The organism is Massilia pinisoli (assembly GCF_024753285.1).
In the GTDB taxonomy this organism is placed as follows: domain Bacteria; phylum Pseudomonadota; class Gammaproteobacteria; order Burkholderiales; family Burkholderiaceae_D; genus Telluria; species Telluria pinisoli.
Genome location: NZ_JANUGW010000006.1, coordinates 113,775 through 171,445 on the forward strand (window position 1 = coordinate 113,775; position 57,671 = coordinate 171,445).

Annotated in this window: 50 protein-coding genes and 1 tRNA gene (2 of these 51 cut by a window edge); 30 read left to right on the forward strand and 21 right to left on the reverse strand. The window is 63.1% G+C overall.

Annotated elements, in window-relative coordinates:
- Both NX784_RS10485 and NX784_RS10490 read right to left on the reverse strand, forming a co-directional pair.
- Nucleotides 1-690: the 5' portion of an efflux RND transporter periplasmic adaptor subunit gene (locus tag NX784_RS10485; RefSeq protein WP_258816590.1), read on the reverse strand. The gene continues 528 nt to the left of window position 1, outside the view; the window shows 690 of its 1,218 coding nt (coding positions 1-690); it begins with the start codon at nt 688-690; its stop codon lies off the left edge, out of view.
- 347 nt (nt 691-1,037) lie between these two features.
- A complete protein-coding gene (locus NX784_RS10490) occupies nt 1,038-2,009 on the reverse strand; it encodes an endonuclease/exonuclease/phosphatase family protein (RefSeq protein ID WP_258816592.1) in 972 nt (323 codons plus the stop codon).
- Between the two features lie 38 nt (nt 2,010-2,047).
- Between NX784_RS10490 and ybaK the strand changes: the two genes are divergently transcribed.
- From ybaK to NX784_RS10505, 3 genes are all read left to right on the forward strand, one after another.
- Nucleotides 2,048-2,539, forward strand: a complete 492-nt coding sequence (ybaK, locus tag NX784_RS10495; RefSeq protein ID WP_258816593.1) for a Cys-tRNA(Pro) deacylase — start codon at nt 2,048-2,050, stop codon at nt 2,537-2,539.
- 73 nt (nt 2,540-2,612) lie between these two features.
- The gene (gene plsY / locus NX784_RS10500; RefSeq protein WP_258816594.1) at nt 2,613-3,254 is read left to right on the forward strand and encodes a glycerol-3-phosphate 1-O-acyltransferase PlsY; all 642 of its coding nucleotides are present in this window, start codon (nt 2,613-2,615) and stop codon (nt 3,252-3,254) included.
- A 155-nt stretch (nt 3,255-3,409) separates the two neighbouring features.
- A complete protein-coding gene (locus NX784_RS10505) occupies nt 3,410-4,078 on the forward strand; it encodes a DsbA family oxidoreductase (protein ID WP_307735939.1) in 669 nt (222 codons plus the stop codon).
- 21 nt (nt 4,079-4,099) lie between these two features.
- On the opposite strand, the gene NX784_RS10510 is transcribed toward NX784_RS10505, so the two are convergent.
- The 3 genes from NX784_RS10510 to NX784_RS10520 all read right to left on the reverse strand — a co-directional run bounded on the left by NX784_RS10510 (nt 4,100) and on the right by NX784_RS10520 (nt 7,906).
- A complete protein-coding gene (locus tag NX784_RS10510; protein WP_258816596.1) occupies nt 4,100-4,945 on the reverse strand; it encodes an endonuclease/exonuclease/phosphatase family protein in 846 nt (281 codons plus the stop codon).
- Between the two features lie 120 nt (nt 4,946-5,065).
- Complete coding sequence (locus tag NX784_RS10515; RefSeq protein WP_258816597.1) at nt 5,066-5,803, reverse strand: tetratricopeptide repeat protein; 738 nt, start codon at nt 5,801-5,803, stop codon at nt 5,066-5,068.
- A 6-nt stretch (nt 5,804-5,809) separates the two neighbouring features.
- Complete coding sequence (locus NX784_RS10520; RefSeq protein WP_258816598.1) at nt 5,810-7,906, reverse strand: bifunctional 2',3'-cyclic-nucleotide 2'-phosphodiesterase/3'-nucleotidase; 2,097 nt, start codon at nt 7,904-7,906, stop codon at nt 5,810-5,812.
- Between the two features lie 342 nt (nt 7,907-8,248).
- Here NX784_RS10520 and NX784_RS10525 point away from each other — a divergent pair, with 342 nt between their 5' ends.
- The 3 genes from NX784_RS10525 to NX784_RS10535 are packed head-to-tail and all read left to right on the forward strand — an operon-like array spanning nt 8,249 to nt 11,161.
- Nucleotides 8,249-9,481, forward strand: coding sequence for a CmpA/NrtA family ABC transporter substrate-binding protein (locus NX784_RS10525; protein ID WP_258816599.1), 1,233 nt, complete (start codon nt 8,249-8,251; stop codon nt 9,479-9,481).
- 13 nt (nt 9,482-9,494) lie between these two features.
- Nucleotides 9,495-10,358: a nitrate ABC transporter permease gene (gene ntrB / locus NX784_RS10530; protein WP_258816600.1), complete on the forward strand. Its 864-nt coding sequence runs from the start codon at nt 9,495-9,497 to the stop codon at nt 10,356-10,358.
- Nucleotides 10,355-11,161, forward strand: coding sequence for an ABC transporter ATP-binding protein (locus NX784_RS10535; protein WP_258816601.1), 807 nt, complete (start codon nt 10,355-10,357; stop codon nt 11,159-11,161). The genes ntrB and NX784_RS10535 overlap by 4 nt, the downstream gene beginning before the upstream one ends.
- 81 nt (nt 11,162-11,242) lie before the next feature.
- Here NX784_RS10535 and tsaD read toward each other — a convergent pair whose 3' ends face one another.
- Both tsaD and NX784_RS10545 read right to left on the reverse strand, forming a co-directional pair.
- A complete protein-coding gene (gene tsaD / locus NX784_RS10540; RefSeq protein WP_258816602.1) occupies nt 11,243-12,280 on the reverse strand; it encodes a tRNA (adenosine(37)-N6)-threonylcarbamoyltransferase complex transferase subunit TsaD in 1,038 nt (345 codons plus the stop codon).
- 174 nt (nt 12,281-12,454) lie between these two features.
- A complete protein-coding gene (locus NX784_RS10545) occupies nt 12,455-13,513 on the reverse strand; it encodes a 3-deoxy-7-phosphoheptulonate synthase (protein ID WP_441295341.1) in 1,059 nt (352 codons plus the stop codon).
- Between the two features lie 123 nt (nt 13,514-13,636).
- Here NX784_RS10545 and ybiB point away from each other — a divergent pair, with 123 nt between their 5' ends.
- From ybiB to NX784_RS10580, 7 genes are all read left to right on the forward strand, one after another.
- Nucleotides 13,637-14,599: a DNA-binding protein YbiB gene (gene ybiB / locus NX784_RS10550; RefSeq protein ID WP_258816604.1), complete on the forward strand. Its 963-nt coding sequence runs from the start codon at nt 13,637-13,639 to the stop codon at nt 14,597-14,599.
- Nucleotides 14,600-14,717: 118 nt separating this feature from the next.
- On the forward strand, nt 14,718-15,929 hold the full coding sequence (locus tag NX784_RS10555) for a BaiN/RdsA family NAD(P)/FAD-dependent oxidoreductase (protein ID WP_258816605.1): 1,212 nt from the start codon (nt 14,718-14,720) through the stop codon (nt 15,927-15,929).
- A 105-nt stretch (nt 15,930-16,034) separates the two neighbouring features.
- A complete protein-coding gene (gene rpsU / locus NX784_RS10560; protein ID WP_005665410.1) occupies nt 16,035-16,247 on the forward strand; it encodes a 30S ribosomal protein S21 in 213 nt (70 codons plus the stop codon).
- A 129-nt stretch (nt 16,248-16,376) separates the two neighbouring features.
- Entirely contained in the window at nt 16,377-16,826 is a 450-nt protein-coding gene (locus NX784_RS10565) for a GatB/YqeY domain-containing protein (RefSeq protein WP_166865565.1), read from the forward strand.
- A gap of 147 nt (nt 16,827-16,973) precedes the next feature.
- Nucleotides 16,974-18,776 carry a DNA primase gene (gene dnaG / locus NX784_RS10570; RefSeq protein ID WP_258816606.1) on the forward strand — a complete coding sequence of 601 codons (1,803 nt, stop codon included), beginning with the start codon at nt 16,974-16,976 and terminating at the stop codon, nt 18,774-18,776.
- Nucleotides 18,777-19,044: 268 nt separating this feature from the next.
- Entirely contained in the window at nt 19,045-21,255 is a 2,211-nt protein-coding gene (gene rpoD, locus NX784_RS10575; RefSeq protein WP_258816607.1) for an RNA polymerase sigma factor RpoD, read from the forward strand.
- A 99-nt stretch (nt 21,256-21,354) separates the two neighbouring features.
- Nucleotides 21,355-21,433, forward strand: a tRNA-Ile gene (locus tag NX784_RS10580).
- Between the two features lie 459 nt (nt 21,434-21,892).
- Here the strand turns inward: NX784_RS10580 and NX784_RS10585 are convergent.
- Together NX784_RS10585 and NX784_RS10590 are read right to left on the reverse strand one after the other, a co-directional pair.
- Nucleotides 21,893-22,897 carry a phage integrase gene (locus NX784_RS10585; protein ID WP_258816608.1) on the reverse strand — a complete coding sequence of 335 codons (1,005 nt, stop codon included), beginning with the start codon at nt 22,895-22,897 and terminating at the stop codon, nt 21,893-21,895.
- Nucleotides 22,887-23,327 (reverse strand): hypothetical protein, encoded by a 441-nt coding sequence (locus NX784_RS10590; protein ID WP_258816609.1) that lies wholly within the window; start codon nt 23,325-23,327, stop codon nt 22,887-22,889. The genes NX784_RS10585 and NX784_RS10590 overlap by 11 nt, the downstream gene beginning before the upstream one ends.
- 342 nt (nt 23,328-23,669) lie before the next feature.
- On the opposite strand from NX784_RS10590, the gene NX784_RS10595 reads away from it, so the two are divergent.
- The 10 genes from NX784_RS10595 (at nt 23,670) to NX784_RS10640 (ending at nt 32,477) form a co-directional block, all read left to right on the forward strand.
- A complete protein-coding gene (locus NX784_RS10595; protein ID WP_258816610.1) occupies nt 23,670-24,041 on the forward strand; it encodes a hypothetical protein in 372 nt (123 codons plus the stop codon).
- 394 nt (nt 24,042-24,435) lie between these two features.
- Nucleotides 24,436-25,221, forward strand: a complete 786-nt coding sequence (locus NX784_RS10600) for a hypothetical protein (protein WP_258816611.1) — start codon at nt 24,436-24,438, stop codon at nt 25,219-25,221.
- A 9-nt stretch (nt 25,222-25,230) separates the two neighbouring features.
- Entirely contained in the window at nt 25,231-25,617 is a 387-nt protein-coding gene (locus tag NX784_RS10605) for a hypothetical protein (RefSeq protein WP_258816612.1), read from the forward strand.
- Between the two features lie 300 nt (nt 25,618-25,917).
- Complete coding sequence (locus NX784_RS10610; RefSeq protein WP_258816613.1) at nt 25,918-26,139, forward strand: hypothetical protein; 222 nt, start codon at nt 25,918-25,920, stop codon at nt 26,137-26,139.
- A 165-nt stretch (nt 26,140-26,304) separates the two neighbouring features.
- Entirely contained in the window at nt 26,305-27,654 is a 1,350-nt protein-coding gene (locus NX784_RS10615; protein WP_258816614.1) for a hypothetical protein, read from the forward strand.
- Nucleotide 27,655: 1 nt separating this feature from the next.
- Nucleotides 27,656-27,931 (forward strand): DUF2523 domain-containing protein, encoded by a 276-nt coding sequence (locus tag NX784_RS10620; RefSeq protein ID WP_258816615.1) that lies wholly within the window; start codon nt 27,656-27,658, stop codon nt 27,929-27,931.
- Nucleotides 27,932-27,934: 3 nt separating this feature from the next.
- The gene (locus NX784_RS10625) at nt 27,935-29,020 is read left to right on the forward strand and encodes a zonular occludens toxin domain-containing protein (protein WP_258816616.1); all 1,086 of its coding nucleotides are present in this window, start codon (nt 27,935-27,937) and stop codon (nt 29,018-29,020) included.
- Nucleotides 29,017-30,318, forward strand: coding sequence for a type II secretion system protein GspD (locus NX784_RS28945; RefSeq protein ID WP_258816617.1), 1,302 nt, complete (start codon nt 29,017-29,019; stop codon nt 30,316-30,318). The genes NX784_RS10625 and NX784_RS28945 overlap by 4 nt, the downstream gene beginning before the upstream one ends.
- Before the next feature lie 190 nt (nt 30,319-30,508).
- Nucleotides 30,509-31,045, forward strand: a complete 537-nt coding sequence (locus tag NX784_RS10635; RefSeq protein ID WP_258816618.1) for a hypothetical protein — start codon at nt 30,509-30,511, stop codon at nt 31,043-31,045.
- A 409-nt stretch (nt 31,046-31,454) separates the two neighbouring features.
- On the forward strand, nt 31,455-32,477 hold the full coding sequence (locus NX784_RS10640) for a ParA family protein (protein WP_258816619.1): 1,023 nt from the start codon (nt 31,455-31,457) through the stop codon (nt 32,475-32,477).
- Nucleotides 32,478-32,954: 477 nt separating this feature from the next.
- On the opposite strand, the gene NX784_RS10645 is transcribed toward NX784_RS10640, so the two are convergent.
- The 5 genes from NX784_RS10645 to NX784_RS10665 form a co-directional block, all read right to left on the reverse strand.
- Nucleotides 32,955-33,221 carry a PAAR domain-containing protein gene (locus NX784_RS10645; protein WP_258816620.1) on the reverse strand — a complete coding sequence of 89 codons (267 nt, stop codon included), beginning with the start codon at nt 33,219-33,221 and terminating at the stop codon, nt 32,955-32,957.
- An 11-nt stretch (nt 33,222-33,232) separates the two neighbouring features.
- A complete protein-coding gene (locus NX784_RS10650) occupies nt 33,233-35,077 on the reverse strand; it encodes a type VI lipase adapter Tla3 domain-containing protein (protein ID WP_258816621.1) in 1,845 nt (614 codons plus the stop codon).
- Nucleotides 35,074-37,344, reverse strand: coding sequence for a T6SS effector phospholipase Tle3 domain-containing protein (locus NX784_RS10655; RefSeq protein ID WP_258816622.1), 2,271 nt, complete (start codon nt 37,342-37,344; stop codon nt 35,074-35,076). Before NX784_RS10655 ends, NX784_RS10650 begins: the two co-directional genes overlap by 4 nt.
- Before the next feature lie 17 nt (nt 37,345-37,361).
- A complete protein-coding gene (locus tag NX784_RS10660; RefSeq protein WP_258816623.1) occupies nt 37,362-40,193 on the reverse strand; it encodes a type VI secretion system Vgr family protein in 2,832 nt (943 codons plus the stop codon).
- A gap of 315 nt (nt 40,194-40,508) precedes the next feature.
- Nucleotides 40,509-41,471: a helix-turn-helix transcriptional regulator gene (locus NX784_RS10665; RefSeq protein ID WP_258816624.1), complete on the reverse strand. Its 963-nt coding sequence runs from the start codon at nt 41,469-41,471 to the stop codon at nt 40,509-40,511.
- Nucleotides 41,472-41,551: 80 nt separating this feature from the next.
- Here NX784_RS10665 and NX784_RS10670 point away from each other — a divergent pair, with 80 nt between their 5' ends.
- Nucleotides 41,552-42,277 (forward strand): NIPSNAP family protein, encoded by a 726-nt coding sequence (locus tag NX784_RS10670; protein ID WP_258816625.1) that lies wholly within the window; start codon nt 41,552-41,554, stop codon nt 42,275-42,277.
- Nucleotides 42,278-42,287: 10 nt separating this feature from the next.
- Nucleotides 42,288-42,887 carry a DUF1579 domain-containing protein gene (locus NX784_RS10675; RefSeq protein ID WP_258816626.1) on the forward strand — a complete coding sequence of 200 codons (600 nt, stop codon included), beginning with the start codon at nt 42,288-42,290 and terminating at the stop codon, nt 42,885-42,887.
- Here NX784_RS10675 and NX784_RS10680 read toward each other — a convergent pair.
- Entirely contained in the window at nt 42,772-43,194 is a 423-nt protein-coding gene (locus tag NX784_RS10680) for an endonuclease III domain-containing protein (RefSeq protein WP_258816627.1), read from the reverse strand. The genes NX784_RS10675 and NX784_RS10680 overlap by 116 nt on opposite strands.
- A 327-nt stretch (nt 43,195-43,521) precedes the next feature.
- Between NX784_RS10680 and NX784_RS28950 the strand changes: the two genes are divergently transcribed.
- Nucleotides 43,522-44,841, forward strand: a complete 1,320-nt coding sequence (locus NX784_RS28950; protein ID WP_258816628.1) for a GGDEF domain-containing protein — start codon at nt 43,522-43,524, stop codon at nt 44,839-44,841.
- Between the two features lie 109 nt (nt 44,842-44,950).
- Nucleotides 44,951-46,936: an alpha/beta hydrolase family protein gene (locus NX784_RS10690; RefSeq protein WP_258816629.1), complete on the forward strand. Its 1,986-nt coding sequence runs from the start codon at nt 44,951-44,953 to the stop codon at nt 46,934-46,936.
- A gap of 21 nt (nt 46,937-46,957) precedes the next feature.
- Here NX784_RS10690 and NX784_RS10695 read toward each other — a convergent pair whose 3' ends face one another.
- The 4 genes from NX784_RS10695 to NX784_RS10710 all read right to left on the reverse strand — a co-directional run bounded on the left by NX784_RS10695 (nt 46,958) and on the right by NX784_RS10710 (nt 52,046).
- Nucleotides 46,958-47,539, reverse strand: coding sequence for a DJ-1/PfpI family protein (locus NX784_RS10695; RefSeq protein ID WP_258816630.1), 582 nt, complete (start codon nt 47,537-47,539; stop codon nt 46,958-46,960).
- 114 nt (nt 47,540-47,653) lie between these two features.
- Entirely contained in the window at nt 47,654-49,519 is a 1,866-nt protein-coding gene (locus tag NX784_RS10700) for a putative bifunctional diguanylate cyclase/phosphodiesterase (RefSeq protein ID WP_258816631.1), read from the reverse strand.
- Entirely contained in the window at nt 49,516-50,004 is a 489-nt protein-coding gene (locus tag NX784_RS10705) for a YfiR family protein (RefSeq protein WP_258816632.1), read from the reverse strand. Before NX784_RS10705 ends, NX784_RS10700 begins: the two co-directional genes overlap by 4 nt.
- A gap of 2 nt (nt 50,005-50,006) precedes the next feature.
- Nucleotides 50,007-52,046, reverse strand: coding sequence for a TonB-dependent receptor plug domain-containing protein (locus NX784_RS10710; protein ID WP_258816633.1), 2,040 nt, complete (start codon nt 52,044-52,046; stop codon nt 50,007-50,009).
- 267 nt (nt 52,047-52,313) lie between these two features.
- Between NX784_RS10710 and NX784_RS10715 the strand changes: the two genes are divergently transcribed.
- Complete coding sequence (locus NX784_RS10715) at nt 52,314-52,769, forward strand: glycine zipper 2TM domain-containing protein (protein WP_258816634.1); 456 nt, start codon at nt 52,314-52,316, stop codon at nt 52,767-52,769.
- Between the two features lie 5 nt (nt 52,770-52,774).
- On the opposite strand, the gene NX784_RS10720 is transcribed toward NX784_RS10715, so the two are convergent.
- On the reverse strand, nt 52,775-54,073 hold the full coding sequence (locus NX784_RS10720; RefSeq protein WP_258816635.1) for a cytochrome P450: 1,299 nt from the start codon (nt 54,071-54,073) through the stop codon (nt 52,775-52,777).
- 24 nt (nt 54,074-54,097) lie between these two features.
- Nucleotides 54,098-56,365, reverse strand: coding sequence for a CHASE domain-containing protein (locus NX784_RS10725; protein ID WP_258816636.1), 2,268 nt, complete (start codon nt 56,363-56,365; stop codon nt 54,098-54,100).
- A 239-nt stretch (nt 56,366-56,604) separates the two neighbouring features.
- On the opposite strand from NX784_RS10725, the gene NX784_RS10730 reads away from it, so the two are divergent.
- Nucleotides 56,605-57,036: a cupredoxin domain-containing protein gene (locus tag NX784_RS10730; RefSeq protein WP_258816637.1), complete on the forward strand. Its 432-nt coding sequence runs from the start codon at nt 56,605-56,607 to the stop codon at nt 57,034-57,036.
- A 52-nt stretch (nt 57,037-57,088) separates the two neighbouring features.
- A protein-coding gene (locus tag NX784_RS10735) for an LON peptidase substrate-binding domain-containing protein (RefSeq protein ID WP_258816638.1) crosses the window boundary here: on the forward strand, nt 57,089-57,671 show its 5' portion. It continues 35 nt past the right edge of the window; the window shows 583 of its 618 coding nt (coding positions 1-583); its start codon is at nt 57,089-57,091; its stop codon lies beyond the right edge, outside the window.

A 57,671-nucleotide genomic window follows, 5' to 3' on the forward strand; every position in this document is an offset into this window, starting at 1 on the left:
CACTGGGCTGTCCGGCGCCAGCTTCTCGCCGGCCTGCGCATGGCGCCTGCTGACGACGCCCGACAGCGGCGCATGGATCGTCGTGTCGGCCAGCGCGATACGCGCGAGGTCGAGCTGGGCGCGCGTCGAATCGACGGCGGCCTGTGCGAGGTCGACGGCGTTCGCGGACGTGTCGTACGCGTTCTGTGCGATGAAGTTCTGCTTGAGCAGCGACGCGCTGTTCGCCAGGTTCTTCTTCGCGAGCGCAAGGCGCGCCTGCGCGTCCGCGAGCATTGCCTGCTGCTGGGCCACGCGGGCGCGCGCCTCGGCGGGGTCGAGTTGCGCGATCACCTGGCCGGCCTTCACGTCCATGCCTTCCTGCACGGCGCTCGACAGCACGATGCCCGACACCTTCGACTTGACGGTCGCTTGCGACAGCGGTGTCAGCGAGCCCGTGACGGGTAGCGTGACGGCGAGCGACCGCGCCTCGACGCGGGCGATGTCGCGCGGCGACAGCTCATGCACGGGGTCCTTCGCGGCGGGGGCATGCGCGGCCGCCGGCGCGGGCGCGACGCGGTGGCTCAGCGCGTAGGCGCCGGCACCGCCGAGCGCGACGGCGAGCACCGTCAGCGCGACGACCTTGGTGCGGCGGCGCGGCGTCTTTTTCGCGGTGACCTGTTCGGCAGACAGGGGCAGGGACTCGATCTTCATGATTGTTCTTTATGTGGAGGTGAGCGAGCGGAGCGGGAGCGCAAGTGCTCCGTCCTGCAGGGCAGGATGGAGCTCCCAGCGCATGAGAGCATGGTAGGTTTGGGCATGACGAACCGCTATCGGAATGCGACGAGCGGTGCAAAAGGGACGCTGAAGTGCGTAAAAGCCGGGGCGGACGCGTGTCCGGTTGGACGGGCGGTGGATAGACGTAGGGTGGGCAGCTCCACCAGCAATGGCAGCGTTGCCGAAACGCTGGCGCTGCCCACGCGGCGGTACGCGACATTGGATACGTCGTGTCCGTGCTGGCGGATGTTGAACGCGTGGACGGGGAACCCGTCCACCCTACGTTAACCGTCGCCGGTTAGTGTTCCGGGCTGATCGAACAAGCGGAGCCGCGCCAGCACCTGCCCGTGATCGGACGCCTCCGGCAGCCCTAGGTCGAGGTGATCGTTCAGGTAAACGACGTCGACGACTTCGCCCAGCGCACCCGGCACGTCGCGATTGAATTCCGCCGACACGAGGATGTGGTCGATGGTCGTGTGATAACCATCGTGCACGTTGGAAAAGCCGACATGGCGCAGCAGGTCCTGGCGGCCCTGCAACTGGCAGGCGTCATATAAACGGTCGCCGCTCGGTGCGCCGATGCCCAGCACGATGCCGGTCGTGACGGCGTCGGCCACGTCGTTGAAATCGCCCAGAACGATGCGCGGCCGGCGCTGTCCGCGGCCGAGCTCGGTCAGCAGCACGCGCAGCGCGGCCGCCTCCGTGCCGCGCCGGATCAGCGAGCGCAGCGACGCCAATGCATACAGCTGCGGATCGTCGCCCGTGTCACCCGCGCGGTAATCGGGGCGGCGCGACTTCAGGTGCACAACGACGACGTCGGAGACGAGGTCGGGTGCCAGCTGGATGGCAGCGTGCAGCGGCGCGCGCGTGAAGCGCTCGGGATCGCGATTGCCGGGAGGCATCGATATGCCGGGCGGAAAATACGGCAGTTGGCGGGGCGCGTCGGCCAGCGGCAGGCGGGAGGCGAGGGCGACGCTCGGGGTCAGCTTGTCGGCGTCCGGGTCGGGATCGAAGCCGACGTGGACGGCATCGCGGAAGCGCCGCGTGCGCGACAGCGCCTCCGCCAGCGCGGCCTGGGAAAACACTTCCTGGAATCCGATGACGTCGGCGCCGAGCATGTCGACCTGGTGCGCGGTCCAGGCGATCTTCGCTTCGTATTCCTCGGGTGTGCTGGGTTCCAGGTTGTCGTACAGCCTGGCGCCCGGCGGGGCGAGGTTACACACGTTGAAGGTGGCAAAGCGAATCTCTTGCTGCATAATAAGCAACTCCTCCGTTTGCATTTAGCGTAACACGCATGGCCAAGAAAGAGCACATCTCCGAAACCCCGGCAACACAGTTCCTGCGCAAGCATGGGGTCGCGTTTTCGGAGCATCCGTACGACTACGAGGAACATGGCGGCACGACCGTGTCGGCGCGCGAACTGGGCGTGGACGAACACGCCGTCGTCAAGACCCTCGTCATGCAGGACGAAGCGGCCAAGCCGCTGATCGTGCTGATGCATGGCGACTGTAAGGTGTCGACGAAGAACCTGGCGCGCGCCATCCCGTGCAAGGCCGTCGAGCCGTGCAAGCCGGACGTCGCCCAGCGCCATTCCGGCTATATGGTGGGCGGCACATCGCCGTTCGGCGTGCGCAAGGCGATGCCGGTGTACGTCGAGGAAAGCGTCCTGCAACTGGATAAGATCTACATCAACGGCGGACGGCGCGGCTTCCTCGTCGGTATCGACCCTGCCGTGCTCGTCGACGTGCTGAAGGCCCGCCCCGTGCAGTGCGCGCTGGCCGATTGACTATCGCCGGGCTCGGCCGTGGTGTATATTTCACGCGCGCCGGATTCCCGGCCAGGATGAAGAAAAGAGACTCATGTACACAATTCTGTTCACCATCGCAGCCTACCTGATCGGCTCGATTTCCTTCGCCGTCGTGGCGAGCCGCCTGTTCGGCCTGGCCGACCCGCGTACGTACGGCTCGAAAAACCCGGGCGCCACCAACGTGCTGCGCTCGGGCAGCAAGAAGGCCGCCATCGCCACGCTCGTCGGCGACTGCGCCAAGGGCTGGCTGGCCGTGTGGTTCGCCATCCAGTTCGGCGAGCGCTTCGGCGTCGAGGACGGCGGCGTGGCCCTCGTGGCGATCGCCGTGTTCCTGGGGCACCTGTGGCCCGTGTTCTTCCGCTTCGTCGGCGGCAAGGGCGTGGCGACGGCGCTGGGCGTGCTGCTGGGCCTGAACGTCTGGCTGGGCCTCGCGACCTTGGTCACGTGGCTCGTCGTCGCGTACGCGTTCCGTTACTCGTCGCTGGCCGCGCTGGTGGCCGCCGTGTTCGCACCGTTTTATTATGGCCTGCTGTTCGGTGCCGACGAAAAACTGTTCGCCGTCATCGCGATGAGCCTGTTGCTGCTGTACCGCCACAGCAGCAACATCGGCAACCTCCTGGCCGGCAAGGAATCGAAGATCGGCAGCAAATCGAAAGGCGCCGTGCCTGCCAAGGCGGCGACCCGGAAGAAATGACACAGGGGCCGGTCGGCCCCTTTTCTTTTGGATTCGCCGAATTTGTTTGGCGCGCTGCTGCCTTTCGTTCGATGTGTCACCATATGCCATCCGCTGCAACGACGATGTGGCGTCAGTGAATGTAACGAGAAAGGCGGTGAAACGTGAGCAAGCAGATGAGAATCGATTTTGTGTCGGACGTATCGTGTCCGTGGTGCGTGATCGGATTGAAATCGCTCGAGCAGGCGCTGGACCGGGTGTCCGACGAGATTACGGTCGACATGCACTTCCAGCCTTTCGAGCTGAACCCCGGCATGGGGCCCGCCGGCCAGGACATCGTCGAGCACCTCACCGAGAAATACGGCGCCACGCCCGCCCAGCAGGAACAGTCGCGCGAGATGATCCGCCAGCGCGGCGCGGCCGTCGGCTTCACGTTCGACATGGGCCTGCGCGGCCGCATCTACAACACGTTCGACGCGCACCGCCTGCTGCACTGGGCGGAAGACCAGGGCCGCCAGCAGGCGCTGAAGGAAAAGCTGTTCGAGGCGTATTTCACGCAAGGGGAGAACCCGGGCGCGCACGACGTGCTGCTGCGCGCGGCGGGCGAGGTGGGCCTCGACGTCGAGGCCGCGCGCCACGTGCTGGCATCGAACGCGTATGCCGACGAGGTGCGCCAGCTCGAATACTACTGGCAGCGCGCCGGCATCCACTCGGTACCCGCGATCATCATCAACCAGCGCCACCTGATCAACGGCGGCCAGCCGCCCGAGGTGTTCGAGCAGGCGCTGCGCCAGATCGCGCAGCAGGACGAGGAACTCGAGCAGGACGAGGAACCGGCCGCGTAAGCCCGGCCGATCCAGCGCAGCTTAAGTTATATCCAGAACGATGGGCTGATGGTCCGAGGCGGACGTCTCGGACTGCACGCTCACGTCGTTGACGCGCCCGGCCAGGTCCTCGGTGACGAAGAAATAATCGTAGCAGCCGGGCTTGTCGGGCCATTTGAAGCCGTGCAGGCCCGCCGTCGGGGCGCGCGCCATGTCGCCGTGGCGCACGCGCCAGGCGTCCAGCAGGGCGACCGAGCCGGCCGACGGCGGCGCCAGCAGCGCCCGGTAGTCTTCCGAGTCCGGGCCGAAATTGAAATCGCCGCAGTAGATCGCGGTGCCCGGCCGGAAGCCCAGCTGGCACGGCGGCTCGAGCTCGGGATCGGGCTGGTACACGGCCGCGCGGGCGCACGCTTCCTCGTGCAGCTCGCGGATGCGACGCACCTGCGCGCGGCGCTGCACGGGCGAGTAGTACTCGAGGTGGGTCGTCAGCACGCGCAGCTTGCCGCCGGGCGCTTCCAGCACGGTCTCGATGATCCCGCGCGGCATGCCGGCCGGGTGTTCCGGATCGACGGGCCACGGCAGCATATGCCGCTGCGCCTGCGTGATGCGGAATTTGGACAGCAGCATGTTGCCGAACTGGCGGGGCAGGTTGTTGCGATAGATTTCGCTCGGCGCCTGCTCGATCATGTGGTAGCCGCCAAACGCGCCGGCAAGCTGCTTGAACTGGCTGGCGCTGGCGCTGCCTTCCAGCTCCGGATGGTTGGCAGCCACTTCCTGCAGGCAGATCACATCAGGATTCAGCTTGCGCAGCACGTCGATGATCGCGTGGATGCGGATGCGTCCGTCCCTGCCACAGCCCCAGTGAATATTCCAGCTAACCACGCGCATTCGATGCCCTCCGTAAAACTCAACTGCCAGAGTTTGCCATTCTTTGCGGAATGGCGGTCACACGGTAGGATCGATGTCAAGCTTACAAGTTCATTGGAACCGTGTCCAGGACGGCACGTTTCAGAAACGGCGTGCGTTGCTTCGCCGGTGTTCCGCGGCCTCTTTCAGCAACTGATCGGCCTCCGCCGGATCTTTCGGCGTCAGCGCGTCCCCCGTCTGCTTGACGAGGGCCAGCTGCTGGAGCGCGGCCGGGTAGTCGTGGTCGGCCGCGCGCTCCAGCAGGTCGCGCGCGCGGCGCGGGTCGGCCGCCACGCCGTCGCCATCCGCATACGCGTTCGACAGCAGGAACATCGCATGTGCATCGCCCGCCCGCGCGGCCACGCCCAGCCAGTGCGCGGCCGCGGCCTTGTCGACAGGGACGCCGCTACCGTTCTTGAGCAGCAGCGCAAGTGCCAGCGCGGCCCTCGCGTGACCCTGCTGCGCGGCCTGGCGATACCACTGCGCGGCGCGCGCGTTCGTGCCGTCGTCCTGCGCGCGCTCGCGTTCCAGGTCGCCCAGCCGGTATGCGGCGTCCGCATCGCCGTTGCGCGCGGCCCGCAGGAACAGGCCGCGCGCCTGGTCTTCCCGATGCCGCACGCGGTACAGCAGGGCCAGTTCGCGCTCGGCCACGGGGATACCGTCGTCGGCCCAGGCGTGCAGGCGCCGCTCGGCGGCCTCGTCGCCGCGCTGGACAGCGTCCATCGAGACGGCTTCGATCTCGGCGGGCAGCGGGGCGCGCCCGCAGCCCGCGAGCAGCACGGCAAGCAGCGCGGCAAGCAGCGCGGCCGGCAGCAGTGCGCGGTGGAGAGGGATCATCATGCCGGCTTATTTCGACAGGTCGATCGCGTACTTGGCGAAGCCGCTCGCGTCGAGCGCACCCTCGGCCGTGACGGCGCCAAGCCCTGCGGCCTGCGCGAGTGCCAGGTGGCCCGGCGCCGAGCGCAGGACCAGGGGGCCGTTCGTCGCCGTCTTCGCGAAGCTCCAGCTGCGCGCGCTGCCGTTGGCGGCCAAGGTGACCTTGCCGGTCGCCGCGCCGATCTTCTGCAGGTAGTTGCTGACGACGGCCTGATTCGCATCCGGTGACTTGATGATCGTCTTGCTGCCGTCGATGCCGGGAAAGTTGCCGCCGCCGCCCGCGCGGTAGTCGTTCGTGGCGACGATGAAGTCGTCCGTGTCCGCCACCGGCTTGCCCTGGTACGTGAGGTTGACGATGCGGCTGCCGGCGGGCTTCGTCACGTCGATCTGGTATTGCAACGCGTTGTTCTCGGCATAGAACACGTCGTAGTTATAGATCGTGCCGTACGACGGGACGAGGTCCTGCTCGCCGGTCGCCGCCGGGTTGATCTGCGCGAACTGTTTCGCGGCCGTCTCCAGCCAGTTCTTCAGGTCCGAGCCCTTGATCTTGACGGCTTGCAGGTTGTTGTTGCTGTACAGGTAGAGGTCGCCCGGATTGCGCACCTGCAGCCCGACGGGGGAGGCCGGCGTCGCGCCCGGCGCCACGTCCGTGAAGTCCGACGCGCCGTTGCGTCCCGCCTTGAACGGCGCGCTGCACGAGATCACGGGAATGTTCTTGTAGCTGGACAGCGTCGCGTCCGTGCTCGTGGCGATGGCATTTTTCACGTAGTCGATCTGCGCCTGGTTCACGAGCTGGATCGCGGACACGTCGCCGACAAGCGCGAAGTACGAGGACATCTCGAAGTCCGTCGACACGCCCAGCGGCTGCTTCGCATACGCGATCGTGGCGTCGTGCTCCGTTTGCACGGCGGCCGCGATGGCCGGGTCCGCGGCGACGCTCGTGGTGCCGTCCTTGTATTTGTAGCCGCGCGACTCGACGGTCGTCTGGGCCGGCTGCACGACCCATTTACCGCCCTGCCAGGCGAGCGTCATCCTGACGATGCCGAGGCGCCGGCCCCAGCTCTGCGCCATCACGGTCGGCACGCCGTTGACGAAGCCGTTCACTCCATCGACGTTGGCGGAGGCGGGGATCGCGGCGAACGACGGATCCAGCGCGGGGGCGCCCGTTTCTTTCCCCTTCGGGAAGATGAGGTGCGAGTGGCCGATCAGCAGGGCGTCGATGCCCGTCGTGCTCAGGTGGTAGCTCTGGTTTTCCATCTTCGGGCTGTACGCGCTCGGGTCGAGGCCGCCGTGCGACAGCGCGACGACGAGGTCCGCCCCCTTGCCGCGCATCTCCGGCACGTACTGTTTCGCCGCTTCGACGGTGCCGCCGACGGCGACCTTGCCGGCCAGGTTCTTCTGGTCCCAGTCGAGGATCTGCGGCGGAACGAAGCTCATCACGCCCACGTTGACGGTGACGGGCATCGTCTCGCCGTTCGGCTTCGTCGCCGTGAAGGTGCGCGCGAGGATGCGGTAGGGATCGTAGATCGTCTTGCCGGTGGCGACCGCCGTCACGTTCGACAGCACGAGCGGGAAGTTCGGGCCGCCGCAGGTGCCGGGCGGTTTCGACACGCCGGGGATGCCGAAGTCGGTGTTCGTGACCTGGCTGAGGAACGGCAGGCCGTAGTTGAATTCGTGGTTGCCCAGGCCGCCCGCGTCGTACTTCAGCGCGTTCATCGCCTTGTGCACGGCGAGCGTATCGCTGCACTTCACGGGCGAGGTGACGGCCTGCAGGTCGCCCAACAGCGTGCCCTGGATGACGTCGCCGTCGTCGAACAGCAGGTTGTTCGGGTTCTCCGCGCGCGCCTGCTGGATCAGGGTCGACGTGCGGTCCAGGCCCAGGGTGGCATCGGGGGCGAGCGAGTAATAGTTATAGCCCAGGACGTTCGAATGGATGTCGGTGGTCTCGAGCAGGGCAAGGCTGACGGTCGTGCCTTCGGGGATGACGTTGGCGGGCGTGGACGGCTCGCCGCAGCCGGTGAGGCCGGCGGCGGCCAGGGCCGCGAGCAGTACGTGGTGACGTTTCAAGATCGTGGGTCCGTTGTGAGGTTGTGAAGTAAACCGGGCGCACTCTATCTTGATTCGATGACAACGATGTGACAGTCGCGCATGTGCCCCGCGTGCGCCACGCCGACGCACGCTGCACGGTTCCGGACGTCGATGCGCCGCCGTCTCGCACGCCCGTGCGCCTGGCCGCACGCAATCGGTGTGAGCCCCCGTCTTTCTTGGTGCGTCGGCACAACGACGGTGCCGGCGCACTGTTTTGCTTGTTGGCATGGCACTTGCTGTATTGACCGTAACGGCGCGGGAGCTGGCCACTCCGCCCGCCGACGTTGTCTCTTCTATCGTTTGCAGTCAACAAGGACCAACATGACCGATACAACCAATCAGACCCGCCGCCGCCTGCTGGCCGCCGGTGCCACGGCTTCGCTCACGGGACTCGTCTCCGGCGGGGTGTTCGCCGCCGGCTCCGACGCACCCGAGAAAACGGAAGTGAAGGTGGGCTTCATTCCGCTGACCGACTGCGCGTCCGTGGTGATGGCGTCGGTGCTGGGCTTCGACAAGAAGTACGGCATCAAGATCGTGCCCAGCAAGGAATCGTCGTGGGCCAGCGTGCGCGACAAGCTCGTCAATGGCGAACTGGATGCCGCGCACGTGCTGTACGGCCTGATCTACGGCGTGCAGATGGGTATCGGCGGGCCGAAGAAGGACATGGCGGTGCTGATGGGCCTGAACCAGAACGGCCAGGCGATCACTTTGTCGAAGAAGCTGGCCGATGCTAAAGCCGTGGACGGCGCGTCGCTGGCAAAAGTGATGAGCACGGACAAGCGCGAATACAGCTTCGCCCAGACCTTCCCGACCGGCACCCACGCGATGTGGTTGTACTACTGGCTGGCGAGCTACGGCATCAATCCGATGAAGGACGCGAAGGTGATCACGGTGCCGCCGCCGCAGATGGTGGCGACCATGCGGGTCGGCAGCATGGACGGCTTCTGCGTGGGCGAACCGTGGAACCACCGCGCCATCGCGGACGGCGTGGGCATCACCGCCGCGACCACGCAGGACATCTGGAAGGACCATCCGGAAAAGACCCTGGGCACTTCGCTCGAGTGGGTCAAGAAATACCCGAACACGGCGCGCGCGCTCGTCGCGGCCGTGCTGGAAGCGAGCCGCTGGATCGATGCGAGCATGTCGAACAAGGTCAAGATGGCCGAGACCATCGCCGACAAATCGTACGTCAACACGTCCGTCGACGTGATCAACCAGCGCATCCTGGGCCGCTACCAGAACGGCCTGGGCAAGACGTGGGACGATCCGAACTACATGAAGTTCTACAACGACGGCGCCGTCAATTTTCCATACCTGTCGGACGGCATGTGGTTCCTGACCCAGCACCGCCGCTGGGGCCTGCTCAAGTCCGACCCCGACTACCTGGCGGTGGCGTCGAGCGTCAACCAGGTCGGCGTGTACCGCGACGCGGCCGCGATGGCCAAGGTCGCCGTGCCGAAGTCGCCCATGCGGTCCGCGAAGCTGCTCGACGGCGTCGTGTGGGACGGGAAGAACCCGGCCGCGTATGCCGCCGCTTTCAAGATCAAGGTCTGAAGGAAAGGACATCATGAATACCGTCGTGAATTCGAGATCGGGCGCGCGCGTCAAACCGGCGGTGCGCCTGCCGCGCGGCCTGGCGCTGCGCGTGCCGAACGGCCGCGCCGTGCTGCTGGCGGTGCTGCCGCCGCTGCTGGGCCTCGCGCTGCTGGTGCTGATCTGGCAGGGCGTCGCGGCGAACAACAGCAGCATCCCGTCGCCCGCCGTGACGTGGGACGCCGCCGTGAAACTGTTCGCCGATCCGTTCTACAGCAACGGACCGAACGACCAGGGCATCGGCTGGAACATCCTCGCATCGCTCAAGCGCGTGGCGCTGGGCTTCGGCCTCGCCGCGGCGGTGGGCATCCCGCTGGGCTTCCTGATCGGCCGCTCGCGCTTCCTGGGCGCGATGTTCAATCCCATCATCAGCCTGCTGCGCCCCGTGTCGCCGCTGGCCTGGCTGCCCATCGGCCTTCTCGTGTTCAAGGCCGCCAATCCGGCCGCCATCTGGACCATCTTCATCTGCTCGATCTGGCCGATGGTCATCAACACGGCCGTCGGCGTACAGCGCGTGCCGCAGGATTACATGAACGTGGCGCGCGTGCTGAACCTGTCCGAGTGGAAGATCGTCACGAAGATCCTGCTGCCCGCCGTGCTGCCGTACATGCTGACCGGCGTGCGTCTGGCGATCGGCACGGCGTGGCTCGTGATCGTCGCGGCCGAGATGCTGACGGGCGGCGTGGGCATCGGCTTCTGGGTGTGGGACGAGTGGAACAACCTGAACGTGCCGCACATCCTCGTCGCCATCGTCGTCATCGGCGTGGTCGGGCTGGTGCTGGAACAGGCACTGGTCGCGCTGGCCCGTGCCGTCACTTACGAAGAGAGTGGATCATGAGCGAAGCGAAATTCATCGAAGTGCAACAGGTCGAGATGCTGTTCGACACCCGCAAGGGCCGCTTCCACGCCCTCACCGACGTCAACCTGAAAGTGGCGCGCGGCGAGTTCATCACGTTGATCGGGCACTCGGGCTGCGGCAAGTCCACGTTGCTGAACCTGCTGGCGGGCCTGACGCGCGCCACGGAGGGCGTCCTGATCTGCGCCGGCCGCGAGATCGCCGGACCGGCGCCGGAGCGTGCCGTGGTCTTCCAGAACCATTCGCTGCTGCCCTGGCTGACGTGCTTCGAAAACGTCTACCTCGCCGTCGAACGCGTGTTCGGCGACCGCGAAGGGAAGGACAAGCTGCGGGCGCGCACTGCCGATGCGCTGGCTCTCGTGGGCCTGGCGCACGCGGCGCAGAAGCGGCCCAGCGAGATCTCGGGCGGCATGAAGCAGCGGGTCGGCATCGCCCGCGCGCTGTCGATGGAGCCCAAGGTGCTGTTGATGGACGAACCGTTCGGCGCCCTCGACGCGCTGACCCGCGCCCATCTGCAGGACGAGCTGCTGCGCATCGTCGCCCAGACCGGTTCCACGGTGGTGATGGTCACGCACGACGTGGACGAGGCGGTGCTGCTGTCGGACCGCATCGTGATGATGACGAACGGTCCGGCCGCGACCATCGGAGAGATCGTGGACGTGCGCCTCGCGCGCCCGCGCGAGCGCGTCGCGCTGGCGCACGATGCGCTCTACAACGAGTATCGGACCCACGTGCTGGAGTTCCTGTATCACCGGCAGGCAAGGCCGGCAAAGGAAGCGGCCTGAGAGGCTCTAAGTCGGCTCGATCTCGTCGAGATCGTCGGGTGCAGATCGTAGGGTGTGCACCCCGTGCCCACCGACCGTCAATCAAGCCGGCTCGATCTCGTCCAGCGGCCAGCGCGGCCGCACGTTGAACCCGTAGTCGCGCTGCGCCGCATCCGGGTTGCGCTCCAGGCGCAGCGCGCCCGCGAACGCGATCATCGCGCCGTTATCCGTGCAGAATTCCAGCTCCGGGTAATAGACCTTGAAGCGCTTCTTCGCCGCCGCCTCGTTCAGCGACGCGCGCAGCTGGCGGTTCGCGCCCACGCCGCCCGCGATCACGAGGCGCTTCAGCCCGGTGTGCTTCAGCGCCAGCACGCACTTCGCCGTCAGCACGTCGACGATGGCATCGACGAAGCCGCGCGCGATGTTCGCCTTGTCCTGTTCGCACACGTTGGCGATGTCAGAAGCATTGTTCCTCACGACCGTCAGCACGGCCGTCTTTAGGCCCGAGAAGCTGAAGTTGAAATCCTTCGAATGCAGCATCGGCCGCGGCAGCTTATACGCTTCCGGATCGCCGAATTCCGCCAGACGCGAGATCGCCGGGCCGCCCGGATAACCGAGGCCCAGCAGCTTGGCCGACTTGTCGAACGCTTCGCCGGCCGCGTCGTCCAGCGTCTCGCCCAGCAAGGTGTAGCGGCCGACGCCATCGACGCGCATCAGCTGCGTGTGGCCGCCCGACACGAGCAACGCGATGAACGGGAATTCCGGCCGCTCGGTCGCGAGCAGCGGCGACAGCAGATGGCCTTCGAGATGGTGCACGCCCAGCACGGGTTTATCCAGCGCGAGCGCCAGGCTGCACGCGACTGACGACCCGACGAGCAGCGCGCCCGCGAGGCCCGGGCCCTGCGTGTAGGCGATGGCGTCGATGCGTTCCATCGGCAGGTCGGCCTTCGCGAGCACCTGTTCCAGCAGCGGCAGTGCGCGCCGGATGTGGTCGCGCGACGCCAGCTCAGGGACGACGCCGCCGTACTCCTCGTGCATCGCGACCTGCGAGTGCAGTGCGTGGGCCAGCAGGCCGCGCTCCGTGTCGTACAGAGCCAGGCCGGTTTCATCGCAGGAGGATTCGACGCCGAGGACAATCATGGGAAAGCAGGAACAGTATGAGGAAGACAAGACAGGCGCACCGGGGCGGCGCGCAATCCGCCATTGTAACGTAGGGTGGGCGGCTACACCGCGACATTGATGCTGTGGCGGCGTGGATGCCGTCCACGCGTTCAACCACACGACGCCCGCCGCGGAACGGGCGCCGTGCAGGCATCACGGCCGCTGCAGCAGCTCCGCGTGCGCGCTGCGCAGCATGGCTTCCGTATCTTCCCAGGCGATGCAGCCGTCGGTGACGGAACAGCCGTACTTCAGCTGCGACAGGTCGCTCGGAATCGGCTGGCTGCCGCCGACGATGTTCGATTCGATCATCACGCCGACGAGCGACTGGTTGCCGTGCTTGATCTGCTGGATCACGTCGGACATGACGAGCGGCTGCAGTTCCGGCTTTTTGTAGCTGTTCGCGTGCGAGCAGTCGACGACGAGGTTGGCGGGCAGGCCGGCCTTCTTGAGAGCCTGCTCGGCGATCGCGACGGAGACGGAATCGTAGTTCGGACGGCCGCCGCCGCCGCGCAGCACGACGTGGCCGTAGGCGTTGCCGCGGGTGCGCACGATCGACACGCTGCCCTGGTCGTTGATGCCCAGGAAGGAGTGCGGGCTGGACGACGACAGCACGGCGTTGATGGCGATGCCCACGTCGCCGTCGGTGCCGTTCTTGAAGCCGACTGGCGTGGACAGGCCGGACGACATCTCGCGGTGCGTCTGCGATTCCGTCGTGCGTGCGCCGATCGCGGTCCAGGCGATCAGGTCGCCCAGGTATTGCGGCGAGATCGGGTCGAGCGCTTCGGTGGCGGTCGGCAGGCCCAGCTCGCACACGTCGAGCAGGAACTGGCGCGCGCGCTCCATGCCGACCTCGACGCGGAACGAGTCGTCCATGAACGGGTCGTTGATATAGCCTTTCCAGCCCGTCGTCGTGCGCGGCTTCTCGAAATACACGCGCATCACGAGCACCATCGTGTCTTCCACTTCGGCCTGCAGCGCCTTCAGGCGACGCGCATAGTCGAGGCCCGCGACGGGGTCGTGGATCGAGCAGGGGCCGACGACGACGAACAGGCGCTTGTCCTTGCGGTCGAGGATGTTGCGCAGGGTCTCGCGGCCCTTCATCACGGTGGTGAAGGCCTTGTCCGTCAGCGGCAGTTTTTTATGCAGCGCGCTGGGCGTCGGCATGGTCGCGAACGAGGTGACGTTGGTGTTTTCGATATCGGGCGTGATCAGCATGGCAATCGTATTTATTCCGGGAGGGATCAATGAGTCTAGCCTGAAATCTTACACCCTGCATCCTCTTGCTCAAAAATGTCGCATCTGTGAGCCGCTGCGCGGCGATGGTATGCTGTCAGTATGGACACGACGAACATCACTGAATCCTTCCCGGCCGCCCGCTTCATCAAGGAGATCGGCCGCGGCGTGAAAGGCGCGCGCAGCATGTCGCGCGACGATGCCAAGCTCCTGTACGGCGCGATGCTCGACGGGCGCGTGTCCGACCTGGAGCTGGGCGGCATCCTGCTCGCGATGCGCATCAAGGGCGAATCGGTGGAAGAAATCGCCGGCTTCATGGACGCGGCGGAAAGCTCGTTCGCGCCGCTGCCCGCACCGCCGGGCGAGTTCGCGCCCGTGCTCATCCCCAGCTACAACGGCGCGCGCAAGCTGGCCAATCTGACACCTTTACTGGCGCTGCTGCTCGCGCGCGAGGGCGTGCCCGTGCTCGTGCACGGCGTGCAGCAGGACCCGGGCCGCGTGACGACGGCCGAGATCTTCGCCGAGATGGGCATCGGCCCCGTGGGCTCCACGGCGGACATGCTCGACGCCTTCGCGAACGGTCGCCCGTGCTTCATGCCGATCGAGTTGCTGGCGCCGGAGCTGGCGCACCAGCTGTCGCTGCGCCGCATCCTCGGCGTGCGCAATTCCACGCACACGCTCGTCAAGATCCTGCAGCCGTTCGAGGGCCCGGCACTGCGGCTCGTGTCGTACACGCACCCGGAATACCTGGCGATGCTGACCGAGTACTTCGGGACGGCCGCCCCGCACGCACGCGGCGACGCGTTCCTCATGCGCGGCACGGAAGGGGAGACCGTGGCGAACGCCAACCGCGCCCAGGAAATCAACTGGTTCCACGCCGGACAAAAGACGCTGCTGGTCGAACGCGATGCCCCGACCGACGAACTGGCCCCGGCGCCGGACGGCCGCGACGCGGCCGCCACCGCCGACTGGATCGCGCGCGCGCTGCGGGGCGAGCAGCCCGTGCCGCCGCCGATCGCGGCGCAGGTGGCGCAGTGCATGAAAGTCGCCAAAGCATTGCGGTAGGGTGGGCGGCTCCGCCGCGATCGAGCGGGTCGCCGCGCCATCAACGCCGCCCACGCGTTCAACTCGCCTCAAATAACCCGTACAATCTCGCCTTTTGCGCGCGATAAACGGAAGAGGCATGGCAAAACACTACGACGTGGCGATCATCGGCGCCGGCGCCGCCGGCATGATGTGCGCCGCCACAGCGGCGAAGCGCGGCAAGCGCGTCCTGCTGATCGACCACGCGGCCAAGCTGGCCGAAAAGATCCGCATCTCGGGCGGCGGCCGCTGCAATTTCACCAACGTCAACGCCGGCCCGCAGAACTTCCTGTCCGAGAATCCGCATTTCTGCCGCAGCGCCTTGTCGCGCTACACGCCATACGATTTTCTCGCGTTGGTGAAAAAGCATCGCATCGCGTATCACGAAAAACACCGCGGCCAGCTGTTCTGCGACGACTCGTCCGAACAGATCATCACCATGCTGAAGGCCGAATGCGACGCCGGCGGCGTGCAGTGGCGCATGCCATGCAAGGTAGCCTCCGTCACCAAGTCGGCCGAAGGATTCCGCATCGACACGGACGGCGAGCCTATCTTCGCGAGCAATGTCGTCGTCGCAACGGGCGGCCTGTCGATCCCGAAGATCGGCGCCACCGACCTGGGCTACCGCATCGCGAAGCACTTCGACCTGAAGATCGTCGAGACGCGCCCCGGCCTCGTGCCCCTGACGTTCGACGGCCCCAGCTGGCAGCCGTTCGTGCCGCTGGCCGGCATCGCGCTCGAAGTGGACGTGACGACGGGAACCAAAAAGGGCAAGAACGCGAAGTATGGCTATTTCCGCGAAGATTTATTGTTCACGCACCGCGGCCTGTCCGGCCCCGCGATCCTGCAGATTTCCAGCTTTTGGCAGCCGGGCACGCCCATCACGCTGAACCTGCTGCCGGAAATGGACGTGGCGGAAGAGCTGATCGGCATGAAGACGACGGTCAAGAAGCAGTTGGGGAATGTCCTGTCGCAGTGGCTGCCCACGCGCTTGGCGGAAGGCCTGTTGACCGGCAACGGTTTCGCACTGGATGCACGCCTGCCTGACATGGCGGACGCGAAATTGCGCAAACTGGGCGATGCCATCAATCGCTGGGCGATCGTGCCCACAGGATCGGAAGGCTATAAAAAGGCCGAGGTGACCCTGGGTGGCGTGGACACGCGCGAGCTGTCGCAGCAAACGATGATGGCGAACAATATCCCGGGCCTGTATTTCATTGGCGAAACGGTCGACGTCACGGGCCGGCTCGGCGGCTACAACTTCCAGTGGGCATGGGCTTCCGGCGTCGCGGCGGGCGGGGCGATCGAGTAAACCGGTGGCATGTAGCAACTTTGCACATTGATGAAAAACTTCGCACGACGCCAGAAAAGCTGTTAGAATTTCGTTCTTCCCTAAATCCAACGGTTTCATTTTTACATGACCACTATCCGCCTTAAAGAAAACGAGCCGTTCGAAGTCGCTATGCGTCGCTTCAAGCGCACTATCGAAAAAACCGGTCTGCTGACGGAACTGCGCGCACGCGAGTTTTACGAGAAGCCGACTGCAGAGCGCAAGCGCAAGCTGGCCGCTGCCGTGAAGCGTCACTACAAGCGCATCCGCAGCCAGCAACTGCCGAAGAAGCTGTACTGATTTACATTCACGCCTGATCCGGTGACGGCCGATTGCCAGTCCCGGTTATGCAAGGCCTGAATCCGACGAAGCCCGCTCCGGTTGTGCCGCAGCGGGTTTTGCCTTTTGCCCCTATCGAATGGAGTTTCCATGAGCTTGAAAGACCAAATCACCGACGACATGAAAGCCGCCATGCGCGCGAAGGACAGCGAGCGCCTCTCCACCATCCGCCTGTTGATCGCCGAGATCAAGCGCAAGGAAGTGGATGAGCGCGTCGAGGTGGACGATGCGCAGGTGGTGGCCATCGTCGAAAAGATGATCAAGCAGCGCAAGGATTCGATCACCCAGTTCGAGAATGGTGGCCGTCAGGACCTGGCCGACAAGGAAAAGTCGGAACTGGCCGTGCTGTCGACCTATATGCCGGCCGGACTGTCGGATGAGGAAGTCGCCGCCGAAGTGGCCGCCGCCGTCGCCGCATCGGGCGCCGCGGGTCCGCAGGACATGGGCAAGGTGATGGGCATCCTGAAGCCGAAACTGGCCGGTCGTGCCGACATGACGGCCGTCTCGGCCCAGGTCAAGAAAGCGCTGGCAGGCGGCTGACCCGCCACGACACGGCTGCGGCATCGCCGCCACGGCCGTGTCTGTTTTTGATGCGCCGGAGCGGCAACGCCATGTTGCATTGTTGCAAATCAACTTGTAACGAGCCCTGCGGTATAGTCTGACCTGAGACAAATACTGTTAGATCAAGTGATTCCGCAATCATTCATTACCGATCTGCTCAACCGCGTCGACATCGTCGACGTGGTAGGGCGTTACGTGCAGCTGAAAAAGGGCGGCGCCAATTACATGGGGCTCTGTCCGTTTCACAACGAAAAATCCCCCAGCTTTACCGTCAGCCCGACCAAGCAGTTCTATCACTGTTTCGGCTGCGGCGCGCACGGCACCGCCATCGGCTTCATGATCGAATACTCGGGCATGGGGTTCGTCGACGCCGTCAAGGACCTTGCGCAAAGCGTGGGCATGATCGTGCCCCAGGCCGACGACAAGATCCCGCCGGCCCAGCGCGCCGCCCAGCAGGCGCAGACCCTGGCCCTGTCGGACGCGTTGACCCAGGCTTGCGATTTTTATCGCGCCCAGTTGCGCGCCGCGCCGAACGCCATCGCCTACCTGAAGGGCCGCGGCCTGACGGGTGAAGTGGCCGCTCGCTTCGGTCTCGGCTACGCGCCCGGCGGCTGGGACAACCTGCGCTCCGTATTCGCCGATTACGACGCCGTCGCGCTCGTCGAGTCCGGCCTCGTCATCGACAAGGTGGACGAGGACGGCAACAATAAAAAGCGCTACGACCGCTTCCGCGAACGGATCATGTTCCCGATCCGGAACACGAAAGGGCAGGTGATCGGTTTCGGCGGCCGCGTGCTCGACGGCGGCGAACCAAAATACCTGAACTCGCCGGAAACCCCGCTGTTCCAGAAGGGGCACGAGCTGTACGGCTTGTTCGAGGCGCGCCAGGCGATCCGCGACGCCGGCTACGTACTGGTGACGGAAGGCTATATGGACGTCGTCGCCCTGGCCCAGCTCGGCTTTCCGCAAGCCGTCGCCACGCTCGGCACCGCGTGCACCAGCACGCACGTGCAAAAGCTGCTGCGTCAGACGGACAACGTCATCTTCAGCTTCGACGGCGACAAAGCCGGCCGCCGCGCCGCCCGCCGCGCGCTGGAAGCCTGCCTGCCACAAGTGACGGACAACAAGACGATCCGGTTCCTGTTCTTGCCGCAAGAACATGATCCGGACAGCTATGTGCGCGAATTTGGTGCAGACGCATTCGCCCAGGAAATCAACGAAGCGATGCCTTTGTCACAATTCCTGCTGCGCGAAGTGACGACGGAACACGACCTCGACACGCCGGAAGGCCGGGCACGCGTCCAGTTCGATGCGAAACCGCTGCTGCAATCGATGACGCCGACGGCGCTGCGCCTGCAGATCGTGCGTGGCCTCGCGAACCTGACGGAGTCAACGCCGGCGGAGATCGAAGCGTTGTTCGAGCTGTCCAAGCCGGTCGCCGTCGCGCGCAAGGCGCCACCGCGCCAGGGCCGGCCGGAGCCGGTGGGCCTGGAATTGCAGATGTCGCGCATCCTCGTCGCGCATCCGGCGCTGGCGCTCGGGCTGGACGAGTCGGCAATGCGCGCCTTCGACCATTTTGGCGTCGAGCAAGCCGAGCGCTTGCGCCAGCTCGTGGCCATGGCGCAGGCATTGGGCGCGAACGGGACGTTCGCCGCATTGTCGGAGCAATTGAAGGAGACGAGTTCGGACTACGACAACCTCATCGCGGCTATCGCAGTGGAACCCGAATCGGATAGCGAGGCCGATCGAATCTGGCTCGTAAGTGCTGTGAGGCAAGTCAAGAAGGACGTGCTCAAACAGGAGTTGAACCAGTTGTTTTCTTCCGGATTGACCCCAGATCAGGTGAGTGCCCGCTATCGCGAAATCACAGCTCAGCAGCAGCTCTTGGAGCGCGAGGAAGCCAACGACACCCCTGCGAAATTCGCCTGAACGGGGAGCGGCGCCAGGGCGGCGTTCTCGACTGGAAAGAACAGGGGCGCGTGCTATAATAAAACGCTAACTATTGCAAGCATTGAAACGATTTTTCGTGACAATTCGGGCTGGGTGTTTCAGTTAGCTAGGCCACAGTGCGTGGCTGCAGCGTGATGTAAGGTAACAAAACTTTATCTTTAACCATAGTAAAGTGGTCGTTGTGACTTCGAAAGCGCCTGTGCCAACCAAGAAACCCGAAACCAAAGTGGCTACTAAATCCACCAGAATGTCCGCAAAAGTGGACAATTCGCAAGACAAGGCGGAAGCTCGCGTTGCGGGTGTCGCCCCAGTCAACCAGACGACCGACGCGGAAGCCCTCGCCGCGATCGACACGTCGGGTTACGTGCTGCCGGCCGTCAAGGTGCCAGGCCGGCGTGGCCGCAAACCCAAGGAATTTACCCCCGAGAACGATGAAGTCGCCGCACTGAACGCGGTCGAGCGCGCCGAGCTGAAAGCGGTCGACAAGGCCAAGGCCAAGGACCGCAAGGCCAAGGAAAAAGCGCTGCTGAAAGACGCGTTCTCGTCGGACACGGAAGCGAGCGAAGAGGAACTGGAAATCCGCCGCCAGAAGCTCAAGGCCCTGATCAAGTCGGGCAAGGAGCGCGGCTTCCTCACGTATTCCGAGATCAACGACCATCTGCCCGATAACATCGTCGATCCGGAAGCAATCGAAGGCATCATCGGCACGTTCAACGACATGGGCATCGCTGTCTACGAGCACGCGCCCGATGCCGAAACGCTGCTGCTCTCCGATAACGTCGCCACCGTCACCAGCGACGACGAAGCCGAGGCCGCGGCCGAGGCGGCGCTGTCGACCGTCGACTCCGATTTCGGCCGCACCACCGACCCCGTCCGCATGTACATGCGCGAGATGGGCTCCGTCGAGCTGCTGACCCGCGAAGGCGAGATCGAGATCGCCAAGCGCATCGAGGATGGCCTGCGCGACATGATCCAGGCGATCTCCGCCTGCCCGGTGACGATCGCCGAAATCATCGACGCCGCCCGCCGCATCGAGAACGACGAGATCAAGATCGACGAAATCGTCGACGGCATGGTCGATGCGGACGATGACGAATCGACGTCGCCGAGCGCCGTCGCCCCGGCCGCCACCGAGTCCGACGACGACGAGGAAGACGACGAGGAAGAGGAAGAAGAGGAAGAGGAAGAAGAGGCGGGCGCGAGCTCCGGCGCCGCCGGCTATTCCGCCGAGCAACTTGAGCAGCTGAAGAATTCGGCCCTCGATAAATTCCGCGAAATCGAACAGCAGTTCGACAAGATGCGCAAGGCCTACGAGAAGCAGGGCTACAATTCCGACGGCTACATCAAGGCCCAGGAAGCGATCTCGAACGAACTGCTCGGCATCCGCTTCACCGCGAAGGTCGTCGAAAAGCTGTGCGATACGTTGCGCGGCCAGGTCGACGAAGTGCGCCACATCGAGAAGCAGATCCTGGACGTGGCCGTGAACCGCTGCGGCATGCCGCGCGCCCACTTCATCAAGGTCTTCCCGGGCAACGAGACGAACCTCGAGTGGGTCGACGGCGAAGTGAACGCCGGCCACGCCTACAGCGCGATCCTCGGCCGCAATATCCCGACGATTAAAGAACTGCAGCAACGCCTGATCGACCTGCAAGCCCGCGTCGTCCTGCCGCTGCCGGACCTGCGCAACATCAACCGCCAGATGGCGGCCGGTGAAATGAAGGCGCGCAAGGCCAAGCGCGAAATGACGGAAGCGAACTTGCGTCTCGTCATCTCGATCGCGAAGAAGTACACGAACCGCGGCCTGCAATTCCTCGACCTGATCCAGGAAGGCAACATCGGCCTGATGAAGGCGGTGGACAAGTTCGAATACCGTCGCGGCTACAAGTTCTCGACGTATGCGACGTGGTGGATCCGCCAGGCCATCACCCGTTCGATCGCGGACCAGGCGCGCACGATCCGTATTCCGGTGCACATGATCGAAACGATCAACAAGATGAACCGGATCTCGCGCCAGATCCTGCAGGAGACGGGCGCCGAGCCCGATCCGGCGACGCTCGCGATCAAGATGGAAATGCCGGAAGACAAAATCCGGAAGATCATGAAGATCGCGAAAGAGCCGATCTCGATGGAAACGCCGATCGGCGACGACGACGATTCGCATCTGGGCGACTTCATCGAGGACAACAACACGCTGGCGCCGTCGGATGCCGCGCTGCATGCCTCGATGCGTGGCGTCGTCAAGGACGTGCTCGACTCGCTGACGCCGCGCGAAGCCAAGGTGCTGCGCATGCGCTTCGGCATCGAGATGTCGACGGACCACACGCTGGAAGAAGTCGGCAAGCAATTCGACGTCACCCGCGAGCGCATCCGCCAGATCGAAGCGAAGGCACTGCGCAAGCTGCGCCACCCGTCGCGTTCCGACAAGCTGAAGAGCTTCCTCGAGAACAACAGCGGCTGAGGCTTGACGTACCTACGCTAAAACAATATCCTCTCGCCACTTCGGGCGCACCGCGACCGCAAGTGGCGAGTTTTTAGCGTCTTCGGATGTACCAGTTTCGGGCCTCTAGCTCATGCCTGGTTAGAGCAGCGGACTCATAATCCGTTGGTGCCCGGTTCGACTCCGGGGAGGCCTACCAATCAACTTTTGTTTTGAAATCAAGCCCTTACGAGAAATCGCAAGGGCTTTTTTCATGGTTAATTCGGTAAGACTTTGTGCTCGTCTCCAAGGCTTTGTCAACGAATCGTCAACGCGGTTTTGGGCCGTGATGTGCGTAGAATGATCGAAAAGCACAAAGGGCGATAGAAATGACAAAGGATGAACTGATCGCAGCTGTACCTGTCTACACGCGTGAAGGGCGACCCTATAAAATTGCACTTGGCAGTATTCCTGAGCCATGGAAGACGCAGTTTGAACGTGCACTGACTGGAAGTGCATGTCCCGTTGGTGATTCGCTAGGTCAATGTGCTTTTGTTTGGGACTGGATAGCTTGGGCCAACGGAGACTGGTACGGTCGAGGGCCAGTAGGTCTCGATTGAGCGCGTACTCTCGATTTCTACATGAGGTGGAAGGCCAGTTCTCACTGAGGATCGGTTATTTAGGCTGTTCGAAGTGTCAGTGGATTCAGTCTTCTTGCTTCTTCCAAGTGTTCTGGAGCTAAGTGTGCGTAACGCATTGTCATCGTCAGGCTTGCGTGTCCTAGGATTCGTTGCAATGCGATGATATTTCCGCCATTAATCATAAAGTGGCTGGCGAACGAATGTCTAAGCGAGTGGGTGAGTTGGCCCTCGGGAAGTGTGATGCCAGTTCGTTCGAGTCCTTCTCTGAATGCTGAAAATGCATAACCGAAGATTCGTTCTCCAGTGCCGTGTTTCGTGTAGTGTTCATTGATCGCACGTTCAAGGTCGTCGCAGATTGGCACAGATCGGACCTTGCCTGATTTCGTTTTTGCGAACTGAATTTGCCCGTTTCTGACTTGCGAGATTTGCAGCTCTTCCGCTTCGCTCCACCGTGCGCCGGTGCTGAGACAAATTTTCGTCACAAGTGCAACATGCGGGTTCCGGCTGGCCGCAAGGCTGTCCAGTAAGGTTTCGATTTGCTCCGAGGTGAGGTAAGAAAGTTCGTTCTGCAAAATCTTGAGTTGACGTAGTTTTCCCAGCGGATTCCCTAAAGTCCAGAAGCCGAGGCGTTCCAGCTCGTTGAAGACCGCCCGCAAGTATGCATGCTCATGATTCATGTTGTTTGCAGAAATCCCTGCCGCGAGTCGTTGAGTCCGATATTCTACGAAGTCGCTCGCCTTAAACGTTTCGGCCAACGGATTGCCCATTGCCGCGCACATCGCAACAAGCCGCTTGTGTGTGTCCGCGCCTGCTCGCAATTCTTTGCCGTGATGTTCATACCAGAGGTTCACAAGTTCCGAGAGCCGGCGCGGGTCCTTTTTCTTCGGTTCCCATGCGTTGTCTTGCGTGACCTGAGTTTTTACCCATGCCTCATATGCTTTCGCTTCAGCTTTCGTGTTAAACGATTTTCGAAGCCGCTTCCCGCCCCGGCCACCTGGCTGTATATCTACTGTCCAGCCAGCACTTGTTTGTTTAATCGACATTTTGCAGCCTGCGTTTTAGGTCGTTGCTCCGGATTTTCTCTAATGCTCCGAGTTCTTCGATTTCCCAGTCACTGAAATCGCCTCCGCCACCTTCCTGCCGCCAGCCTATTTTCAATGTGGTAAGTTCGGTCAATCGTCGAAGATAACGCTTTGTTGTCTCTTGTCTCTGCTCTTCTTGCGTGGACGGACTGATTTGACCACCGACTCGATCAGTTGCTCCGGTCATCAGCCAAAGGGAGTACTCCGGCCAAATCGAGCACACCGCTGACAGCATCTCTGCTGAAGGTCGTGCACGTCCGGCCCACCAGCTTGCCCAAGCGCTGGCAGGAATTCTTGTAAGTTCTTCAAGGTCTGCGTTGCGTCGAGTGCGTTTTGCATTCGCATCCACAAGTTCACGCAGCCGCTCATCAAGTGCTTTCACACGGTCCATACCTGTTCTCCTAGAGACTTTGCACAGAATCATACATCTCTTTGAACTCAGTTCGAAAATTTCTTGCAGGAATTCGAAATTATGCGTACATTACGTCGCATTGGGTTCGATAAACTTTGAAATTAGTTCAAACATGAGCAATCATTCTACTAACGTTTTCAACATGTCAACTCCGATCATGACTCGAGAGGCCTTCGCTCAAGCAGTAGGCCTGCCACTCGGCGTATTCGTCAGCCAGTGCGAGCGTGGCTATTGGCCTCAAATCACGGTGGGCAAGCGAGTTTTCGTGAACGTTGAGGCGATCCGCGTTAAGGCCGCCGAGCGTGCTCTGGAGTTCTCTTTGTGAAACAGCCAAGCGACTTGTTCACGCCTGACATGTTTGGTGCCGTTTTCGCAGAGACGCCGCCTCTTGCTAATCAATCGAAAAGCAGCAGCAATGTTGATCGATTGAGGTGGTGGGATGCTCCTGCCCGAGCAGAAATGCGCGCCGACCCCGTGTGGAAGGGGGTCTATGAACATTTGAAAACTGCTGTTGCTGCGGGCCGTTTTGTAGGCAGTGAAGTGCGGTCGACGCGTCTCGCCGTGCGACTGCCTGCCCGCAGCGCAAGCGAGGACAGCCAGGAGCACGGGGAGCGCAGCGACCTTCTAGGTAAATCTATACCAAATAGGTTGTCGGCGGAGTTTGTGATGTTTGAAAAGGGGACTTGTGCGTGATGCTGATTTTGTCCGTACGTTGCCGGTTGGCGTCAGGCACTTGGGTGACAACCGCGCGGTTCCTTCGCTCGATCCAGCAGCCTTGCGTGTCCGTCGTTATTTGTTGTTATCCGGCTGTCAATCTCTTGTATACCCGTTTTGGCGAGAGCGAGTCGATAGAGAGACCGGCGAAGTTAAGCTTCGTTCTGAATTCCGGGTGTCTATTTGCTGTCGTGAGCCAGTTGAGGATGTCGCCAGAATTTACCGTAATGGTCCTACTGTGGGTTTTTCTGGACTCATGCGATGCGGGAATGTATGGGGATGTCCAATTTGTTGCGCGAAAGTCATGCGGCGACGCGCAGAACAAATTGGAGCAATCTTCACCGCTGTTCATGAACGTGGAGGAAGCGCTGTGATGGTGACTTATACCGCTGCCCATACGATCTCCGACCCGCTTGAAAAGCTGCTTGTTGGCCTGAAGGCCGCTAAACGGAATCTTACTCAATCACGGACTTATCGTCATCTCGCAGCTTCTCGCACTGGTTCTGTCAGTGCGACAGAAATTACTTACGGTTCAAAGGGGTGGCATGCACACCAGCATGATGCGTGGTTCTTCGATTTAGCCGCACCTGATCCCAACAAACTTGCTGACGAACTCTTTGATCCGTGGTTGAACGCTTTGACTAAGGAAGGAATGTCTGCTGTCCAGTTTTATAGGGATAAACGTACGGGAGAAAACCGGCGTATAGGCGTGGATGTTCGTGCTGCATGGGATGCAAGTGAATACCTTACCAAGTTTGATCGTGAGCGTAACTGGTCGTTGGCGAAGGAAATGACAGAGGGGCGCTCGAAGCAAGGTCGGGTACAAGATTCTCTTACACCTTGGGAGTTGTTGGAAGATGCAATTATTCGCGGAAAAGATAGCCCAACAGCCAAGTTGTGGATCGAGTATTTGCGAGCTACGAAGGGGAAATCCGCGATCAGCTTGATGCCTGCAGCAAAGTTGCTCAAAGAGTTGGGTATGCCAACTCGACTCGACGATTTTATTGATGCGAACAGTGTTGGGGTCGGTGAGGTTATCGGAAAGGTTTCAGATCATTATTTTGATCGTGCAGTTCGAGAGTGCGGGTTGGGGAGCTTGCTTGAGGCAGCCCGTAATAGTGCTTTGCCCGAGTTGGGCGGAATGTTGAACTTTGTTTAGGAGATGAGAATGAGTTTGCTGTCGCGTCATGTGTCGGAGCTGAAATCGGAAGAGTTCGTTCTTGGTGTTTCGACCGGTTTTAAGGGCGAAAAAGGTTCGAAGATGGAAGGAATCGAATCCACCAAGATAATGATTGTTTCGACGCCTGCATCGAAAAACTGGACTGGCTACACTGCAATCGAACAAGCGGTCTCGAATGCGTCTATCGGGGAGTCGATGACTGGTCGAACGTTTCCGGCACGATGCATGGTTACTTATCGACGCGTCTCGGCGGTCGAAAACAAGACCATTGAGAATAAGACCGTATCAAAGGATGTTGAGAAATTGGTGGTCGTGGGGCTTGAATATTTGTCCGCTGTTGATCTCGTGGACGTGAAAGTCGCAAAAGCCGCTTGATTATGACTGCGTCCTCTGTCGTCGTTTGTGTTGATGCTGCAACTAATGCTTCTGCCGTGCCTGAGCCGCCTTGTCCATCCGGCCAAGGTGTGATGACTGTGCAGGCTGAGCTGTCTCTGGTTGGTGGCTCGCCTTTTGACAGTTTGGAAGCAAGCGGGTTCTTCTTCTTTGGTTTTGGTGTCGTTGTATTCGCTTACCTGCTCGGCTTCGTTGTATGGGCCGTGCGTAAGCCTATCCGTCAGGGCGGTTCCTGATGGGCGTCTCCGGGGCGCTTCCCCGGTGTTTCGTTGGAGTTTGTTTATGAAGTTTACGAACAAGTTTTTCAAGGTGGCTTTGCTGGCCGTTTTCGCTTTGCCGCTGGCGTCGCAAGCTGCTGTTACTTCGGTCGCCGATTTGTGGGCGTCGATTTCGTTCGCTGATGTGACCTCGGCGATCTTCGGTATCGGTGCTCTGGTGATCGGTGTCGACCTCGCCCAGCTCGGCTATTTTAAGGTGCGTCGCCTGGTCAAGGGCGCGCACTAATCGCCGCTCGCTGGCGGTTGGGCGTCAGCCGGGGTTGGACTTCGGTTCAACCCTTTTTTGTTTCTTTTCGGTGGTGGGTATGGATGCGTCCTGGTGGTATCTGGCTTTCTTTTTCCTCGGTGTTTTCTCCGGTCATGCATGTGTGCAAGGCCTGAAAGGTTGAGCATGAAATCGTCATTTTTTCGCTTGTTGCTTGTGCGCTGGCTCCTGGTGCTGATGGTGTCGCCAGGCCTGTGTTCTGCGCAGGCGCTGCCGTCCAGGATGCAGACTGCGCTGTCGAGCTTGATTCAGTCGAAGGCCATAAAACGAGGATTTGCGGCGAATGATCCTCGCATTGGTTCTACTCTGCAGGCTGCCGGGTCCGGCATCGTCGGTTATGCCGCTGCTGCTGCAGTGGTAACTGCTGCCGGTGTAACTGCTCCCGCATGGGTCACCGCTGCGATTAGTGTCGGTCTCGGTGTGTTGTTCTCGGCCGGCATTAGTCTGGCGATCGATGGCGTTAAGTGGCTTCTCAACAGTGATGGCTCCGTGTCTGTAACGATGTCGTCTATCAGTTCACCTGGCGCAGGTATGGTTGCGGGTGGCGTTGCTTACGTTAGAGGTTCTACGTACGCGGCCGATCCCGTCATCCTGGCTAATCTAGCGTTGTCTACCGTTCCAGGGAAAACCTTGGGCGACGGGTGGTATGTGGGCACGCCCGGTGCGTCTGATTACTACTTCCATATTATGTCCGCTGATGGCTCCGTTTACGGCATCGATGTGGCTATGTTCACGCGGGCGGCTCCTGCGACCTGCGCCGTTGGTCAATATTACGACGGTACGAGTTGCCTGACGCCTGCGGCTTCAACTCCACCTCTGGTTCTACCTGGCATTGGTGCTGCTGCCGCGAACGTGTCTGACGGTGACAAGGCGAAGCCGGTCAATCCGGCCATCGTTGCGGCGATCGCTGACACTGCTTGGAAGCAGGCGGCGTCTCAGCCTGGCTACGCGGGACTGCCATATGACGCCAGCGACCCGATTACGCAGGCGGATGCGCAGATGCAACAGCAAGCGAACCCAGCGAGTTGGCCGACTGTTGGTGATACCGTCTCGCCGCAGGTTTCCACTGATGGCGCGTTGTCGCCATTCTCGCTCCCGTCGTCGTCTGGTTCGCCTAGTACTGGCACCGGCACGGGTAACGACACCGGGAGCAATACGGGCTCGAACACGGATTCCAAGCCTATCGACTGGGGCTCGTTCAGCGCGCCTCAGCTGGAAGAGACGCCCACGGTTAGCAGCATTGTCGACCCGCTACTCAATCTCTGGCCGGCGTGGGCGTCGTTTTCGTTCCCGCAGCATCAGTCGGTGTGTCCTACTCCGTCGTTCATGCTGCCTGGCGGTGTGCTGAATGGTCAGACGGTGCGTTTTACGCAAATGTGCGATTTCCTAGAAGCGAATAACGTTCGCGTTGCGATGCAAGCTGCTTTCGCTGTGGCCTGGGCCATCGTGATTGTCTTTATCGTTATGGGGGCCTGATATGGGGGCACTTCTCTCAAGCGTCGTCGCTTTCCTGGTGCGGACTGTGCTCGTCAAGTTTTTGCTGTTCACAGTGATGTATCTGATCGTGTCCTCGGTGTGCGGCTACTTGGTGTCGAAGTTGCCCGGCCCGAGCGACCTTAACTCGGCGCTGGCGTCCTGGTCGCCGGCGATGTGGTATTTCGCCGATCTGACCATGTGGACGCAGTTTTTCCCTGGTGTGATCTCCGCGTACATCCTGCGCTTCGCGATCCGCCGCATTCCTTTCTTCGGGTGATGCATGGCGATCAACAGCTATAGCGGCTTGATGGGCTCGGGTAAGACGTATGAGGTCGTCTCTTCGGTGGTCATTCCTGCCATCGCTGCAGGCCGCCGCGTCGTGTCCAACATCGCCGGCCTGAATAATGACTTCGTGCGCGAGTATGTCGCGCGCAAGTACCAGCTCGACGACGACAACCTGGGGGCCGTCGTCAACGTCAACGATGATCAGGTGCGCGCGGCCGACTTCTTCCCGGACCATGCCGCCGCCGAGGGGGGAGAGTGCAAATCGATCGTCATGCCGGGCGATCTAGTTGCGATCGACGAGGCGTACAAGATATGGGGCAACGACGTGAAGATCCTGAATGAGCACAAGGTGTTCTTCCGCGAGCATCGCCACTACACGCATCCGGACACCGGTGTGTCCTGCGACCTGGTGCTGATGACGCAGGACATCGGCGATTTGCATCGCTCCATCAAGGCCGTGATCGGCAACAGCTTCAAGACTCACAAGGCCAAGGGTATCGGTCTGAACAACGTCTACACGATCACGATGTGGGAGGGCTGGAAGCAGCATGCCAAGCACATCGTGAAGGACTGGACGAAGACTTACGATCCCGAGGTGTTCCCGCTCTACAAGAGCTACGCCGGCAACAAACAGGGCAAGGAACTGAACGCCGACAGCCGCATGAATATCTTTGCCGACCGGCGCTCGATGTTCAAGATCGTTTTCTTCATCCTTGCGGTCGTGCTGATCTGCTGGCGGCTTTTCCACTGGTGGTGGGCAAAGACCCATCCCGACGCACCGGCCGAGCGTCAGGCCGCTGCTGCAGCTCCTGCTTCAGCTGGTCAAGCTGCCGGCTCCGGCAAGGCTCAAGCGGCCCCATCTTCTAACCTTTCGACCGAGCTGCGCATCGTCGGCAACTTGGTCAGCGATGGCGTCCAATTCGTGATCCTAAGCACACCTGGTGGCGTGCGCGTCGAGTCGGCCAAGTCGTTCAGCGGCTCCGGGTTCACGCAATCGGGCACCGTGGATGGTCACCTAGTCACCCGCTTCACCGGCGCGTCGGTCAGCGCTTCTGCTCCTTCTATCGAGGCAAAAAAGTGAGAAAGTTTGCGTTGTTGTTCGTATTCCTGTTCGTCTTGGTGGGGCGCGTGTCTGCAGCTCCGGCCGTGCTGCCTGGCGCGTCGTTCGACTTCGATTCAATCCCTCTGGCCGATCTGGTGCGGGTCGTGTACGTTCAGGCCTTCGCGTCCGTGCCGTACACCGTCGATCCGGCCGTGCTGCAGGACCATCGGCCGGTGTCGTTCCGTTACCATACCGGCGATGGCGATTTCCGGACGGTGTTCGCTGCCTTCCTGCATGGGCTCGGTTATGAGCTGATGACGCGTGGCCGCCTCGATGTCGTTCGACCTGCGCCGCCTGAGCGTCGGTTGTCCACGGTCGAGGATGCAGGACAAGAGGTGTTCGTGTACCGGCCGCGCTTCCGTGACGGCTCGCAACTGGTGGAGATGGTGGCCCCGCTGTTCAGCGGCCATTTCACCAGTCAGCGCAGCATGAATATTACCGCCCCCGCTGCACCGGCCGCGTCCGCCGCCTCACTTGGTGCCGCCGCTTCGGGTTCGCAGGCTGTGGTCGCTCCTTCCGGTTCGCTGCTTGATCTGGCGAACAGGAACGCCGGCGAAATCATCTTCGCCGGCCCGGTTCACGAGGTAGCCGCGCTGCGCAAGCTGTTCACACAGCTCGATGTTGATCCGGGCCAGGTTATGGTTACCGGCGCGCTCTATGAGGTCAACATCGGCACGCAGCATGCTTCCGCCCTGCAGCTCGCCGCTTCGATCTTGGGCGATCGTTTCCGCTTTTCGCTTGGTGCGGCCCAGGAGTCGGGCAACTACGTCAGCGTGCGGGCCTCGACCGTCACCGCCATCATCCAGGCGCTAGACAGCGATTCACGCTTCAAGGTGTTGTCCTCGCCCTCGCTTCGTGTCGCGTCGGGGCAGACGGCATCCCTGACGGTCGGTGATGACGTTCCAGTGCTCGGGGCGATTACGTATCCCGGCAATGGTGCTGCTCCGGTTCAGTCGGTCGATTACCGCTCGTCTGGTGTGCTGTTTTCTATCTCGCCTGTGGTTCGTGATTCTTCGATCGCGGTCAAGGTGGACCAGCAGGTGTCGTCATTTGTCGCTACCACAACCGGCGTTAACAATTCTCCTACGCTGACCAAGCGGCAGCTTACGACCAGCGTTTCCCTAGCGGATGGTGACGTCGTAGTGATCGGTGGTTTGCGCCAGAGCAAAGATACCGCTGCGGCGTCGCGTGTGCCATTCCTGCCGTTCTTTGGTAGCAAGGCCAGCGACAAGTCTGAGTCGGAGATTTTGCTTTTTTTGCAGCTCAAGAAAATATGAACCAGCTGATAATATGCGACTTCCAATTTGAGTAAGAAGCAAAACGGCTACAATCAATTTAGCAAAACATGTTCATTGGCATTTCTTCACTTTCCCGAGTTTTGAGTCGACGTACGCTGAAACGCTCACACCGGCACTGGCACTGCAGGTTGGTGTTTTCGCGAGCTCGTCTTCGGTTTGTTGTGAATCTATGATTGTTTTCCTTGATACCGAATACACGGACCCAATTAATACTGACCTTATCAGTATTGGGATGGTGTCTGAGGACGGCCAACGCGTCGTTTACTTGGAGCGTTCGGACTACCAGATCGCTTGGTGTAACAAATTTGTGCGTGAGGCCGTGCTGCCTCAACTCGGCCGCTGTGGTCCGGCTGTTACGCGTGCCGAGCTTGCGGTCCGTCTGACAGCTTGGTTTGCAACACTTCCACGAAAAGTCGTTATCGCTTGTGACAGCCGAACAGACTGGATACTGCTTCTAGATGCGATGAACAACGCCCCTCCTCACAATCTGGTCGGTCAACCCTTTGATTTACGTAGCCTTATCGACTCGTCAATTTTTCACCGTGCCGTTGTGCGTTACCATGAGCAACACGGTCCATGGCATCATGCTCGTCATGATGCCCATGCTCATCGGGCTGGATGGATGGCGTGGATGGATGCGCGTAAGGGTAAGTCTCGTGCGATGCAAGGCAAATTTCACTGTGCTTCGGACTTTGATGAGTCTTAGCCAATCGATCTGTTAGCCAGGCTGGAAGGCCGCTGAGAAGATCGGTCAAGATATGAAGCAAGAGTGTTTCAGCGTGCTTTATGGAGCGGAGAGGGTGTCAAGGGCTTGGCGCGGCCCGCAGCCCAGCGGGCGAGGACACGGGCCCTTGACACACTTGAAGCGACCCACGCTTTGCAAAGGGGCAAGGACGGGTTCTTGTCCTTGCCTCCGCCGCCTCGCAAGCGAGAGGCCCCCGGCAGGGACCCCCGGTAGGGCCGTCGGAGACTTGCAAACATCACTGATTGCTTCAGCGATCTGGCCTCTTAGCTCTCCCTTGCAATGTAAAAAAAAGACGTATTCAAGTAAAAAATTGACTTTGAAAAAGTAGTTTAGTACAATTCGAAGTACGTTAACTACTTCGGAGGGTCTCATGAAAGTGTTGGGTTTCTGGAACAACAAGGGCGGTACAGGGAAGACGAGCTTAGCTTTTCAAGGAATTTGTACGTTTGCAGCGCAACATTCGGATGCGCGTATTCTTGTTGTGGACGTTTGTCCTCAAGCGAACTTAAGTGAGTTGATGCTTGGCGGTCAGGAGAATCAAGGGGGAGTCAATTTACTGACGTTACATGGTGAGGCCGGCCGGCGCTCTATCGGTGGCTATTTTCAAACCCGTTTGCCCAAGCCTTTTGATACCTCTGGTCTTAGTCCAAACGGTTTCATCTCGATTCCTCATCACTACAACGCGGCCGTTCCCTCGAACATTAGGCTTTTAGCTGGCGATCCACTGTTGGAACTCCAGGCAAACGCTGTTTCAACCTTGGCGAACACCCAAATCCCTGGAACCGATAGTTGGGCAAAAGTTGTTTGCTGGTTAAGAGACTTTTTAGAGGCGTGCTCTGATCACTTTGACTACTGCTTTGTCGATATGAATCCGAGCTTTTCTATGTACACACAAATTGCTTTGGCAGCATGTGATCGGCTGGTGTTGCCAGTAACTGCGGACGATTCTTCTCGTCGAGGAATTCAGAACGCAATGAGTTTGATCTATGGTCTGAAGCTTCCATCCGATGTGTATGCGCAGCACAATTTCCACTCTCGTATGACTGCAGCAGGCCTTCCGTCTCCTAAGGTTCATATGGTTGCCAAGAATCGGCTAACGCAATATATCAATACCGCAAAAAGTTATGCTGCAGTTTTGTCAGGGATTGCATTTGATTTGGATGCGATGGTTAAAGATAACCCTGATTACTTCACATTTTCTGCTGTGTCAGAAGGCACGTATGAAATAAAGGATTTTCAGACTGCTGGGGTAGTTGCGTTTGCACGAGGGACTCCATTTGTTTCCATGCACTCCGGATCGCTAAGTGTTGCGGGGCAACGTGTTAAAGTTGATAGGGAGCAACTTGATCAAAACCGCGATATCGTGGTTGAGTTTGCTTCTAGGTTCTGGTAAGGCCACGTTGGCGTGTAGCTGAAGGAAATGGCTATGAATTAGTACTTCCTGCAGCCTTTCTTTAAGATGCAGCAAACGAAGGTTTCGGACACTGCGTTCGGTGTCAACAAATCGTCAACAGCAATGCTGTGTGACGGGTATCCAATGCGGCAGGCTAGGGCGCATGTTGTTGATTTAACGGCCAATGCCAACCTAATGACGGCCTACGGCAGTGACTCATAATCCGTTGGTGCCCGGTTCGACTCCGGGGAGGCCTACCAATAAATCAAGAGCTTATGCTGTATCTGGCCCTTGACCCCCTACTTTAGCGGACCGCCATGTAGGCATTTTCGTTCGCTCGGCGGGCGATCCCGCTTACTTATTGTGACAACAATGTTCGCCAATCGGGACCGGCGCGCTCACGAAGATTCGTCTTTGGTGAGCGCGCGTTTTGCCTGCCACACCGGGTTATTGCCGGCGATCCTCGACTAACAATTCCTACGACGTTCGGAAGTTCTGCAAGGTCGACTTTAGCTTGGCCCCGCAACTGGTCACGTCGTCCTCGAACGCAATCGAGATTCCATTGATGCGGTGGCGACTGGAGCCGCTGGCGATCGTACAGCCGCTGTGTCCCGGTATCGGGCAGCTACAGGCGTCGCCGACGCAGGCGACCGGAATACCGCCTACCTTGAAGTTGGTGGCGCGCGTACTGATCACTTTGCCCCCGTGCGATGTGGGATCGCCCAGCCGAATCACCTTGCGCATGATCGTTTGTCCTATTGTTGAGCGTTAACGTGTGACGCACTCGGTTCGGGTGCCGACGACGCCTTACTGGGCTGAAGGACCGCGCCCACCGTTGGCGGCTTGTAGTTCTCGGGATCGATGGCTGGCTTGACGTTGTGCTTGAACACGTTCATTCCGTGCTGCTTCTTGCGGCTTGCCTCGCTCGGCGGGCTGATGAAGACGATGCTCGCGCCAGTTGGATCGCGCAGGTTGATGGCGGCCGAAGTGCCGCCTTCAATGTAACTGCCCATGACGCCGAGCGCCATCTGCATGAAGAGGGTTGCAGCGCCCGTGTTGCCGAGTCGATGGTCGGTGTTGATGAACTGCGCGGTCTTGCTGGTGTCGATCTCGAGGCCGCCCTGCGTCGCAAAGGTGTGCAGTACGCCTTCCAACGCGCGCTGTTGTTCGACATGGTTGCCGAAGGCGCCGACGATGCGGACCGGGCCTGTAGCGCGCTCGGTATCCGGCAGGGTTTGCAGGGCCCGCTGCCAGCCTGCTTCCAACATCTTCTGGCGTGCGTCTCGGCGGTTGACCGGTCGGCCGTGTTCGTCCTCGAATTTGACGAAAACCGGGCGGTGGATGTACCCCAGCGAGGGGAGGTCATCGAAGGCTCTCATCTGGTTGCGGTTCCACGGCAGCGGGAACCAGGGCGTCGGTTTCCAATCCTTCGGCGGGTCGTTCAGCCAGCGGCGGAAAGCTGCGAGGGAAATGCCGGCTTCCTTATCGTCGTACACGGGATGCTTGGCGAAGGCGGCAGCCGCCGTCAGCCATTCTGCCACCGAGGGCTGGCGGCCTCCGTGGAATTTCTCTTGATTGGCCAGCTTCTCGGGAGTCGGTACAGATTCCATGACGTCGTAATACATCATTCGCAGGTTTTCCTGCAGGTAGTCGTTGTCCGGGTCGTCCCAGACATAGGGCCGGAGCGGCTCGACTCGTTCGCGCCGTGCCAGTACGAACACCGTCGTGGAGTCGGGCATGTCAGGAATGTAGTAGCCGTCCCTGATGAGCTGCGGCGCTTCGGGAGGAAGGCCAAGGTCGCGTGTGGCGGAGCTGTCGTCCGCCAGCAGGACAATATACGGCAGGTCTGGATACGCGTCGAAGAAAGCGAATACCTGTTCCAGCAACTGGTCGGGACGCTCGCTCAGCTGCCAAGGGCCAGTGACGAATAGGTGCCAGGCCATCCCGGTGCCTTCCGCGCTGGCGGCCAGTCCCGCCATCGGGCGGATTGCGCTCGGTCGTTTGGCGGGGTCGGCGATCGGGCTCCCGGCATAAAAGGTAGGAACGCCCCAGAACATCGGTGATAGCTTGGCACCGTTTTCCAGTGCGTCGCAGGCCCGGCTGCCGCTAACGCCTAACTTGTCGAAATCGCTCCACGCATACTTTTTTGGGTCCTGCTCGCGGAGACTGGTGAAGGGCGTTCCCCCCTGGAGCGCATCCCATAGCTTGCCCTGCCTGTATTTTTCGTAGGTGACCCCCATGCCGATGACTTCGAGGGCGTATTCGCGGTGCGATTTTTCGGAATGTGCGGCGGCTTCCTGCTGCTTGAGCTGCAGGTTCTTTTCCTGCCACTCGCGAGCGCGCATGCTGGCGGTCCACGAGGAATACATCCATTTGCCACCGAACAGCAGGATGACCGCCACCAGCGGTACGCCAAACCAACGCAGCCTGTCCATCGTCGTCTCCACAGTTACGTTTGCCAGTTCCGGATGCAGCACCCGGAAATCGAAAATCAACCACAGCAGGAATAAAACAGGAAAGGCGATCAAGGCGCCGACAATGTGAATCCACGCCTTGGGCCGCTTGGTAGTTTCCATGTCAGTTACCGCCGGGATGCTCATGACTTTTCCTTCACAGCGCTCGCTGGAGCAATACGCTTGCCCGACGTCGTCTCAGACACCACCATGCCTGATAACTTGCCCGTCAACAGTGGCAGGCATCTCGGAAGTACACCCGAGCTGTAGTAGTCGGCATTACCCTCAATGAGTTCACGCCGCCACTGCGGTTCGCACTGGAGGTAGGTTCCGAACTTAGTTACGAACTTATCCCACACTAGTATTCCGGTCCGGGGGTTATCGATCGGGGTTAATTTTTTCAGCCGCCAATCCGCCACCGCGCACAAATACGCATAGAACTTCGGATCGCTGGACGCTTTGCCGCTGCCAATGGCAACGTCGTAGGCAGTGACCTGACTGTGATTCTTGCGGCTGTCGAAGATCGCACTGTGAAAGGACTTGGCGCCCAGTTCGTGCTGCCACCGCCTTCGCGCCGCGTTGGGGCTTTCCTGAATCACCGCCATCACTTTGCCGTCTGGATGGCGCGTTGCGCGAACGACTTTGAACCTGTCGTTCGGGTTTTCGCTTTTCGGGTTCTTTTCCTGGTTGTAGGCGTCCGTCATCCGTTCCAGTTCTGACGGGGGCAGATCCTGCGGCGTACCGGGACGCTGAACGTGCCCTGTCGGGTCGGGCCGTTCTTCAAGATGGCTTTGTAATCCGCCACTGGAAGTGACCGCGATGGCCGCCGTGATCGGATCGACTTCCTCGCAGGGCCCGCGGTCATCCGGCTTTAATTTCGCGTGCGCCGAACTCGCCGGGATCTTGTCGGCATCGATCTGGCTGCCCCGCATGTCCGCCTGACAGGGCTTCGCGAGAGGCTCGCCGTTGATAGTACGGATGCCGTTACGCTGTTGCTCGGGTTTGTCATCCGGACGGATCGGCCATCTGGCGATCGGCAACGTCGCCCGCAGGTTGCGCCCGCTCGACTCGACGTGTGCATGGTCGTCCTCGCCCTTGACGCGTAAAGGGAAATCGTGCGGTGGCTGGCCGACCAGCACGAATCCAACTTTCCGGGTGCGCGGATCCAGACGCTGCTTCGCGGTGAACACGCGCTGGCGGAAGTTCTGCCCCAGTTCCACGAGAGGCTGCCTGGTTATCTTTTCGGTCCGCCACTTCGGGCTGCCGCCAAAATAACCCTTGCTGGCAGCATAGCCGCTGACGTCGGGTGCTTCCGTCATCCGCCTGCCATCGATATAGTCCGGAACGCCTTGCCATCCAATGCCCTGCATGTTGTCGAGGGCGACCGTCATGTCTTCCGGGCTGAAATACAGGTAGACTTTGCCCCGGTTGTCGCGATCGCCGCCAGGTTTCCACCGGCCCTCAACCATGCCTCCACATGTGGCCTCATCGATCTTTTCAAAAACCGGTACGGCGGTCTTGGTCTTCGCCAGGCCTTGCACGATATTGACCAGCGTCTGTAGCCTTCCGTGCAGGGTCTGTACGCCATTGATGCCGTCGTAATGGCCCGCCATCGCGGGATCGGTACCACCGGAAAAGAAGTTCGCGATGCAGGCCGCCGCGCCCGGATCGTCCACGAGACTATATGGCGGATGTGTCAGGATCAGCGTGTCGGCAGGGCGCTCCTTGCGCTCCAACAGGAAAGCCTGCGCGAGCAAACTGATCAAGCAGCCCTGGCTGTGGGCGACGATTGTGACGGTGTCGTGTTCCTCGTAGTCGCGGATCATCGCGATCAAGGCCGCGAGCCGCTGCGCGGCCAATATCATGTACATGCGGCCGGCACCATCTCTGAGCGGACGCAACGGGTCATGCATGAGATCCATCGGGGCACCGACGCCTCGGTTCCACATGTCGGGCAAGCTGCTGGTGGCGTTGCCGAATGGTCCGCCTCCCTTCGACAGATCCTTGTCGAGCCGGTTGCCATACCGGTCGGTAAATTGGCCGTTGACAGTCTTTGTCTTTTTGCCGACTTCCCTGAATCCCCAATAAAACGGAATGACCGGACTGAGAGTCTGGCTCGTTGTGCTGCGCTTGAAGTACGTTGCGTCCGGATCGTCGACCACCTCGTCTTTATTAGTCGGCATCGTGTAGCCGGCGGGCTGGAAATGGCGGAACAGTCGCTGCTCCAACCCTTCGCACAGACCCGCTTCCACCTCGCCAAATCCGGTGCCCACATCGTTCACGCCGTGGATGATGATGATGTTGCCAGGCTGGTCACGCGGGTGTTCGATGACCTTGTCGGAAACCCGCTTGTGTTTCAGTACCGTAGGGGTTTGGCTTGCCACATATTCCGGTTTCGGGTATTTGCCGCCCATGTCTCCTCCAAGTGAACTTATTGGTCGGCACCGCGCATCAGGCTTATTTCGGCCATGTGCATGGCATCGCGCTCGATCAGATCGGATTTGCCATCGGCGCCGCTGCGCGCCTGCATGGCTGTGCCATCGCTGAGCGCAATCTTCAATTTGGCGTCCTTGACGACTGCGCCGGGCGGCCGCTCGCCGTTCTCGAGTGGGATGCCCGGCGCGTAGCGCACCATGAGCTTCTGGTCCGCGCGGCCTTGGCCAAAGGTCGGGAACTGGGCCGTCAGGAATTCGGGCTCGTCGTAGAGGAAATCCGGGGCGTGAAACTTGAGGGACTGTTTGCTGCCCAGGACGGGCGGTCCATCGCCCAGCTTGAGGAAGGAACCGTCCTCGGCGACAAGCAGAATTACCTTGGCCGAGATCGTTGCCGTGCCCTCGGTGGCAGTCAGCGTCAGGTTCTTTGCCGAGTTGATGTCGGTGTCGTCATGCTGGCTTTGGAGTAGCAGCTTGCCGGTGTGGGCGATGCCGGTGAAGCCGCCGTTCTGGGCGAACAGCGAAATCCCTTTGCCGGCATTCAGGTTGAAGCGCTGGCCTGCGGTCAACTGGAGGTGTTGTTGCGCTACGGTGTCGATGTTTCGGGCCGAATAGCTGACGATCGCCTTGCTGCTTGCGAAGCCGATGCCGGCAGGGGAGGTGATGCCGATGACTGGCTCGCCGCGTTCGGTCGCGTCCGGGACAGTGTTACTGCCGTCTTCCCACGTTTTGAAACGGGCCAGCAGGTCGTTCTGTTCCTTCGTGTCGATCGGTAGCCCGTTGTGCTCGGCCGCGTAGTCGCCGAGCGCTGCGCACAGTTCGCCGCACTCGCGCAGCAGTTCGAGATAATCGTCACGCGCGAGTTGCCTGCCTTTCAAACCCGCGCCACCGAGCAGCTTCCACGTGCTCAGCAAGATTCCTCTGGCGGCCCGCAGGGCGATCGCTTCGTCACTACGCAACTCCGCTCCCTCGCCCCGGGGAGCGGCGCGTCCGCCCTGACGCAACTCGGTCAAGTAGCCAAGGTTCAGCTCGGCGCCGGCATGATCGCTCGCCAACTGCGCGCTGATCTGGCCCGGTGTGTCGTCCAGCCTCAGCTGGTTGCCGCGCTGGCCCCGCACTTCGCGCGACCGGATGCCCGACTGGTATTTTGTATTCGGCACGCCGGCTTCATGGCGGAACGCGGGCGGCGGTGCCGCTCCGTTGAATACCTGGGCAATGATGGCCGGCTTATCCGGGGCGCCGCCTGCGAATGCGACCAGCACTTCACTACCGACTGGTGGCAACAGGCGCGCGCCACATTGATTGCGTGCACCGAGTGCGCTGCCGGCCAAACTGGATGCGACGCGAACCCAGGCGGAATCAGTGTCCGAATCGGAACTCCCGGCGCCGCCTGTGTGAGCATGGTCCTCTGGACGCGTAGCAGGGAAGCGAATCTTGACGCGCCCAAGCTCGTCGCACCAGACTTCTTCGTTGACCGGACCGACGACGATTGCGGTTTGCAGTTCCGGACGCGGCAGGACGGGAGATGGCGGCACGATACGGATACCGCGCCGGACGCAGGTAAAACGCGTCTTGTACCGGATTGGCTCGTCGGGATTGTCACTGTTGGCGAACATGGCGTAGTCGCCGACATTCCAGCCGTTGCGATTGAATAGACGCTCGACCCTGGCGCTAATCTCGATCGGAAGATTGTTTTGCGCTGCGATTCGCTGGCTGGTGATGACGAAATCGCGCTCGTTCTCGGGATGGCTGTCGATTTCCGGGTGCCCTTTGAAGCTGAACCATTCACCCACCGCCAGGTCCCGTACGCCGCCTTCGCCGTTAAAGCTCTTGGCCGCATACTCGTAATGGGCAATCTGCACCTCGCCCAGGTCGGCCAGGTCAGCGGACGTGTCTCCGATGTGTGGAGCGGCGACGTGGTAATCGTCCAGCGTGGCCGCCAATACGTTGCCGCGCTTGCCTTGATCGGCACGCGAGCTTGCCGATGTCGTCATGAACTCGCCGATGCGCGGCTGCTTGTAATTCCAGGTATGAATCGACATGCTGCTGGGCTGAACGATGCGCACGGCGCTCCATCCAGTGATGGCATCGCGCTGCTCGGTCGCGGCGTCGCGATGGAAACGGACGGTGCCCGCCGCATTCCGTGCCAGTTGCGTCGAATCGTCGAACAGGATGAACGTGTGGCCGATCGTGTCCCGCTGCGATCGATATCCGCCGAGCTCGGGCAATCCGCTGCGGAAAAACCAGGCGACACCACGGCGCTGTAGCAGACGTCGAATGAAGGCGGCATCCGATTCGTTGTGTTGCATGATGAGTTCGCGCGCTGGGCACCTGTTGTCGAGGCCCACGGCCACTTCCAGGTCAAATGTTTCGCGCAGCACGCCATTGCGTTGACGCCATTCGGCCACCAAGATCCTGACGATATCCAGTTCGCTTTTGTTGCGAAACACACGGGTGTTCTTTCGGGCCTCCATGATCGACAAGGCATCGCGCAACACCAACTCGTACGTCGCCAGCGCACCATCGCTTTGACCAGACGCTGCCTCCGTCACGATGCCGCAGATGCGTCGGAGCTGCCCTGTGTCGGTGACGATGTGCAGTTCGGCGGGTAGGCCAATGAAATCTTTCAGGGCTAGCTCAGCATCGCCAACCACGCAGAGAATGCGATGTTCGAAGCCGCCACAAATGGCTTCGTTGCCGATCAAGCGTTGGGGTAGCAGAATGTCGTCGCGCATCCCGTTGGCACACGCCAACTTGAGTCCAAGCGGACGATCGTGTGTTCCGAGCGTGTACCGGGCCAATTCAAGCGCCCGTGTCGAGGTGTCTGCCATGATCAGTTCCCTTTGCTGTTGGGCTGGGACCGGCTGCGGCGCGGCACACGGCTATCAAGAAGGGAACTTACTCAGTGGCGCTCGAAGCCATGTTAGTCATGCATTTCCCGCCTGGATAGCGACGGCCGGTACCGCTAGTGGTTGCGCTCCATGTCAAAGCGGGAATGTTAGCGTGCAGTCAACAGCGCATCATGCGTTGGCGCAACTAGCTGCTCATTGGCATGTACGCCAAAAGTTGATTTGTCGGTGGGCTACGGCGTAGAAAGGAAATGAGACAGGTGATGCTGGCTTAAGGACACGAAGCGTTGAAATCGCTTACGCATATAACGCCGCAACGACCCTCACGCGCGCAGCCAGCGCCTTCCTGAGCCTCGCGGGCCCCGTCACCTCCACGTCCGGCGCCAGCCGCAACAACTGCCCGGCGCCATGCTCGACGGACTCGACAGGAACCCGCACCGCCACCCGCCCATCCCTGCGCCGAGAAGGCCGCGCCTCCGCAACGGCCCGCGCCGCCGCGGCATTCAGATAACGCAGATCCTTGAGCCCAGCCGGCGTTGCCAGCACATCCGCATAATCCGTATAAAGCTCCGACTCGAACCGCGCGACCGATTCCCCCCAATACCGCGCCAGATCGAACCGCGCCGGCCGCCGCGCGCGCGCCTCCAGCGAGCCGGCACGTTTGATGTTCGAGATCCGATACGTGCGCGGCTTCCCATCCGCTGCCGCAACGAGATACCAAGCGCCCGCTTTCAGCACCAAGCCAAGTGGATGCACAACCCGCTCGACCTCATCGCGCCAACTTTCATACGACATGCTCAACTGCCGCTCCGACCAGACAGCGTCGGCGACGGTTGCCAGATGAGGCACCGCATCCGCCTCGCGATACCAGTCGACGGGGTCGAGATGAAAGCGCGACTGCATCTTCTGCGCTTCCGTGCGCGACGATTCCGGCAGCGACGTCAGCAGTTTCAATTGCGCGCCCTGCAGCGGCTTGTCGAGGCCGAGATCGGCGGCGGGGCCGGCCAGACCGCTGAGGAAGACCACTTGCGCTTCGGCGGGTGTCAGGCCCGTCAGGCGCGTGTTCCAGCCGTCGAGCAGGCGGAAGCCGCCCGTGCGGCCGCGTTCCGCGTAGATCGGCACGCCCGCGGCCGTGAGCTGGTCGATGTCGCGGTGCAGGGTGCGGACCGATATCTCCAGCGCATCGGCCAGCTCGGTGGCGCTCATCGGGCCGCGCGTCTCGAGCATCATCTGGATGGAAAGCAGTCGGCTGGCACGCATGGTCGGGTGGAATATATGACATCAGATGGCAGATATTCTATTCGATACTGGATGACACCGAACACAACGAGGAGAGTGCCATGGCTTACGACAATCCGCCGCCGAACGACCCGCAGGTCGTCGAACTGCGCCAGTACACGCTGCACCCGCGGCAGCGCGATGTGCTGGTCGAGTTGTTCGACCGCGAATTCATCGAATCGCAGGAACGGGAAGGCATGCGCGTAATGGGACAGTTCCGCGATCTGGACGACCCGGATCGCTTCGTCTGGCTGCGCGGCTTTGCCGACATGGCCTCGCGCGCGCGCGGCCTGCAGGGATTTTATGGCGGTCCGACCTGGGCGGCCCACCGCGACGTCGCGAACGCGACCATGATCGACTCCGACGATGTCCTGCTGCTGCGGCCAGCGTGGCCCGGTGCCGGTCTCGCGGTTGACCCCGAAAGGAGGGCGGCGGCCAAAGGCCTCGTCGTCATCACCGTTTTCTGCCTGCGCGAGGAAGCGGCCCCGGCACTTCTCGACTTCTGCCACGAGCATATGGCGCCGACACTCCGGCGCGCACAAGCGCTGGCACAAGGCTGGTACGTCACGGAACCCAGTCCGAACAATTTCCCCAGGCTACCCGTGCGAGAAGGCGAACACGTGCTCGTCGGGGCGACGGTGTTCAAGAACCAGGCACATCACGACGCGTTCCTGGCCGGCGGCACGTGGCAGCGCGACGACGTGGCGCCGGCGTTATCGCAATGGCTGACGAACAAGCCGCATGCGCTGCGCCTTGCCCCGACCGCCCGCTCGGCCATCCACGCCTGAGGAGCACATCATGAACGAATACATGCATGACCACCATGACGGCAGGTCCGATTTCGATTTCCTCGTCGGCCACTGGATCGTCCACCACCGGCGCCTGAAGGAACGGCTTGCCGGCTGCACCGAGTGGGATGTGTTTGACGGAACATGTACCATGCGACCGATCCTGGACGGCCAGGCGAACGTCGACGACAACGTGGTGGCGCTGCCGTCCGGGACGTATCGCGCGTCCTCGATCCGCGCCTACGATCCGGCCACGCGGCGCTGGTCCATCTGGTGGCTCGACAGCCGCCATCCGCACGACCTCGGCACCCCCGTCGTCGGCGCCTTCGCGGACGGTACCGGCACCTTTTTCGCCGACGATACGTTGAACGGCATGCCGATCCGCGTGCGCTTCCTATGGGCCGACATCACGGCCGTGAGCGCCCGGTGGCAGCAGGCGTTTTCCGCGGACGGCGGTGCGACGTGGGAAACGAACTGGATCATGGAGTTCTCACTCAGCGATGATCCGTCACGCCGATCTGCTGACACATGTCCAGCACAGGACACGTCGAGCACCGCGGCCGGTTCCCCGTACAGACGTGCTTCCCGAACGGCACGAGCAGGCGATTGATGTCGATCCAGTAGCGTTGCCGCAGCGTCGTTTCCAGCGCGGCAAGCGTTTTCTCGGGCGTCGATGCCTTGACGTACCCCCAGCGTCCCGTCACCCGGTGCACGTGGATGTCGACGCTGATCACGGGCGTCCCGCACCCCACACCCAGCACCGGGTTCGCGCACTCGGGACCGACGTCCGCGAATGATAGCAGCACGTCCCGGTCGCAGGGCAGCGCGTCGCCGAAGCGCCGTCCCACCTCGCGCGCGAACAGCTTGCGCGACACGGGGAGATGATGCAGGTCGGCTTTGTTCGAATGTCGATACATGCCCTTCGTCGGACAGCTGGAACATGGCCGCCTTGAGCCAGGGCCGGACGGTCTCCTCGATGCGGTCGAGCGCGACGCCGATGTCGAATGGCTCATGTTGCATGATTCCCGCGTCCGCACGCAGGTGGTCGAAACGCACAGGTTACGCGCTTGTTAATGAACGTTCCGCTCCGTAGCCGGGTTGCCATACCAAAAGACAACAAAACAGGAACAAATGGTGGCTGTCGTCTTGCACTCACCGAAACGGTGAGGTATCTTGCTATTTCACAAGGAATATTGACCTAAATCATCATGTCGGCCTCGTTTGCTGAATCCTCGCTCCAGCCCGTGGCCCGTCTCCTGGGGCACGCCCGCTATGTGTTCGGCGGCCTGCTGCTGTTGACGGTCGCGTTGCTCGTCTGGCAGCACTTCGGCATGGTGGAAGTGCTCGAGCTGGGTGCCGGTAATTTCCCCGTGAAAGTCAGCGACGACAAGGCCGAAGGCGGCAATTCGGAGGGATGGGTCGAGCGCAAGGGGCAGGATCTCGTCATGCATTGCCGCATCGGCAAGAAGATCGACTGGCCTCACTGCAAGCTGAGTTTCGATTTCCTCAAGGGCGCCAAGGGCATCGACATGTCGCGCTTCGATTACATGATCGTGGATGCGAGTTATTCCGGGCCGGGTCCGCTGAAATTCGGAATCGTCGTGTCCGAGGTGGAGGAGGGGTACACCCGGCTCGACACGTGGCAAACCTACAAGGTCGAGCAAGTCGAATCGCTCGATCTGCCGTCCAACGGCAACATGGTGATTCCGATGAACTGGTTCGTCGTGGCGCAATGGTGGAAGGAGACGGCGAAACCGCCGATCGAACATTCCATCGTCAACCTCGACAACATCGTGTACCTGGATATGGTGTCCAATTTCGGCGGCGTCGAAGGCGAGCGTATCCTGACGGTGCACAGCCTGCGCCTGCACGGCAAGTTGATCAGCCGGGATACCCTGCTGCTGTGGCTGGTGGGCGCGTGGGTCGCATGCGCCGTCGGCTGGCTGGCCATACTCACGCTCTCGCTGCGGGGACAGCTCAAGGACAGCGAAGCGGCCATCGAACTGCTCAGTACCGTCAACAAGGCCCTGGAACTCGAGGCACGCGACCTGGCCGGGCAGGCGTATATCGATCCGCTCACCGGCGTGCTGAACCGGCAAGGCTTGCGCGCGGCACTGATGAGTACGTCGAGCCTGCTGGCCGATCCGATGGCCGTGATCTTCATCGATATCGACCATTTCAAGTGCATCAACGACACGCATGGGCATGACGTGGGCGACGACGTGCTTCGCAAGTTCGCCAACGTCATCGCGTCCGGCATCCGCTCGTCCGACCGGCTCGTGCGCTGGGGCGGCGAGGAATTCCTGATCGTCTGCCCGATGACCAATGTGTATCAAGGAAAGATCCTGGCGGAGAACCTGCGCCACGCGCTGCATCACCACATGTGGCCCGCAGGGTTGCACGTGACGGCCTCGTTCGGCGTCGCCCAGCATCACGAACACGACGAAGTGGGCGTCGTCATCAAGAACGCCGACGAGGAACTGTATCGCGCCAAGCGGAGCGGCCGCGACCGCGTGTGCGCGCACATCCCGGGCGAGCTGACCGTAACCGTCAGCGCCGCCTGATAACCGCGCCGCACCACACGCGGAATCAGAAATTTCCTATTGACAAAAGTTGTTGGCGAGGCAACCATGGAGGATTGTCAAACCAATAATTCTTCCAATGAACCGTCACATGCTATCGCTGTTCGCGGCCGTGGCACTGCTTGCCGCACAAGGGTGCGCGCACGCCGCCGACCGTCCTCCCGTCGAGAGTTTCTTCGCCTATCCCGACGTCAGTTTCGTGACCCTGTCGCCCAGCGGGCGCTACGTCGCGCTGTTGAATCGCTTGAGCGATGGCAAGCAGGCGCTCGTCGTCCGCGAGACTGCGGACCTGAAGAAGGTCACCACTGTTTCCACATTCGACAGCCTGCGCCTGCACGAGCTTGCATGGGTTAACGACAACCGGCTCACGTTGACGTTGAAGAACACGCAAATCGAGTTCGAAGGCAACGATGACCAAGTCGCTGTCGACCGCGACGGCAGCAACCTGACGCACCTAATCTCGGGAAACTGGATGCATGAACAGGAAACGACGGGTTCGTTCATCAAGGACCGGGTACTGACGGCCGACTACACGTTCATGGGCGTGACGCACGACGGTTCGGACGACATCATCGTCGGCAAGCTCAGTTGGAACAACATCGACCAGCAACCGCAGGCGATCCATCCGTTCCGCCTCAACACGCGCACGCGCGTGCTGACCGACATGCTCACGGGACCGCAGCCGGAGCTCGTCCGGGATTGGCTGTTCGACGCAGCCGACCAGCCGCGCGTGGCCGTTACCCGGGGCAAAGGGCGGTGCATCGTCTATTATCGGAAGGGCCAGCAAGGGCCGTGGAGCGAGATCAGCAACCGCGATTGCCTCAAGGACGAGATCTTCGATCCGGTGCTGTTCGACAACCGGAACACGCTGTACGTGCGCGCCGGCTACAAGGGACGCACGGCCCTGTTCACCTTCGACGTGGACAAAAAGACCCTCGACAAGGAACCCTTCGTCGACATCGACGGCTTCGATTTCACGGGCAGCGTCGAGCAGGATTTAGCCAACAAGAAAATCCTCGGCGTGCATTTCGTGTCCGACGCCGCGTCCACGGCCTGGATCGACCCGGTCATGCAGGCGATCCAGAAGAAGGTCGACGCCTTGTTGCCGGGCGCCGGCAACCACGTCACGTGCCCACGGGACTGCCGCGAGCCGGCCGCCGTCGTCGTCACGTCCAAGTCCGACCGCATGCCGCCTGCCTACTACCTGTACACGCCTGCGGATGGCCACATCATCGGGCTGGGCAGTACCCACCAGGCCATCGACCGCAAGCAGATGGGCAAGCGCGACTTCCTGCACTACGCGGCGCGCGACGGCCTGCAGATTCCGGTCTACGTGACGATGCCGCCCGAGAAGGCCACCGGACCGCGTCCCGCCGTCGTCCTCGTGCATGGCGGCCCGTACCTGCGCGGCGGATCGTGGGAGTGGGACGCCGAGGCGCAGTTCCTGGCGTCGCGCGGCTACGTCGTGCTGCAGCCGGAATTCCGCGGCAGCACGGGGTTCGGCATCGCGCATTTCCGGGCCGGCTGGCAGCAGTGGGGCCGGACGATGCAGGACGACCTCGCCGATGCCGCCGCCTGGGCCGTCAAGCAGGGCTGGGCCGACCCGAAGCGCATCGGCATCATGGGCGCCAGCTATGGCGGCTACGCGACGCTGATGGGCCTCGTGCGCAATCCGGACGTCTTCCGTGCCGGCGTCGAGTGGGCGGGCGTGACGGACATCAAGCTGATGTTCACGGACGTCGAAAGCGACGCCTCCCAGGACGCGCTCCGCTACGACATGAAGACGCTGATCGGCGACCCGGTCAAGGATCCGGACGCGTTCAAGGACGTGTCGCCGCTGGCGCAGGCCGCCCGTATCCGCCGGCCGCTGCTGATGGCCCACGGCGCCCACGACCGCCGCGTGCCCGTCGTGCACGCGACCAAGATGCGCGACGCCGTCAAGGCGACGAATCCCAACGTCGACTACGTCATCTATCCGGAAGAGGGGCACGGCTGGCGCCAGGAGGAGGACAGCATCGACTTCTGGAAGCGCGTCGACGCCTTCCTCGACAAGAACCTGGCGCACGCGGCGGACTGAGCGCCGCGCCGGGCGCGCTCGTTACAACGCGATCTCCGTCCCGAGCCGCTTGAGGAATTGCGCCATCCACTGCGGATGCGCGGGCCAGGCCGGGGCGGTGACGAGGTTGCCGTCCGTGACGGCCGCGTCGACCGGGATGTCGGCATAGTCGCCGCCCGCCAGCCGGACCTCGGGCGCGCATGCGGGATACGCGGACACGCGCTTGCCGCGGATGACGTCGGCCGCCGCCAGCACCTGGGCGCCGTGGCAGACGGCGGCGATGGGCTTGTCGGCATGCGCGAAGCCCCGGACGAGCGCGATGACCTGCGGGTCGAGACGCAGGTATTCCGGGGCGCGGCCGCCCGCGATGACGAGGGCGTCGTAGTCGTCGGCGTTCGCCTCGGTGAAATCGGCGTTCAGCGCGAACTGGTGGCCGGGCTTTTCCGTGTAGGTCTGGTCGCCTTCGAAATCGTGGATCGCGGTCTTGACCTTGTCGCCCTTCTTCTTGCCGGGGCAGACGGCATGCACGGTGTGGCCCACCGCCTGCAGCGTCTGGAACGGCACCATGGTCTCGTAATCTTCCGCAAAATCGCCGGTCAACAACAGGATCTTCTTCGCTGCCATCGTGTTCTCCTTCGAGGTTCCCTGGGTGTCGGAATGACTCGACAAAGATACCATCGTCGCAGCGGGCTCGTAAGGCTTGATTTTGGGCACGCTTCGTTGCCCGGGACGGACCGGTCAGGCAGCCGGCACCCGCTCCTCGAGCACGCGCGCGCGCAGTGCCGCCAGCGGCAGCGGGCGCGCCAGCAGGTAGCCCTGCACGTAGTCGCAGCCGGCCTGGCGCAGCCAGTCGAACTGCTCGGGCTCCTCGACGCCTTCGGCGACCACGGTCAGGTTGAAGCCGTGGGCGAGGGCGATCACGGCGCCGGCGATCGTCGTGCCGGACGTGGGCAGCAGCCGGACGAAGCTGCGGTCGATCTTGAGGTGGTTGATCGGAAAGGTCTGCAGGTAGGCCAGCGACGAGTAGCCGGTGCCGAAGTCGTCGATCGACAGGCGCACGCCCAGCGCGCGCACGTTGTGCATGAAGTCGACGGCGCCGTCCAGGTCTTCCATCAGCATGCTCTCGGTGAGCTCCAGTTCCAGCCGGTCGGCCGGCATGCCGGTCGCGCGCAGCGCGCGCTCGACGACGCCGATGAAGTCCTTGTCGCGCAACTGGCGCGCGGAGACGTTCACCGCCATGCTGAGCCAGGTGCCGGTCTGGCGGTGCAGGGCGACGGCGTCCATGCAGGCGCGCTCCAGCACCCATTTGCCGATCTCGACGATCAGGCCCGTTTCCTCGGCGACGGGGATGAATTCGGCCGGCGAGATATAGCCCTGCTCCGGATGCGGCCAGCGCAGCAGCGCCTCCACGCCGACCATCTTGCGCGAGCCGCATGCGAATTGCGGCTGGTAGCACAGTTCCAGCAGGCCCGCCTCGAGGTGGCGGCGCAGGTCGCGTTCCAGGCGCGCACGGCGCTGCGTGGCGAGGATCATCTCGCGCTCGAACACGGCCACCGTGTCGCGGCCGTTGGCCTTGGCGCGGTACAGCGCGGCGTCGGCATTGCTGAGCAGCTCGCTCATCGTACGCGCATCGTTCGGGAATACGCAGGCGCCGATGCTGGCCGTGGGCCGCACTTCCATGCCCTCGACCTGCAGCGGCTCGCGCAGCGCGGCGACGATGCGACGGCCCACGCGTTCCAGTTCGTCCGGATCGTCCAGCGGCGCGACGATCACGGCGAATTCGTCGCCGCCGATGCGGCCGATGCGGTCGCTGGGGCGCGCCGTCGCACGCAGCCGGCTCGCGACCTGGCGCAGCAGGTGGTCGCCGGCCGCGTGGCCGGCCGTGTCGTTGACGACCTTGAAGTTGTCGAGGTCGATCAGCAGCAGGCCGACACGGCCGCCCGCCTCGGTCAGCAGCGCGATCTCCAGTTCCAGCGACTCGTACGTGCAGCGGCGGTTCGGCAGGTCGGTCACGGTGTCGGTATAGGCCAGGTGCTTCAGCTGCGATTCGGCCTGGCGCATACGTGCCTTGGAGCGGCGCGTGAGCAGCGACGTCGTCACCAGCGCGCCCAGCGACGCCAGCGCGAGCAGGGCGCCGTAGCGCAGCAGGCCGTTGCGGATGCCGACCGTGTCCGCCGTCAGCACGACCCGGCCCAGCGTCATGCCGCGGTAGCGGACCGGGCGCGCCACCGACAGCGGCGCGAACAGCGTCCAGTCGCGCAGCAGCGGCGGCGTCCCGTCGACGGCGCCGTTGCGGTACGCGGCGAATTCCACGTCCTGGCGGTCATATACCGTGGCGGCCGCGAGGAACGACGAGTGGCGGAACGAGCGCAGCATCTCGTGCGCGGCGTCCTGGTCGCGGAACATCAACGTGGCCGATACGTTGTCGGCGATGATCGCGGCCTGCACCGTGAGGTCGTCCGTGAGGCTGCGGCGCAGCGCGACGAACTGGTAGGCGAGCAGGATGCAGCAGGCGACGCCCAGCGCGGCCGCCGCGGCCAGCAGCTGGCCGAGGCCGGCCATGCGGCTCAGCTCCCCGGGGCGGCGTGCGGTCGTCGGGTTCATAGCACGTTCCTCGCGAGGCGCAGCAGGTGCGAGGAAAAGCGCAGGCCGTTCCTGGCCGCTTCCTGCGTGTCGATGTCGAAGCGGATGTGCTCGTCGTCCTCGACGAGCGTGATCGCCGCCTTGCTGCCGATGCCGTCGCGCACGACGAGCATGCCCATCACGGGCAGCGCGGGACGTTCCACCGTGCGCGCCAGCACGGCGATGTCGCAGCGCGGCGCCTTCGGGTGCGCGAGGTCGGTCAGGGTCCAGGGGCGGCCGTTGACGGGCTTGCCGTTCAGCGCCTGCAGGCGGGGCCACAGCGGATTGTCGGGGCTCGCGCACACGACGAGCGGCGCCTTCGCATTCCCGTCCGGCCAGGTCGTGAACAGGGCGAAGTTGAAGATGTATGCCGCCTTCAGGTCCACGCCCTCGACCTGCGCCAGGCATGCGTTTGCCGCCAGCCCGAGGCCGGCGGCCAGCGCGAGGAGGGTGAGCGCGCGGACCATGGTCAGAACCGCCAGTCCAGTTTGGCGGCCAGCGTCCGGCCTTCGCGCGCGAGCGTCGGCTGGATGAAGGCGGGGCCGGCGATGTCGGCGTAGCGCTTGTCCGTCGCGTTGTACGCGCTCAGCGACAGCTCGGTGCGCGGCAGCAGCTCCAGCGCGGAGATGGTGACGTTGGCCACGCAGTAGCCGCCCGCGACGCCCGTGTCGGCGAGGCGCTTGCCGCTGCACAGCAGTTCGGCGCCCACGCGGCCGCCGCGCCAGCCCAGCGGCACCGTGAGGTTGGCCTTGGCCAGGTGGCGCGGCGAATCGGTCATGGAGGCGCCGTCCGTGCCGCGCGCAAGCTGCCAGGAATAGCTGGCGCGCAGGCGCACGAGGCCGAAGTCGCGGTCGAGCGCGGCCTCGAGGCCGCGGGCGTCGGCGTGGTCGATGTTGTTGAAGATGAGCATGCCCGTGGCCGGATCGACCTGCTGGCTGATCAGGTCGTCCATGACGTAGCGGAACAACGACAGCGTGGCATGGCCGCCGCCCGCGAGCGCGTGTTCGAGCACCAGCTCGCGCGTCGCGATCCGTTCCGGCCGCAGATTCGGATTGGGGAGCATGGCGTTCATGGCCGGCAGCGCGTAATACATCTCGTAGGCGCTGGCCGCGCGGAAGGCGCTGCCCTCGATCAGCTTGACGGTGTCGGCCTGCGTCGCCTTGTACACGACGGCCACGCGCGGGCTGAAGCGATGCACGTCCGGATCGTTGCGGTCGTCGTAACGCACGCCCGCGTTGACCAGGAAGCCGGCCGGCAGGCGGATCTCGTCTTCCACGAAGACGGCGCGGCGCGTCGCGCTGCGGCGGTCGTCCAGCAGCGGCTCGTACGGCAGTTCGTTGTAGTTGGTCTGGTCGCGGTGCACGTCGCGTCCCAGCTCGGCGCCGATCACGATCTTCTGATGCGGGAGGCCGGTCAGCGTCGCGTGCACGCCCGCGTCGAACCAGCGCGCATGGGCGCCGTCGATGTTCAGGCGGGCCGCGCCGGTGGCGTCGGGATACCAGCCGGGGCCTACGTAGTCGGCCTGGCCCGAGTGCAGCTGGGCCGCGAGCGCCAGCGCGGGCGCGACCTGGGCGTCCCACGTGAGACCGATGCTCGTCTGCGTATCGCGCGTCTGGTTCGGCATGCCGAACACGGCGTCGAAGGAGCCCGTCGGCACGCCCTTGGTGCGCGCCACGTGGCTGGCCGACAAGGTCACGCCGCCGAAGCTGCCCTTGACGAGGAAGTTCTGTGCGCGGTCCCAGTCGAGGTGACGTGCCACGCCGCCGTTGGTGTCGGGTGAATCGTATTCAGGAAAGTACAGGTCGCGGCCCGCGCGCTGATACGCGCTGGCGGACAGCAGCACGTCGGCGCCATTCTGCCCGTGCCAGCCGTAGCTCGTGCGCGCGCGGCGCTCGCCTTGCGTACCGGCGGCGACGGTGCCGCGCACGCCGGACAGGCCGCTGCCGTCGCGGGTGACGACGTTGATCACGCCGAACAGCGCGTTCGACCCATACACGGCCGAGCCGGGACCGGGCACGAATTCGATGCGCTTGACCATGTCCATGTCGAGCAGCCCTTCGGTGCCGATGAGGGCCTGGTCGTACACGGCGTCGTTGACGCGCACGCCGTCGACGAGCAGCAGGAAGCGGCTGTTGTAGTCGCCCGGCCGGAGGAAGCCGCGCGCGCCCAGGTAGGCGTAGTTGCGGTCGTTCGTCACGTACAGGCCGGGCAGCGTGGCCAGCGCGTCGGCCAGCGTGCGCCAGCCGAAGTCGCGGATGTCCGCGGCCGTCAGCACGACCACGGACGACGGCGCGTCGCTGATCGGCTGGGCGAATTTCGACGCGGCCGTCACGACCCGCATCTGCATCAGGTCTTCCAGCGGGATGCTGGTGAGGGCGCGGATGTCGCCGTCGTCGGACGCGGACGCATCCGTGCCTGCCGGGCCCGGCGCCGCGTGGGCGCAGGTCAGCTGGAGCGTGCAGGCGAGGATGGGGAGTACGGTGGCGCGCGGTGCAAGGCGTTTGGACATGGGATGACGCGGGCCGCGTGTAACGGCACGTCTCCTTCAGATTGTTTCAAATAATCACTTATAAGTACTATAAAGAAACTTCGACGCGCTGGCATCCAAAGTTGCATCAAAAAGACAGAATTCTAATGTTTATGGTGCGCATCATTCCATAATGCACCAAAAGAGGGAAGTTACACTCGCTTGCAATTGATACTGTTTCACTATTTCCAGATTGATTCCCGGCAGTTAATCTGTGCATATGTTTGTTACAACGATAAGGGGAATACCATGCAACGCACCTCCACCCGCCTGATCTCGCGCGCCGTCCTGGCCGCCGCATTTGCCGCCGCCAGCGCCGCGCCGTTCGCAGTCCAGGCCGCACCCGACCACCACGCGCGCGCCGAAGCGGAATGCCGCAACTGCGGCACCGTCGTGTCGACCCATACGTACAAACGTGAACCGCAGAGCGCCAGCGGCGTGGGCGGCGTGGGCGGCGCCGTCGTGGGCGGCCTGCTGGGCAACCAGGTCGGCAGCGGCCGCGGCCGCACGCTCGCCACAGTGGCGGGTGCGGTGGGCGGCGCCTATGCCGGCAACCGCATCGAGCGCAACATGAAGGCCGAGACCTACACCGACGTGCGCGTCAAGATGGCCGTGGGCGGCTACCGCACGTTCACGGAAAAGGGCGCACCGCGCTTCCACAACGGCGAACACGTGCGCGTGCTGGACGGCCGTCTCGTCCGCTGAGCCCCTTAAGCTGTTGAATCCGGCGCGCGCACGTTCTCGATGACGAACCCGCTCGCCGGCAGCGCCGGAATCCGCCGCAGGCTGACCGTCAGGTCCTGCGGCGGGACGTCGTAGGCGATCTCTTCCGAAAACAGCTGCAGGGCCGACCGGACCAGCTCGCCGGTGACGGCTTCGCCGGGGCAGCGGTGGCCCGCATACGGATCGCCGCCGCCGTGCGGCACGTAGTCGAAGCCGCTGCTCTGCCAGCGCTCGAAACGCTCCGGGCGGAACACGTCCGGGTCACCCCACAAGGCCGGGTGACGGTTCGTGCCGTACAGGTCGAACAGCACCCATGTTCCCTTCTTGACATGCAGCCCGTGCCAGTCGAAGCCGTGCAGCGCGCGGCCGCCCATCGCCGGCACGAACGGATAGAAGCGGCGCACTTCCTGCACGAACCAGTTGGCGTACTCGTCGTCGCCGGCCAGGATGCGCGCGCGGCAGTGCGGATGCTCGTGCAGCGCCAGCAGCGCGAACACGACATAGCGCGCGATGGCCACCGTCGGGCGCAGCAGGTTGATGAGTTCCACGCCCGCCTGCTTGCGGTTCATGAGTTCGCCGTCGGCGTCGCGGTGGCGCGCGACCACGTTCAGCGGGCTGTCGAATGCCGGCTGCACCTGGCCCGCGCGGACGGCGTCGACGAGGGCGCGCGCCCACTGCTCCGTGCGCGTGCGCACGAGCAGGCCGCGCCAGTTGCGCGGACCGGCCGAGCCGGCGCCGTCGATCATGCGCCCGAACTCGCGGGCGCGCTGTGCCACTTCGCCCGCGCTGACGGGGATGCCGGCCCAGCGGCAGACGGCCCGGCACAGCACTTCCTGCGCGGCCTCGTGCACGACGACCCGCGCTTCCGACGGCCAGCGCGCGAACTGCGTGCGCCATTCCGTCGCGGCCAGGCCCACGAGGCGCTGCCGCTCCAGCGGCCCGAACAACGACATCAGCATGGCCTTGCGCTTGCGGTGCGCGTCGCCGTCCAGCGCCATCACGCTGCCGAAGTCCTGCAGCAGGGCCATCGTCGTCGCCGGCAGCGCGTGGCGGCGCGTGAAGCGGCCGGGCTGGTAGAACATGCGCGCCGCGTCTTCGCCGCGCACGCACAGCGCGCGGCGCAGCATCAGCCGGGTGGCGAAGGTGTCGCTGCCGAGGGCCGCATGGCGGCGCGGCATGAAGTCATAGCCTTCGGCGAGGAACGCGAACGTGTTGTCGGCGCCGGACGCTTGCGGCGCGGCGTCGAGGGCGTCGGCGTGGCGGTGAGGGAGGTCGGTATTGCTCAAACTGTCTCCAGCGGTAAGTCGTAATCAGTGCGGCACCGGCACGAAGGCCGGATCGGGCGTGTCCTGCAGGGCGCGCGGCAGGTAGATGGTGACGGTCGTGCCTTCGCCGGGTTGGCTCGCCAGCCGGATGTGGCCGCCGCTCTGCTTGACGAAGCCATGCGCCATCGACAGGCCCAGGCCAGTGCCCTTGCCCTCGGGCTTCGTGGTGAAGAACGGCTCGAACGCGCGCTCCATCACGTCGGGCGGCATGCCGGTGCCCGTGTCGCTGACGGCGAGCGTGACGAATTCGCCGGGCCGGATGCCGGGGTAGGTCAGCTGGTCGCCCGGATCGACCGTCACGTTGGCGAGCAGGATGGTGACCTTGCCGCCGCCGTCCATCGCGTCGCGCGCGTTGATGACGAGGTTCAGCAGCACGTTCTCGAGCTGGTTCGGGTCGACGAGGACGTTCCACAGGTCCGGCGGGATTTTCATGTCGATCGCGACGCTGTCGCCGGCCGCGCGGTGCAGCAGCGTGTCCATGCGCTCGATGAGCTGGGCCAGGTTGACGACGCTCGGGTGCAGCGGCTGGCGCCGCGCGAACGCGAGCAGCTGGGCGGCCAGCTTCTTGCCGCGTTCGACGGCGTCGAGGATGTTCAACAGGCGCTTGCGGCCGTTGTCCTCGCTGCGCAGCATCAGCTGCACGTTGGCGCTGATGATGTGCAGGATGTTGTTGAAGTCGTGTGCCACGCCGCCCGTCAGCTTGCCGACGGCCTCCAGCTTCTGCGAGCGCAGCAGCGCGGCACGCGCCTCTTCGAGGCGCTGCTGGCGCTGGTGTTCGCGCTCGGCCGCTTCCTTGCGCGGGCGGATGTCGCGCACGAATGCGGTGACGCCGTAGCCCTGCGTCGTGGTCAACGCCGTGATCGCGATCTCCACCGGAATGGCGTGGCCGTCGCGCGTCAGCGCCGCCGCTTCCGTGGGGCCGGCCAGCCGCGCGCACGCGCCCGTGCGCGCGAACTCGTCGAGGCAGGCGCGCCATGCGTCGCGCTCGGGTTCCGGCAGCAGCAGGTCGAGCGCGTTGCGGCCGACGGCTTCGTCCTCGCGCCAGCCGAACAGCTTGCAGGCCTGCAGGTTCCAGTCCGTGATGTGGCCGTCCGGCGCGATCGCGATGAAGGCGTCGTACGCGGTCTGCAGGATCAGGCGCACGCGCTCGCGCTCCGCGTCGATGCGGTCGCGCGACGCGCGCAGCTCGACCGTCATCCCCTGCGCCAGCTGCAGCGCGCGGCGGCGCTCGGACGCGAGCAGCCACACGACGAGCGCCAGCAGCACGCCGAGGCCGACGCCCGTCAGCGCGATCGCGACCGTGGTGCGGCGGTCGAGCGCCGCCTCCAGGCGGGGCGTCGAATGCACGACGACGGTCCACGCGCGGCCGGCGTTGTCGACCGTCGTCTGGTAGCGCAGCCGGGGATGTCGTCCGGCCGGGAGCGCGGCGGGCGAGCGGTAGAGCAGGGCCTCGGGCGTGGGTGCGAGGCCGTCGTAGATCTCGACCTGCAAGTCGCCCGCGTGCTCGCCGCCCAGGCCCCGCATCAGGTCGAGCATGCGGAACGGCGCGTAGACCCAGCCGACGATGGCGGCGCGCCGGGCCGCGACCGTGTCGTGCGGCTGGCCCGCACGGTACACGGGGACGTACATCAGGAAGCCGGCCTGTTCGCCCTTGCCGCCTTCCTGCACGAGCACGACCTTGCCCGTGGATGCCGCGCGGCCCGTGTCGCGCGCTGCTTCCATCGCCGCGCGCCGGGTCGGCTCGCTGAACATGTCGTAGCCGAACGCGCGCAGGTTGCGTCCCGAAAAAGGTTCGATGCGGGTGACCGACGTGAGCACGGGCCGCTGGCCGGGCGGGGTGACCGCGTAGTCGGGAAAGCCCGCGGCGCGCATCGCGGCGACGTGGGCGGCGAGGCGGCCGGACGGGATGAGCGTGGTGATGCCCAGCGCCTCGATGCCGGGAAAGCGGTCGTTCAGGCGCAGCTGGGCGTAGTACTCGGCGAATTCGGCGCGGCCGACGTCGACCGAGCCGCGCAGGAAGCCGCTCGTGGCGAGCAGCACTTCTTCGTAGACGTCCATGCGCCGGTCGATGCTGCCGGCCAGGTCGCGCGCGCGGAAATTGAAATTGCCGGCCAGTTCATCCGCCGCCGTCCGCTGCGCATTGCCGGCCACCATGTAGGTCACGATCAGCGCGGCCAGGAACGCGAGCATGGCCAGGAGGACGGGGAGGTGGGCTGGACTGCGCGGCGACGTACTGTTGGACGATGTGGGCAATGGGTTTCGATGCTGCATGGAAGCGGTACGCTGTACTCGACAAGGGAACAACGGCCATGGGTCCGTTGCCGGCATGACAATGCGCGCCGTCCCGCACAGGATACGCCCGTATGGACGGGATGGGCGCACAACAGGCCGTCCAGTCGACCCGCCGCGCTCCGGCTACAATGAGCGTTTTACGATATGTCCATGCCATCCCGATCCGTCCCCATCAGCCGGCCCGCGTCCCGGGAGTCCGCGTGACTCTGCTGCGCCGCGTGCGCTGGGGCGCCGCCCTGCTGCTCGTCGCCGTCCTGCTGTGGGCGGCGCTCGCGCCGCTGCGCTATCCGACGCGCGAACGGACCCTTGTGTTCGCGCGCGGCGCAGGAAGCGTCGCGCCGGTGCCGGCCGAGGTCCATCTGACCCTGGGCGTGCGCGACGTCCTGCTGCTGCACAACCGCGACACCGCGCCGCACGTGTTCGGCCAGGTGCTCGTGCTGCCGGGCCACGTGTTCCGCCTGCCGTTCGAGCAGGCGGGCGACTATGTGTACGCGTGCGACGCGGCGCCCGGCCAGGCCGTGACGGTGCGCGTGGCGAACCACCCGGACCCCGGCTGGGCGCGCCTGGGCTGGCGCCTGCGGGCGTTCGTCGAGGCCGTCCGCACCCTGCCAGTCGAAGCGCCGGGCGACTGAGAGGGGAGCAATCGTGCTCCGTCCCGCGCGGCGAATCTGTCATCATGCGCGCATGGCCACGATCACGTTACCCCTGTTCCCGCTCAGCACGGTGCTGTTCCCGGACGGCGTGCTGCCGCTGCAGATCTTCGAGGTGCGCTACCTCGACATGATCAGCCATTGCCTGACCGAGGACGAACCGTTCGGCGTCGTGCTGCTGACCCATGGCCAGGAAGTGCGCACGCCGGAAGGGCAGGAGCGGTTCGCGCTTGCGGGCACGCTGGCGTCCGTGCAGGACACGACGGCGTCCACGCCCGGCCTCTTGCAGGTGGTCTGCCGCGGCGGTGTCCGGTTCAATGTGGTGGCCAGCGAGCGTCGCACGAACGGCCTGTGGATGGCCGAGGCCGAACTGGTGGAGGCCGACCGCGTCGTGCGCATCCCGTCCGACCTGAAGGGCGCGTCCGATGCGCTCGACCGCGTGCTCGCGTCGCTGCACGACGTGCCGCAGAGCCGCTGGCCCGTGCAGCCGCCGTTCCGCCTGGACGATTGCGGTTGGGTGGCCAACCGCTGGTGCGAGCTGCTGCCGCTGCCCAACGACCAGAAACAGAGCATGCTCATGCTCGACAATCCCATGATCCGGCTGGAGCTGCTGCATG

Excerpts from the sequence above, each read along its gene's own strand:
- NX784_RS10490 (WP_258816592.1), bottom strand. The coding sequence starts at position 2,009 with ATGCAGCAAGAGATTCGCTTTGCCACCTTCAACGTGTGTAACCTCGCC.
- ybaK (WP_258816593.1), top strand. The coding sequence starts at position 2,048 with ATGGCCAAGAAAGAGCACATCTCCGAAACCCCGGCAACACAGTTCCTG.
- plsY (WP_258816594.1), top strand. The coding sequence starts at position 2,613 with ATGTACACAATTCTGTTCACCATCGCAGCCTACCTGATCGGCTCGATT.
- NX784_RS10505 (WP_307735939.1), top strand. The coding sequence starts at position 3,410 with ATGAGAATCGATTTTGTGTCGGACGTATCGTGTCCGTGGTGCGTGATC.
- NX784_RS10510 (WP_258816596.1), bottom strand. The coding sequence starts at position 4,945 with ATGCGCGTGGTTAGCTGGAATATTCACTGGGGCTGTGGCAGGGACGGA.
- NX784_RS10515 (WP_258816597.1), bottom strand. The coding sequence starts at position 5,803 with ATGATGATCCCTCTCCACCGCGCACTGCTGCCGGCCGCGCTGCTTGCC.
- NX784_RS10525 (WP_258816599.1), top strand. The coding sequence starts at position 8,249 with ATGACCGATACAACCAATCAGACCCGCCGCCGCCTGCTGGCCGCCGGT.
- ntrB (WP_258816600.1), top strand. The coding sequence starts at position 9,495 with ATGAATACCGTCGTGAATTCGAGATCGGGCGCGCGCGTCAAACCGGCG.
- NX784_RS10535 (WP_258816601.1), top strand. The coding sequence starts at position 10,355 with ATGAGCGAAGCGAAATTCATCGAAGTGCAACAGGTCGAGATGCTGTTC.
- tsaD (WP_258816602.1), bottom strand. The coding sequence starts at position 12,280 with ATGATTGTCCTCGGCGTCGAATCCTCCTGCGATGAAACCGGCCTGGCT.
- ybiB (WP_258816604.1), top strand. The coding sequence starts at position 13,637 with ATGGACACGACGAACATCACTGAATCCTTCCCGGCCGCCCGCTTCATC.
- NX784_RS10555 (WP_258816605.1), top strand. The coding sequence starts at position 14,718 with ATGGCAAAACACTACGACGTGGCGATCATCGGCGCCGGCGCCGCCGGC.
- rpsU (WP_005665410.1), top strand. The coding sequence starts at position 16,035 with ATGACCACTATCCGCCTTAAAGAAAACGAGCCGTTCGAAGTCGCTATG.
- NX784_RS10565 (WP_166865565.1), top strand. The coding sequence starts at position 16,377 with ATGAGCTTGAAAGACCAAATCACCGACGACATGAAAGCCGCCATGCGC.
- rpoD (WP_258816607.1), top strand. The coding sequence starts at position 19,045 with ATGTCCGCAAAAGTGGACAATTCGCAAGACAAGGCGGAAGCTCGCGTT.
- NX784_RS10585 (WP_258816608.1), bottom strand. The coding sequence starts at position 22,897 with ATGTCGATTAAACAAACAAGTGCTGGCTGGACAGTAGATATACAGCCA.
- NX784_RS10590 (WP_258816609.1), bottom strand. The coding sequence starts at position 23,327 with ATGGACCGTGTGAAAGCACTTGATGAGCGGCTGCGTGAACTTGTGGAT.
- NX784_RS10600 (WP_258816611.1), top strand. The coding sequence starts at position 24,436 with ATGGTGACTTATACCGCTGCCCATACGATCTCCGACCCGCTTGAAAAG.
- NX784_RS10605 (WP_258816612.1), top strand. The coding sequence starts at position 25,231 with ATGAGTTTGCTGTCGCGTCATGTGTCGGAGCTGAAATCGGAAGAGTTC.
- NX784_RS10610 (WP_258816613.1), top strand. The coding sequence starts at position 25,918 with ATGAAGTTTACGAACAAGTTTTTCAAGGTGGCTTTGCTGGCCGTTTTC.
- NX784_RS10615 (WP_258816614.1), top strand. The coding sequence starts at position 26,305 with ATGAAATCGTCATTTTTTCGCTTGTTGCTTGTGCGCTGGCTCCTGGTG.
- NX784_RS10620 (WP_258816615.1), top strand. The coding sequence starts at position 27,656 with ATGGGGGCACTTCTCTCAAGCGTCGTCGCTTTCCTGGTGCGGACTGTG.
- NX784_RS10625 (WP_258816616.1), top strand. The coding sequence starts at position 27,935 with ATGGCGATCAACAGCTATAGCGGCTTGATGGGCTCGGGTAAGACGTAT.
- NX784_RS10635 (WP_258816618.1), top strand. The coding sequence starts at position 30,509 with ATGATTGTTTTCCTTGATACCGAATACACGGACCCAATTAATACTGAC.
- NX784_RS10640 (WP_258816619.1), top strand. The coding sequence starts at position 31,455 with ATGAAAGTGTTGGGTTTCTGGAACAACAAGGGCGGTACAGGGAAGACG.
- NX784_RS10645 (WP_258816620.1), bottom strand. The coding sequence starts at position 33,221 with ATGCGCAAGGTGATTCGGCTGGGCGATCCCACATCGCACGGGGGCAAA.
- NX784_RS10650 (WP_258816621.1), bottom strand. The coding sequence starts at position 35,077 with ATGAGCATCCCGGCGGTAACTGACATGGAAACTACCAAGCGGCCCAAG.
- NX784_RS10655 (WP_258816622.1), bottom strand. The coding sequence starts at position 37,344 with ATGGGCGGCAAATACCCGAAACCGGAATATGTGGCAAGCCAAACCCCT.
- NX784_RS10660 (WP_258816623.1), bottom strand. The coding sequence starts at position 40,193 with ATGGCAGACACCTCGACACGGGCGCTTGAATTGGCCCGGTACACGCTC.
- NX784_RS10665 (WP_258816624.1), bottom strand. The coding sequence starts at position 41,471 with ATGCGTGCCAGCCGACTGCTTTCCATCCAGATGATGCTCGAGACGCGC.
- NX784_RS10670 (WP_258816625.1), top strand. The coding sequence starts at position 41,552 with ATGGCTTACGACAATCCGCCGCCGAACGACCCGCAGGTCGTCGAACTG.
- NX784_RS10675 (WP_258816626.1), top strand. The coding sequence starts at position 42,288 with ATGAACGAATACATGCATGACCACCATGACGGCAGGTCCGATTTCGAT.
- NX784_RS10680 (WP_258816627.1), bottom strand. The coding sequence starts at position 43,194 with ATGTATCGACATTCGAACAAAGCCGACCTGCATCATCTCCCCGTGTCG.
- NX784_RS10690 (WP_258816629.1), top strand. The coding sequence starts at position 44,951 with ATGCTATCGCTGTTCGCGGCCGTGGCACTGCTTGCCGCACAAGGGTGC.
- NX784_RS10695 (WP_258816630.1), bottom strand. The coding sequence starts at position 47,539 with ATGGCAGCGAAGAAGATCCTGTTGTTGACCGGCGATTTTGCGGAAGAT.
- NX784_RS10700 (WP_258816631.1), bottom strand. The coding sequence starts at position 49,519 with ATGAACCCGACGACCGCACGCCGCCCCGGGGAGCTGAGCCGCATGGCC.
- NX784_RS10705 (WP_258816632.1), bottom strand. The coding sequence starts at position 50,004 with ATGGTCCGCGCGCTCACCCTCCTCGCGCTGGCCGCCGGCCTCGGGCTG.
- NX784_RS10710 (WP_258816633.1), bottom strand. The coding sequence starts at position 52,046 with ATGTCCAAACGCCTTGCACCGCGCGCCACCGTACTCCCCATCCTCGCC.
- NX784_RS10715 (WP_258816634.1), top strand. The coding sequence starts at position 52,314 with ATGCAACGCACCTCCACCCGCCTGATCTCGCGCGCCGTCCTGGCCGCC.